At 44.5% G+C, this 57,671-nt stretch carries 53 protein-coding genes and 1 pseudogene; 46 read left to right on the top strand and 8 right to left on the bottom strand.

The annotated features are described in order from the left end of the window. Positions 1 to 387: 387 nt before the first annotated feature. Positions 388 to 3,264 (top strand): bacterial Ig-like domain-containing protein, encoded by a 2,877-nt coding sequence (locus tag FFM74_RS04055; protein WP_171000648.1) that lies wholly within the window; start codon positions 388 to 390, stop codon positions 3,262 to 3,264. Continuing rightward, complete coding sequence (locus tag FFM74_RS04050) at positions 3,203 to 3,640, top strand: LPXTG cell wall anchor domain-containing protein (protein ID WP_137625349.1); 438 nt, start codon at positions 3,203 to 3,205, stop codon at positions 3,638 to 3,640. The genes FFM74_RS04055 and FFM74_RS04050 overlap by 62 nt, the downstream gene beginning before the upstream one ends. Positions 3,641 to 3,712: 72 nt before the next feature. On the opposite strand, the gene FFM74_RS04045 is transcribed toward FFM74_RS04050, so the two are convergent. Together FFM74_RS04045 and FFM74_RS04040 are read right to left on the bottom strand one after the other, a co-directional pair. Continuing rightward, entirely contained in the window at positions 3,713 to 5,080 is a 1,368-nt protein-coding gene (locus tag FFM74_RS04045) for an APC family permease (protein ID WP_137625348.1), read from the bottom strand. Between the two features lie 3 nt (positions 5,081 to 5,083). Continuing rightward, entirely contained in the window at positions 5,084 to 6,004 is a 921-nt protein-coding gene (locus tag FFM74_RS04040) for a proline iminopeptidase-family hydrolase (RefSeq protein ID WP_137625347.1), read from the bottom strand. Positions 6,005 to 6,286: 282 nt separating this feature from the next. Between FFM74_RS04040 and FFM74_RS04035 the strand changes: the two genes are divergently transcribed. The 16 genes and pseudogenes from FFM74_RS04035 (at position 6,287) to FFM74_RS03960 (ending at position 24,666) form a co-directional block, all read left to right on the top strand. After that, on the top strand, positions 6,287 to 6,598 hold the full coding sequence (locus FFM74_RS04035) for a nucleoside triphosphate pyrophosphohydrolase family protein (RefSeq protein WP_137625346.1): 312 nt from the start codon (positions 6,287 to 6,289) through the stop codon (positions 6,596 to 6,598). Positions 6,599 to 6,699: 101 nt separating this feature from the next. Then, the gene (locus FFM74_RS04030; RefSeq protein ID WP_137625345.1) at positions 6,700 to 8,526 is read left to right on the top strand and encodes a DUF2207 domain-containing protein; all 1,827 of its coding nucleotides are present in this window, start codon (positions 6,700 to 6,702) and stop codon (positions 8,524 to 8,526) included. Positions 8,527 to 8,660: 134 nt separating this feature from the next. After that, the gene (locus tag FFM74_RS04025; protein ID WP_137625344.1) at positions 8,661 to 9,458 is read left to right on the top strand and encodes a Cof-type HAD-IIB family hydrolase; all 798 of its coding nucleotides are present in this window, start codon (positions 8,661 to 8,663) and stop codon (positions 9,456 to 9,458) included. A gap of 288 nt (positions 9,459 to 9,746) precedes the next feature. Next, positions 9,747 to 11,369, top strand: coding sequence for an ABC-F family ATP-binding cassette domain-containing protein (locus FFM74_RS04020; RefSeq protein WP_137625343.1), 1,623 nt, complete (start codon positions 9,747 to 9,749; stop codon positions 11,367 to 11,369). Positions 11,370 to 11,459: 90 nt separating this feature from the next. Beyond that, positions 11,460 to 12,674 (top strand): CPBP family intramembrane glutamic endopeptidase, encoded by a 1,215-nt coding sequence (locus tag FFM74_RS04015; RefSeq protein WP_137625342.1) that lies wholly within the window; start codon positions 11,460 to 11,462, stop codon positions 12,672 to 12,674. 450 nt (positions 12,675 to 13,124) lie between these two features. Next, entirely contained in the window at positions 13,125 to 13,952 is an 828-nt protein-coding gene (locus tag FFM74_RS04010) for an aminoglycoside phosphotransferase family protein (protein ID WP_137625341.1), read from the top strand. Positions 13,953 to 14,927: 975 nt separating this feature from the next. Then, the gene (gene sufC, locus FFM74_RS04005) at positions 14,928 to 15,722 is read left to right on the top strand and encodes a Fe-S cluster assembly ATPase SufC (protein ID WP_137625340.1); all 795 of its coding nucleotides are present in this window, start codon (positions 14,928 to 14,930) and stop codon (positions 15,720 to 15,722) included. 13 nt (positions 15,723 to 15,735) lie between these two features. Then, positions 15,736 to 17,004, top strand: a complete 1,269-nt coding sequence (gene sufD, locus FFM74_RS04000; RefSeq protein ID WP_223877153.1) for a Fe-S cluster assembly protein SufD — start codon at positions 15,736 to 15,738, stop codon at positions 17,002 to 17,004. Then, positions 16,994 to 18,217, top strand: a complete 1,224-nt coding sequence (locus FFM74_RS03995) for an aminotransferase class V-fold PLP-dependent enzyme (protein WP_137625338.1) — start codon at positions 16,994 to 16,996, stop codon at positions 18,215 to 18,217. The genes sufD and FFM74_RS03995 overlap by 11 nt, the downstream gene beginning before the upstream one ends. Next, positions 18,214 to 18,654, top strand: a complete 441-nt coding sequence (gene sufU / locus FFM74_RS03990; RefSeq protein WP_137625337.1) for a Fe-S cluster assembly sulfur transfer protein SufU — start codon at positions 18,214 to 18,216, stop codon at positions 18,652 to 18,654. Before FFM74_RS03995 ends, sufU begins: the two co-directional genes overlap by 4 nt. Beyond that, positions 18,651 to 20,060: a Fe-S cluster assembly protein SufB gene (sufB, locus tag FFM74_RS03985; protein ID WP_137625336.1), complete on the top strand. Its 1,410-nt coding sequence runs from the start codon at positions 18,651 to 18,653 to the stop codon at positions 20,058 to 20,060. Before sufU ends, sufB begins: the two co-directional genes overlap by 4 nt. Further along, entirely contained in the window at positions 20,060 to 20,362 is a 303-nt protein-coding gene (locus tag FFM74_RS03980; RefSeq protein ID WP_137625335.1) for a metal-sulfur cluster assembly factor, read from the top strand. Before sufB ends, FFM74_RS03980 begins: the two co-directional genes overlap by 1 nt. A 74-nt stretch (positions 20,363 to 20,436) precedes the next feature. Then, the gene (locus FFM74_RS03975; protein ID WP_137625334.1) at positions 20,437 to 20,967 is read left to right on the top strand and encodes a GNAT family N-acetyltransferase; all 531 of its coding nucleotides are present in this window, start codon (positions 20,437 to 20,439) and stop codon (positions 20,965 to 20,967) included. Between the two features lie 254 nt (positions 20,968 to 21,221). Next, positions 21,222 to 22,730, top strand: coding sequence for an MFS transporter (locus FFM74_RS03970; RefSeq protein ID WP_137625333.1), 1,509 nt, complete (start codon positions 21,222 to 21,224; stop codon positions 22,728 to 22,730). Positions 22,731 to 23,106: 376 nt separating this feature from the next. Next, positions 23,107 to 23,655 (top strand): annotated as a pseudogene (locus tag FFM74_RS03965) (GNAT family N-acetyltransferase). 81 nt (positions 23,656 to 23,736) lie between these two features. Next, on the top strand, positions 23,737 to 24,666 hold the full coding sequence (locus FFM74_RS03960) for a DNA/RNA non-specific endonuclease (RefSeq protein WP_414672072.1): 930 nt from the start codon (positions 23,737 to 23,739) through the stop codon (positions 24,664 to 24,666). Between the two features lie 51 nt (positions 24,667 to 24,717). Here the strand turns inward: FFM74_RS03960 and FFM74_RS03955 are convergent, their stop codons facing one another. After that, positions 24,718 to 25,185: a VOC family protein gene (locus tag FFM74_RS03955; protein WP_137625331.1), complete on the bottom strand. Its 468-nt coding sequence runs from the start codon at positions 25,183 to 25,185 to the stop codon at positions 24,718 to 24,720. A gap of 527 nt (positions 25,186 to 25,712) precedes the next feature. Between FFM74_RS03955 and FFM74_RS03950 the strand changes: the two genes are divergently transcribed. Continuing rightward, a complete protein-coding gene (locus FFM74_RS03950) occupies positions 25,713 to 26,474 on the top strand; it encodes a helix-turn-helix domain-containing protein (protein ID WP_137625330.1) in 762 nt (253 codons plus the stop codon). Between the two features lie 59 nt (positions 26,475 to 26,533). Here the strand turns inward: FFM74_RS03950 and FFM74_RS03945 are convergent, their stop codons facing one another. Next, on the bottom strand, positions 26,534 to 26,794 hold the full coding sequence (locus FFM74_RS03945) for a hypothetical protein (protein WP_137625329.1): 261 nt from the start codon (positions 26,792 to 26,794) through the stop codon (positions 26,534 to 26,536). Positions 26,795 to 26,976: 182 nt separating this feature from the next. Between FFM74_RS03945 and FFM74_RS03940 the strand changes: the two genes are divergently transcribed. The 8 genes from FFM74_RS03940 to FFM74_RS03910 all read left to right on the top strand — a co-directional run bounded on the left by FFM74_RS03940 (position 26,977) and on the right by FFM74_RS03910 (position 35,996). Continuing rightward, on the top strand, positions 26,977 to 27,306 hold the full coding sequence (locus FFM74_RS03940) for an ArsR/SmtB family transcription factor (protein ID WP_137625328.1): 330 nt from the start codon (positions 26,977 to 26,979) through the stop codon (positions 27,304 to 27,306). Between the two features lie 88 nt (positions 27,307 to 27,394). Next, a complete protein-coding gene (locus tag FFM74_RS03935) occupies positions 27,395 to 27,946 on the top strand; it encodes a TetR/AcrR family transcriptional regulator (protein ID WP_171000647.1) in 552 nt (183 codons plus the stop codon). A 24-nt stretch (positions 27,947 to 27,970) separates the two neighbouring features. Further along, entirely contained in the window at positions 27,971 to 31,048 is a 3,078-nt protein-coding gene (locus FFM74_RS03930; protein WP_414672070.1) for a YhgE/Pip family protein, read from the top strand. A 148-nt stretch (positions 31,049 to 31,196) separates the two neighbouring features. Then, positions 31,197 to 32,948, top strand: a complete 1,752-nt coding sequence (locus FFM74_RS03925; RefSeq protein WP_137625327.1) for an ABC transporter ATP-binding protein — start codon at positions 31,197 to 31,199, stop codon at positions 32,946 to 32,948. Next, complete coding sequence (locus tag FFM74_RS03920) at positions 32,948 to 34,735, top strand: ABC transporter ATP-binding protein (RefSeq protein ID WP_137625326.1); 1,788 nt, start codon at positions 32,948 to 32,950, stop codon at positions 34,733 to 34,735. Before FFM74_RS03925 ends, FFM74_RS03920 begins: the two co-directional genes overlap by 1 nt. Positions 34,736 to 34,776: 41 nt before the next feature. Beyond that, positions 34,777 to 34,911, top strand: a complete 135-nt coding sequence (locus FFM74_RS13830; RefSeq protein ID WP_263405148.1) for a hypothetical protein — start codon at positions 34,777 to 34,779, stop codon at positions 34,909 to 34,911. Positions 34,912 to 35,353: 442 nt separating this feature from the next. Continuing rightward, positions 35,354 to 35,623, top strand: coding sequence for a type II toxin-antitoxin system PemI/MazE family antitoxin (mazE, locus tag FFM74_RS03915; protein WP_137625325.1), 270 nt, complete (start codon positions 35,354 to 35,356; stop codon positions 35,621 to 35,623). Continuing rightward, a complete protein-coding gene (locus FFM74_RS03910; RefSeq protein WP_223877152.1) occupies positions 35,616 to 35,996 on the top strand; it encodes a type II toxin-antitoxin system PemK/MazF family toxin in 381 nt (126 codons plus the stop codon). The genes mazE and FFM74_RS03910 overlap by 8 nt, the downstream gene beginning before the upstream one ends. A 103-nt stretch (positions 35,997 to 36,099) precedes the next feature. On the opposite strand, the gene FFM74_RS03905 is transcribed toward FFM74_RS03910, so the two are convergent. Then, the gene (locus FFM74_RS03905; RefSeq protein ID WP_137625324.1) at positions 36,100 to 36,372 is read right to left on the bottom strand and encodes a hypothetical protein; all 273 of its coding nucleotides are present in this window, start codon (positions 36,370 to 36,372) and stop codon (positions 36,100 to 36,102) included. A gap of 387 nt (positions 36,373 to 36,759) precedes the next feature. On the opposite strand from FFM74_RS03905, the gene FFM74_RS03900 reads away from it, so the two are divergent. From FFM74_RS03900 to FFM74_RS03880, 5 genes are all read left to right on the top strand, one after another. Next, positions 36,760 to 37,941, top strand: coding sequence for an MFS transporter (locus tag FFM74_RS03900; RefSeq protein WP_137625323.1), 1,182 nt, complete (start codon positions 36,760 to 36,762; stop codon positions 37,939 to 37,941). Positions 37,942 to 38,051: 110 nt separating this feature from the next. Then, a complete protein-coding gene (locus tag FFM74_RS03895; protein ID WP_137625322.1) occupies positions 38,052 to 38,918 on the top strand; it encodes a DUF3737 family protein in 867 nt (288 codons plus the stop codon). Next, positions 38,908 to 40,086 carry a MalY/PatB family protein gene (locus FFM74_RS03890; RefSeq protein WP_137625321.1) on the top strand — a complete coding sequence of 393 codons (1,179 nt, stop codon included), beginning with the start codon at positions 38,908 to 38,910 and terminating at the stop codon, positions 40,084 to 40,086. Before FFM74_RS03895 ends, FFM74_RS03890 begins: the two co-directional genes overlap by 11 nt. Before the next feature lie 839 nt (positions 40,087 to 40,925). Beyond that, on the top strand, positions 40,926 to 41,519 hold the full coding sequence (locus FFM74_RS03885; RefSeq protein WP_137625420.1) for an NADPH-dependent F420 reductase: 594 nt from the start codon (positions 40,926 to 40,928) through the stop codon (positions 41,517 to 41,519). Between the two features lie 12 nt (positions 41,520 to 41,531). Then, entirely contained in the window at positions 41,532 to 42,518 is a 987-nt protein-coding gene (locus FFM74_RS03880; protein WP_137625320.1) for a zinc-binding dehydrogenase, read from the top strand. Positions 42,519 to 42,543: 25 nt separating this feature from the next. Here the strand turns inward: FFM74_RS03880 and FFM74_RS03875 are convergent, their stop codons facing one another. Then, entirely contained in the window at positions 42,544 to 43,227 is a 684-nt protein-coding gene (locus tag FFM74_RS03875; RefSeq protein ID WP_137625319.1) for a YjjG family noncanonical pyrimidine nucleotidase, read from the bottom strand. Positions 43,228 to 43,241: 14 nt separating this feature from the next. Continuing rightward, positions 43,242 to 44,102 carry an alpha/beta hydrolase gene (locus FFM74_RS03870; RefSeq protein WP_137625318.1) on the bottom strand — a complete coding sequence of 287 codons (861 nt, stop codon included), beginning with the start codon at positions 44,100 to 44,102 and terminating at the stop codon, positions 43,242 to 43,244. Between the two features lie 130 nt (positions 44,103 to 44,232). On the opposite strand from FFM74_RS03870, the gene FFM74_RS03865 reads away from it, so the two are divergent. From FFM74_RS03865 to FFM74_RS03835, 7 genes are all read left to right on the top strand, one after another. Beyond that, positions 44,233 to 44,802 carry a sugar O-acetyltransferase gene (locus FFM74_RS03865; protein WP_137625317.1) on the top strand — a complete coding sequence of 190 codons (570 nt, stop codon included), beginning with the start codon at positions 44,233 to 44,235 and terminating at the stop codon, positions 44,800 to 44,802. Positions 44,803 to 44,889: 87 nt separating this feature from the next. Beyond that, positions 44,890 to 45,333: a universal stress protein gene (locus FFM74_RS03860; protein ID WP_137625316.1), complete on the top strand. Its 444-nt coding sequence runs from the start codon at positions 44,890 to 44,892 to the stop codon at positions 45,331 to 45,333. 744 nt (positions 45,334 to 46,077) lie between these two features. Beyond that, complete coding sequence (locus tag FFM74_RS03855; protein ID WP_137625315.1) at positions 46,078 to 46,707, top strand: histidine phosphatase family protein; 630 nt, start codon at positions 46,078 to 46,080, stop codon at positions 46,705 to 46,707. Positions 46,708 to 46,819: 112 nt separating this feature from the next. Then, the gene (locus tag FFM74_RS03850) at positions 46,820 to 47,125 is read left to right on the top strand and encodes a hypothetical protein (protein ID WP_137625314.1); all 306 of its coding nucleotides are present in this window, start codon (positions 46,820 to 46,822) and stop codon (positions 47,123 to 47,125) included. Positions 47,126 to 47,149: 24 nt separating this feature from the next. Further along, on the top strand, positions 47,150 to 47,407 hold the full coding sequence (locus FFM74_RS03845; protein WP_137625313.1) for a hypothetical protein: 258 nt from the start codon (positions 47,150 to 47,152) through the stop codon (positions 47,405 to 47,407). Further along, positions 47,404 to 47,862 carry a GNAT family N-acetyltransferase gene (locus tag FFM74_RS03840; protein ID WP_137625312.1) on the top strand — a complete coding sequence of 153 codons (459 nt, stop codon included), beginning with the start codon at positions 47,404 to 47,406 and terminating at the stop codon, positions 47,860 to 47,862. The genes FFM74_RS03845 and FFM74_RS03840 overlap by 4 nt, the downstream gene beginning before the upstream one ends. A 5-nt stretch (positions 47,863 to 47,867) precedes the next feature. Then, a complete protein-coding gene (locus FFM74_RS03835) occupies positions 47,868 to 48,338 on the top strand; it encodes a hypothetical protein (protein WP_137625311.1) in 471 nt (156 codons plus the stop codon). Positions 48,339 to 48,413: 75 nt separating this feature from the next. On the opposite strand, the gene lepB is transcribed toward FFM74_RS03835, so the two are convergent. Further along, a complete protein-coding gene (gene lepB, locus FFM74_RS03830) occupies positions 48,414 to 49,034 on the bottom strand; it encodes a signal peptidase I (RefSeq protein ID WP_137625310.1) in 621 nt (206 codons plus the stop codon). A 231-nt stretch (positions 49,035 to 49,265) separates the two neighbouring features. On the opposite strand from lepB, the gene FFM74_RS03825 reads away from it, so the two are divergent. The 7 genes from FFM74_RS03825 (at position 49,266) to FFM74_RS03795 (ending at position 57,630) form a co-directional block, all read left to right on the top strand. Further along, the gene (locus FFM74_RS03825) at positions 49,266 to 49,886 is read left to right on the top strand and encodes a sugar O-acetyltransferase (RefSeq protein ID WP_137625309.1); all 621 of its coding nucleotides are present in this window, start codon (positions 49,266 to 49,268) and stop codon (positions 49,884 to 49,886) included. A gap of 761 nt (positions 49,887 to 50,647) precedes the next feature. Next, positions 50,648 to 51,349: an ABC transporter ATP-binding protein gene (locus FFM74_RS03820; RefSeq protein WP_137625308.1), complete on the top strand. Its 702-nt coding sequence runs from the start codon at positions 50,648 to 50,650 to the stop codon at positions 51,347 to 51,349. 9 nt (positions 51,350 to 51,358) lie between these two features. Next, positions 51,359 to 53,935: an ABC transporter permease gene (locus FFM74_RS03815; RefSeq protein WP_137625307.1), complete on the top strand. Its 2,577-nt coding sequence runs from the start codon at positions 51,359 to 51,361 to the stop codon at positions 53,933 to 53,935. A 94-nt stretch (positions 53,936 to 54,029) separates the two neighbouring features. Continuing rightward, entirely contained in the window at positions 54,030 to 55,265 is a 1,236-nt protein-coding gene (locus FFM74_RS03810) for an ArgE/DapE family deacylase (RefSeq protein WP_137625306.1), read from the top strand. An 18-nt stretch (positions 55,266 to 55,283) separates the two neighbouring features. Beyond that, the gene (locus FFM74_RS03805) at positions 55,284 to 55,739 is read left to right on the top strand and encodes a GtrA family protein (RefSeq protein WP_137625305.1); all 456 of its coding nucleotides are present in this window, start codon (positions 55,284 to 55,286) and stop codon (positions 55,737 to 55,739) included. A 178-nt stretch (positions 55,740 to 55,917) separates the two neighbouring features. Then, complete coding sequence (locus FFM74_RS03800; RefSeq protein WP_137625304.1) at positions 55,918 to 56,331, top strand: hypothetical protein; 414 nt, start codon at positions 55,918 to 55,920, stop codon at positions 56,329 to 56,331. Between the two features lie 228 nt (positions 56,332 to 56,559). Then, positions 56,560 to 57,630 (top strand): Abi family protein, encoded by a 1,071-nt coding sequence (locus FFM74_RS03795; protein WP_137625303.1) that lies wholly within the window; start codon positions 56,560 to 56,562, stop codon positions 57,628 to 57,630. Positions 57,631 to 57,671: the final 41 nt, after the last annotated feature.

Below are 57,671 nucleotides of genomic sequence, written 5' to 3'. Positions count from 1 at the left end.
TGCCATGTTTTAAAGGAAGTATGGCATCGTGACTCACGTGAACAACAAATTAGTCTAGTTGTTTGGATGCTGAATTTTGCGGGTTGAAAGCCCGAAAATAATGATCTTTGAATTAATTAATTGATAATTAGTCTATAACAAAAATGATTGATTTTGTTTGTTTAATTGTGTTATCCTATGAATAGGAAAGGTGTTTATCTGTTAACCGCAATTATTAATATTACTTATGGATGGACTTGCCAGATGCTTGTTATATAAGCATGAATAGCCAATTTTAGTTAGAACATATAAACGAATCACATAAGAATAAATTTATTTATATCAGAATTAGCTGTTTTTTATGTTTATTTAAATTTGCAAAACAGATTTGAAATGGGGAGTAGAATCATGAAGCAAAAACAAACGAACAAATTAACTTATAAAATGTACAAAAAAGGGCGTTTCTGGATTTTCGCCGGTATGGCCGTTGTCACGATTAATTTGAATGCGCTGACAAGCCGCGCCGATACAACTGAACAGGCGAGTTCAGCAACCACGACCAGTGAGTCAACTAAAGCGAGTGCCATCAGTCAGTCACAAGTGACGTTAACGAGCAGTACTAGCACCAGCTCAACTGATACGACCACGGCTAAGGCAGTTTCACAAGCGTCTGAAACGGAATCGACTAAAGCCGCAACGACTAGCTCATCGCAAGCTGCCGCAGCATCCACATCAACGACACCAACGACTAGTTCTTCAGAGAAGGCAGCTAGTGAGCTAACGACTGCGACGTCTAATGCTAAACCAATAGTTAACGGCACCAACAAAACGATTAAGACAACCAATCAAGCAACGAGTTCCGACACGTCGACCGCCGCCGCTATTAAACCGGTCACAACAACTGATCCTGCGACAGCAACAGCGGCTAGTGATGCGACGACAACTGATTCAATAACGGCCAGTGAGGCTGACACAGCTGCAACTAATCTGACTACTGAGCAAACTGATCAGCTTGCGCATTCAGCAACTGTAAGCGAGCTTAATCAACTAACGACGACCAATTTAGCCGCCGCAGCGGTGCAAGAAAATAAGCTTTCACGTGCAAGTTTAGCCAAAGCAGCCGTCGTTGAATCAGGGACGAAACTTGGCGTTGATTACACGATTACGGCTGACGGTGTTTTGACGATTCAGGGTGGCAACTTACAAAACACGTCAAGTGGTGCCGGCAGTCCTTGGGTAGCTGATGCGAACATCATCACTAAAGTGGTCATTGCTGGACCAATTATTGCCAGCCCAACGATGTCATCGCTATTTGATCAGCTGAGCAACGTGACTGAGTTTGTTGGCTTGGACCTGATCGATGTTTCTGCAGTGACAGATATGTCTTATTTGTTTCGAAATGATAACGCTGTCCAAAACTTGGATTTAAGTAGCTGGGGGTCTAAGACGGGTAACGTCAAGGACTTATCCTTAGCTTTTTATCACATGCCAAGCTTGAAAACCTTAAATTTGAATAATTTGAATGTTAGTAAAGTGACTAACATGATGCAAACATTTTCAATGGGTGACTGGCTGACACCGTCGACAATTGAAGAAATTGATGTTGCCAATTGGGACACACGCAGTGTCACCAATATGACGAATCTTTTTGCTAGCAATGCGCAGTTGAGCAAATTAGATCTGTCAACTTGGCAACATACCGAAAGTGTGACGAGCATGCAGTCAATGTTTAGTGGGGACACGTCATTGACTCAGCTGGATACGAGTGGTTTTAATACGAGCAAAGTGACCCAAATGGGTAGTATGTTTAGTGGCGTTGCTGTTTCAAAATTAGACGTGTCAAATTTTGATGTCAGCAGTGTGACTAGCGCTGATGACATGTTTGCTAATATGGCTAATTTAACTAGTCTGACCTTGGGACCAAATTTCCAACTCGCTAATGCCAGTATCTCAGGCCTGTTCCAATCTGATCCACTACTGGAAACGTTGGATTTAGGCAGTTTTAAAAATCCGCTCAATCAACAAAATTGGGGTATGTTTTCTGGTGATACTAATTTAAAGAAATTAATATTAGGCGCTGGCGTTAATTTAAATCAAATCGAATTAAATCCTGGTCATCCACAGCCAGTCGTAGGGCTGCCCGACATTAAGGCCACCGCTGTCTATACGGGTAAATGGGTTGATGAAACTAATCCAAGCGGTCCGGCCTACACGAGTACCGAATTAACTCAGCTTTATAACGGCACGACTGGTCCAGACGGCGTAACGTATATTTGGCAAGTGACGTCACAATCTAAGCTCGTTGCTAAAGATAACGTTTCAGTCGTGGCTGGGCCAAAGTCGACTTGGTCACCGCAAGATAGTGTGACAGAAATTTTGGATGCTAATGGCAATGCAGTTGATTTAGCAACAACGAATAGTGTGGTGAAGATTGACAGTGTCAACGGTGATCCGACCGGGACTGTCGATACGAGTCAGCCAGGAACTTATACCGTTCAGTTGAGCTATACAGATGCAACTGGCACCACGCAAACGGCGACAACGCTAGTGACCGTTGTGGCAACGCAAGCCACGATTGATGCTAAGGCGACGACTGTGATTGCTGGTAAGGGAAGCTGGACAGCGGCGGATAATTTTGTGAGTGCAACGGACGCCGACGGTAATGCGTTAACCGTTGATCAAGTTGAGTCTGATGGCTCAGTTGACCTACAAACGCCGGGACAATATTCAGTCACTTATCACTATGTGGATCGTGCTGGTAATGTGGCGACTAAGACGATTCAAGTCACGGTTACTAAGCCACAATCTGGCTTGAACGTTCACGACACTGAGCTGATTGCCGGGCCAAAAACAAGCTGGCAAGCGGCAGATAACTTTATCAGTGCGACAGACGTTGATGGCCAAGCAATAAGTCTGCAAAACATCACCGTCGAAGGTACTGTCCAGACTGAAACGCCAGGCGATTATCCGGTGACGTATCACTTTACGGATAGCCGTGGCAACGAGTATGTTAAAACGATCACCGTGCATGTTGCCGCATCGCAAGCAGCCCTGAAGACTAACGATAGTACCGTCCAAGTGGGTGATAACTGGCAAGCCAGCGATAATGTGGCGATTGCAAAAGATATTAATGGTCAGCCAATAACCGTTGATCAATTAACCGTTACCGGTAAGGTTGATATGACCGTAGCGGGTACTTACCCAGTGACGTACCACTATACGGATGCACTATACGGATGCCGCCGGAAACGTCTTCACCGCGACGGCCCAAGTGACGGTAGTTGACGCAGCAACGACACCGGATACTGACGACACTACTGGGTCTGGTGATCTGATTGATCCTAATCAACCGACAACGCCGACTGACCCAGCCAAGCCAACCACTAAGCCGGTGGTGACTGCACCAACAACCGATCAATCGGCTGCTGACCGGATTCAGACGAGCGAGACGTTCGTGAAGGCAACAACCCAGATAACACCACAAGCTAGTGTGTCAGCTAAAACGCAATTGACATCAGCTGCTAAATTAGCGCCGTCGACAAAGCTTCCACAAACAGACGAAACTGAATCGGAAACTATGCCAGTACTAGGCAGTGTCTTATTAGCTTTAACTAGCCTTGTTGGGCTCATTGGTTTAGGACGCAAACGTCGACACAATTAAACAGGCACAAAAAAGAGCGAAAAATCGCTCTTTTTTTGTGCCTGTTTTAGAGAATTCTAAGGCTGACTGAACTCATAAGTTCATTTCGGTATTTCGTTGCGTCAGTCTTAAGATCGCGTAATAAATGAGGCCAATCACTAACCAAATACCACCAATTTCTTTGGCGAGCAAGTTTAAGTTAATCATGACAAAGGCGATGACCGCGAAACCGATAATCGGCACGATCAAATGATGCCAGTAATCATGTGAGTGGCCCTTGATGAGAAAGTGATTGACGACGGCCACATGAATAATGAGAAAGGCGGTCAAAGCGCCACAGTTGACGATTTCTGAGAGGACGCCACTGTTGTTCATGAAAACTAAGCCGACGATTAAGGAAATAATCGAAACTAAAATTGTGCTGACATAAGGCGTTTTATATTTGGGATGGACTTTGGCTAGGACCTTTGGCAAATTATGATCACGGGACATCCCGAAAAGGATTCTGGAGATGGCGGCTTGGGCCGCCAAGGCGTTGGCGAAACCCCAAGATAAGATTGTCGCAATCGTGGTCATGTACATTAGGAATGGCCCACCAACTTTACCGGCAACCACGTAGAAGGCTGTGTCTAAGTCACTAAAGGAATGCCAGTTTGGCACAATTAATGCGGCCAAATAAGTTTGGGCAATAAAAAGCACGCCGACAATCATCAAGGACCACATAATACCTTGACCAACCGTTTTATTGCCACCCGTTGTTTCTTCGGCCAAGGTACTGATGCCGTCAAAGCCTAAGAAACTCAAGACGGCAACAGAGGTCGCGGTCATGACAAAGTTTAAGTTAAATTGCTTGGCATCGTAGAAAGGTTTTAAAGTAAAGCCATTCCCAACGCCGTGCATGACCCCATAGATGCCCATAATGACGAAGAACGCGAGGACAATCAGTTCACCAATTAAGAAAATGCGGTTGGCGATGGCGGTAAATTCGATCCCGCGAACGTTAATCAAAGTATTAATGCTAATAAAGATGACCAGCCAAATCCAAGTGGGAACGGCCGGTAACAATGATTTGAGTGAATTGGCAGAAATAATATACAACAGGGCGGGAACAAAAATATAGTCTAAAATAATCATCCAGCCAGAGAGAAAGCCAGTCGTTTTATTGATGCCGAGTTTGGCATAGGCATAGACTGAGCCGGCGATTGGAAAGGCTTGTGATAATTGACCGTAACTTAAGGCCGTGAAAAACATTGCGACCATCCCAATGGCGTAGGTCAAGGCAATCATCCCCCGTGAAGCGGAGATGACGGAGCCATAAATACCCATTGGCGCGATTGGCACCATAAAGATTAAGCCGTAGATCACTAAATCTTTCACTGATAACGTGCGGTCAAGTTCTTGCTTATAACCGAAGTCGCTGAGCTTGGCAGCGTGGGTACTCGGAACGTGATTAACAGCCATTGGCTAAGCCCCCTTAATTTGATTGAACGTGCCGTGTCGGAGATCTAAGAAATAATTTTTTAAATTAGTGAAGAAGACTTCGGGATTATCGACCATGTGGTTATGACCACTATTCGGCGTCACGACGAGTTGTGCATTGGGCATATCACGTTGCATGCGCTGTGCCGTTGCGAGTGGCATGGTTTCATGATCCGCAAAGGACAGTAACGTTGGGAGCTGAATGGTTTTTAATTGCTTGGAGAAGTCCCAACTGCCGAGGTCGCCTTCGACAACAAACTCATTGTCACCTTGAAAATGATTGTAAACAGGCTTGGCCTGAATATCGACGTTGTGTGACATCATTTCCGGTTGGCGGCGATTCACATAACCGTGATATAAGTGGGTGATGAGTTGGCGATAATGGAGATTCGACCACTGACCGCGCCGCTCGATATCGGCCATGAACGCATTTTCCGCGGGTGAGAATTCCGCGGCCCGGATTTCCTTGATATGCGCAACGTAATCAGGAATATTGTCGATCATACTAATAATGATTAGACCTGCCAGCTGTTCCTGATGTTGGGCGGCGTAAGTCATTGCGAGCATGCCACCCCAAGAATGTCCCGCCAAAAAGTAGTGATCATAGCCAAGGAGTTGTCGGACCTCATCGACCTCACTCAAATAATAAGCTTCAGTCAGATAGTCGGCCTTGACCGCAGGATCGTCCCAATCCGGCGTATCCGAATACCAAGAGCCCAGCTGATCGTACATCGTGACTTCGATGTCGAGGGCGGCGAGTTCTGGTCCAAACCGTTCAAAGACTTCATGGGTATCACCAGGACCGCCATGCAAGCAAAGCAGCTTGGTTTTACCGCCGAGGTTATTCGTATGTGTCCAAATATGGTAGCCGTTTTTAAGTGTTAAAATTCGTGTTACGTTACGCATGATTACTGTCACCCCATCTATTAGTGTCTACAAATAAAAATACACTTAGTTCTCATTAAATTCAAATTTGTTTCTAATTTTAGGCGATTTTAAGGGGGCTAAGCAGGTTGAACATCTGTCGGTGGTGAGTGATAACAGGGCAATGACACGGTGTCGAGCTTGTTTTTGAGGGGGAGAAACTTGGATTAGAAACTCACTATTCAAATCGGCAGTGTCACTATTCCAGTAATGGGCCATAAACGTGGTATGCTGAATGGAACAAGCAGAAAGTAGGTCTTTTAGATGGAAATTAAAGCATTACAACAACGGTCTGTTAAATTACGCGACAGCTATCATCAATTAGAACAGCAACAGGATGGTCATCCATGGACTTTGGAACAAGATGCGTTGGCATTTTTAACGGATGCAGGGCTGGTTGGCCGTCAGGTGATGGCGCACGAGCAGAGTTGGCCAGAAGCCGTTTCGAGTGCTGATCTAGCTAGTAAGTTGGCGGAAAATATTTGGTGGCTAGTTGAAATGGCTGATCGGGCAGATATTGATGTTGAGGCTGCATTAACCGCTTTTCTTGATGAACGCGAACAACATCTAGGCTAGCGATTTTGGTCAGCGAGACAGCTAGTTACTTATCGTTAGATTAGGTCGCCCGTGACCGATATGGTAAAATTAAGCTAAATCGGGGAAATGAGGGGTGGCTTATGAAACGACGACTTTGGTGGCCAATCATGGCGAGTGTTTTCTTAGCAATCATCACACTCAACTGGCGACCAGTAACTGCTTTCGCAGATTATAAGATTAGTAATTATGATGTCCACGTTGATGTCCAAAAAGATGGCAGCGCAGAAGTCAGTCAGGGGATGACCTATCTTTTTGATGACGACTATCATGGGGTCTTTAATAAGCAAGACTTACATGGGATTCAAGGGGCACAATTTCAAGGTGTCGCCACGCGACTGAATGGTGGCATGTCAAAAACCGCCAGCGCGGCAGAGACTGATGCAGACAATACTTATCAATTAACGCAAACTAAAAAACAATTTCAGGTTAAACTTTACCGTGGCGTGCATGCGGGTGATAAATTACGTGTGACCTATCGCTATCGGCTGTTAGGCGTCGTGACCAATTATCAAGACACGGCGGAATTGAATTGGAAAATTATTGGAACTGGCTGGGATGAGCCGTTGAAAAATGTGCGCTTGACCATTCAGTTACCAGCTAAGTCTGTAACGGGATTACAAGCCTGGACACATGGCCCACAAGACGGTCGAACAACTGTCGACAAGAAAAATGGTCGCGTGACGATGATTCTTGCGCAGAATCCGGCGAACTCATTTGTTGAGAGTCACTTGTTGTTCCCAACAGCTGTCGTGCCATTAAATCAACGAACAAGTTCCCAGAAGCGTAAAGCGACGGTCCAAAAGCAAGAAGCTAAGCTAGCTGTGGCTGCAAATCGCAAACGGCAGCGGCAAGCATTATTGCAGTGGCTGTTTTATGGCGTGGCCGTAGCGGTCTTCATTTTGACCATTGGCGGTTACGCTTGGTGGCTTCGGCGGCACCCCGCGCAGTCACATACGAAGCCAATCCCAATCAACCATTCGTTTGACGTGCCAACTGTTGGTCCGGCAGTGGCGCAGTCATTATGGCGAACGGCTTCGCCAGATACTAAAGCGTTAGCAGCGGAAATTCTAGCGGCAGCCGCTGCCAAAGAAATTACGTTGGAACCTATTCAAGGAAAACGGAAGCCAACCGTCAAAATGAAAAAGTTGGCCCCAATTTCGAATTCATTTTTGGCGCACTGCTTTGACAAAGTGGCGGTTCGAAACGAATTACGGTTGGACCAGTTACAGGCGTTTGGTAAAAAAGATGAAAAAGGGCGCTTAAATACTTGGTTTAAAGCGTGGCAACAAACAATTGACCAAGGGGTTGCAGTCTATCAAGACCAAGTGAACGACAAAATCCGCAACGTTTGGTTGAAAATGGGCGTTGCCGTGACACTTTTAGGCATCGTCGTGGTAGTTGCAGGAATGTTCATTAGTCCAAAAATCGGGGCCATCACTGTAACCGTCGTTCCGATTGTTACAATCGTGACCTGGATACTCGGGATTATCAACTATCGGCGGATCACGATTAATACCGATGAAGGTCTGGCATTGAAAAACCAAATTAATGGCTTTCGGCAAATGTTGAAAGATATTGGCCATTTTAATACCGCTGAAATTGGTGATTTAATTCTTTGGGAACAGATTTTGCCCTATGCGGCCGCCTTTGGTTTAGCTGAGCGAGTCGCAAATAAGCTGGCGGTTGATTTCGGAACCACGGCATTGGCAGCGGGAATCGGGATTTACTATCCAATCTTCTTCGCCAACAATGGCTTTGATTTTGATTTGTCAGGGGCATTGAGCAGTAGTTTTTCAAATGCATTAGACGCTTCAAGCAACGCAAGTTCGTCATCAGGTGGTTCCGGCGGCTTCTCGGGTGGTAGTTCGGGTGGCTTTGGCGGTGGCTCCGGTGGGGGCGCATTTTAACAGCATCAACTTAGAGACTGTAACTTTCGAGTTATTGTCTCTTTTTTTTACGCAAACACTTGCGGTCCAGTCCAATTAACGGTACGCTGTGAAAGTAAAGGCTTACATAAATGGAAACGAATGGATGAGGACTAATGACAGTCAAATTAATAGCAACAGATATGGATGGCACTTTTCTCAATAATCAGGGGGAATATAATCGGACTTGGTTTAAAAAAATATACGCTGAACTGCAACGGCGTGGAATTCAGTTCGTCATTGCGAGCGGTCACCAAGCAGTTGAGTTAGTGGATTTCTTTAACGATTTTCCGGAAATGTGGATGATTGGTGGTAACGGGGCGGAATTGATGAATACGCAAGCTGGGTTGACGGCCGAAACGTTTTCTGCCACAGCAACTCAACAAATTTTGGCGACCTTGGCAGACTACCCAGAGATTCAAATTGCGCTCTGTGGGACCAAGACCGTTCATGTGTTGGAACACGCTGATCCGGGATTTATTGCGGCGATGCGAAATTATTACTATCAATTAGAAACTGTGGCCGACTTAACGACCGTCACAGACCCAGTCGTCAAGTTCGATATTATTTGTGCGCCAGCGATGACGGACCAATTAGTTTATGAATTAACGCCCAAGCTAGCTGGAATTGCCGTGCCAGCTTCTGGCGGTCAAGGCAGTATGGATTTGATTCAACCAGGGATGCATAAAGGACGTGCGCTCAAGTTACTAGGCAACCGGTTGGGCATTCGGTCGACGGAAATGGTCGCGTTTGGTGATGGCACGAATGATTTGGAAATGTTGCGGTATGTCGATACAGGTGTCGTCATGGGTAACGCGCCGGCTAACATGCAAACGCAAGGCGATACTGTTACCGAATCGAACGAGCAAGATGGCGTCTTAAGTTACATTGAAAATGAGATTTTACGAAAATAACCGGTGAATTTCTGAAAATAGTCCGGGCTTTTGATTGCCAAACGGGCTTGCGCCATGCTACACTTCAACTAGATGGAAACGAACGGAGGCTGGGATTCGATATCCTGACCTCTTTTAGTTTGTGCTTGAGCGTTTTTTATTTTGATGGTCGAAACGTGTTAGCCACACCAGCGGGTTCCGCTTGGCAAAGCTACGGTCAGGATGCCTAACCCGCATCATAACCGTAGCTCAGCCAATGCTCACCAGCTGACCGGTGTGGCTAACACTCTTGAAAAGTGAGGGATATGAATGTTAACCGTAAGTAATGTCAGTATGCAGTTCTCAACTCGCAAACTTTATGATGAAGTTAATTTGAAATTTACGCCAGGGAACTGTTATGGCGTGATTGGGGCCAATGGTGCCGGTAAGTCAACGTTCTTGAAGATTTTGGAAGGCAAGCTCCAACCAACTTCTGGGAATGTGTCAATGGGTCCAAATGAACGGATGTCGAGTTTGAACCAAAACCATTTCGCCTTTGAAGATGAAGAAGTCTTATCAACCGTTATCCGTGGCTACCAAAAGCTCTATGACATCATGGTTGAAAAGGATGCCCTTTATGCGAAGCCTGATTTTAGTGACGCTGATGGGATTCGTGCGGCGGAATTAGAAGGCGAATTCGCTGAAATGGACGGCTGGAACGCAGAATCTGAAGCGGACCAATTGTTACAGAGTTTAGGTATTGATGAATCCATGCAACATCAAAAAATGAGTGAATTGACGGAGCCGCAAAAGGTTAAAGTCTTATTGGGACAAGCCTTATTCGGTAGTCCTGATGTGCTGCTTTTGGATGAACCGACCAACGGGTTAGACGTTCAGTCAATCAGTTGGCTGGAAAATTTCTTGGCAGACTACAACAAGACCGTTATCGTGGTTTCCCATGACCGTCACTTCTTGAACCAAGTTTGTACGCATATGTGTGATGTTGATTTTGGTAAGATTACGTTATTTGTTGGGAATTATGATTTTTGGATGGAATCAAGCCAATTAGCCGCTAAGTTAAAAACGGATGCGAACGCTAAAAAGGCTGACCAAATTAAAGAATTACAAGAATTCGTGGCGCGATTTAGTGCCAACGCCTCGAAGTCGAAACAAGCGACTTCACGGAAAAAACAATTGGAAAAAATTACGCTTGATGATATCAAACCATCATCCCGTAAATATCCATTTATTAAATTCACGCCTGATCGGGAAATCGGGAATGATTTAGTTCGGGTTGAGAATGTTTCGAAGACGATTGATGGCGTCAAGATTTTAGACAATATCAGTTTCACGTTACGGCCTAATGAAAAAACCGCGTTGATTAGTCGCAGTGATTTAGCAACGACTACTTTAATGCAAATTATTGCGGGCGCAGTTGAACCGGATTCTGGGACGGTAACTTGGGGACAAACTACCTCACGCACTTATTTGCCACGGGATATTAATGACCAATTTACCAACGATAGTTTAACGATTATCGACTGGTTGCGTCAGTATGCGCCTAAGGAAGAGAGTGACAACACTTTCTTACGTGGGTTCTTAGGGAAAATGTTGTTCTCTGGTGAAGACGTTACCCGGAAAGTTAACGTGTTATCTGGGGGCGAAAAAGTCCGTGGGATGTTGTCCAAGATGATGTTGAGTCGGGCTAATGTCTTATTATTGGATGACCCAACCAACCATTTAGATTTGGAATCCATTACCGCTTTGAACGACAGTTTGATTGATTTCAAGGGTGCGATTATTTTCACCTCCCATGACCACGAGTTTATTCAAACGATTGCGGACCATATTGTTGAAGTCAGTGCCAAAGGGGTCGTTTACCGCGGCGATACGACTTATGACGAGTATTTGGCCCACGAAGCCACCCAAGGCCGCGTTCAAGATTTATATTAGTAAGGGATCGGCTTAAATTAAACAAATCCTGACCAACTGAATCCGCCAATCTGTTATGATTACAACATAACTAGATTGGGGGATTTTTTTATGACCACAGAGGTGGATCGACTACTACGACGTTGGTATTTGGGTCAATTAGTCGTATTGCTGGGGGCGATGTTACTGGAATTGTTGATTGTTAAAAATGGGGCGTATTTTGCATTTGGTGGGCTGGTGACGATTCTGTTATTGCTTGGCGGCTTAGTACCGGCTTTTGAAACAACGACAACTGCTCAGGATTGGCCACGATTTCGGCGATTTAATCACTATTTTCAAGCCATCTTTCAATTTATTTTTATGCCATTTTTCTTAATGGGGTTAGTTGATCTACTACGCAGAGTGCCGTTTTTGAATGAGCAAGGCCTGGTCGCCGTGGCGTTTTTCTACATGATTTTTATGTTCGTGCCGATTGCAATCGTCACCATGACACCGGTTCGTTCTGTCATTGGTCGGATCTTTTTATTAGCGATGGCTGTATTCAGTGGCTTGATTGGTGCGCAATCAACCTTTTTAGCGTTGCCCGTTTTAACGGCGCCAGCAGTTTTCAAAATGGTCAGTGATACTGGTATTTTGGGGGCCTTTGGCTTTGTCTTAACAGTTGGTGTGCTGATGACGACTTGGGGCTTTCGTTGGCCAACTTGGCGCTTGAATCGTCAAGCCAATTGGGGGTTGATTGTTGCGATTGGGGTTGTCGGCGCGGCATTTGTTATTTGGAATGCGTTTGGCGTTGGGAGTTCTTGGCGAACGACTTTTACGCAGTTTGATTTTAAGATGCAGGCCGTTTCTTGGAAAATGTTTCTGAGCGGTTTAGAGCCAGGGATTGCGGAAGAATGGTTATATCGTTTTGCTATTTTGGCGCTACTTTTGAAGGCCTTCGACCAGCATTGCCACCAGTTGGACTGGGCCGTGGGTTTGAGCAGCGCGATTTTTGGGCTATGGCATTTGACTAATACGTTAGCGGGGCAATCTTGGTCGGCCACGGTCGAGCAGATGATCTTTGCTGCCTCATTAGGCGGATTCTTAGCGGTCAGCTACTTGTACTCGGGAAGTATACTCGTTCCAATGCTGATTCATGCGGGCGTAGATATTTTCAGTATGATGGCCTCTGGGTCGCAAAGTATGAGTAAACCAGATATCTTTGAATGGCAAACAATCGGCTTTACGGTGATTGTGTTTGGTCTCCTCACCATTTTCTTCCTAACGGGGAAACGCCGACAAGTCATGCAAGCACAGGTTGACCGTCAATTGCAACAATCAGTGTAGCAGTTAGTAGGTGACAGGGGTATTAGTTTAGGATGATAACTAACAAACGATCAGTGGTCTCGCCTTGGTGAGGCCTTTTTTCATGGATTAAGCTGTTTGGAAAATAGCCGAACAATCGATTACAAGCCTTTTACCCAATTCTTAAGGGTTTTATACTGAATGTAATCTGTTTGTAACATTTGTGTCACCACATCGCAACATCGGCCGGTTATACTGAGTGAAGTAAGAAAATGGCCTATACATATTTTGCACCAAACATTTTAGCTATCGATGGTTGAATCGGTTACCACGGATGGGACAAGTTAAGTTTGGCGGCAGCTAATACCTCTCGGAATGGGCAGGATTCATGACGGGGCACATATAGCAACTACTAATTAGTAGTCGAATAACCGATCATTAAAAAAGACTTGGGCAGACGCCTGAGTCTTTTTATTTTAGGGGGGGATTCGGATGATAGCTAGTCAAAACGACTTAATGGCAGTCTTACAAGCAACGCTACGGCCAATTGACCATGTGTCGTTTAATCAGATGTACACGGGGCAAAGTCGACGCTGGCCGGAGCCAATTTTTGTGAAAGTCTTTGCGCCCGAACGGCAGGGAAAATTTTTAACCGAACGCGCGATTAATCTCCAACTGACCGATCGCGTGTTGACGAGCTGCCAATTAGCTACTGGGGAATGGGTATTAGTGATGCGCGACCTGCAACTAACGCCACTGCCAAAAGAATTCACAACTGAGCTAGCACAGACGATGGGAACCGTGCTAGCGCGATTTCATCAAACTGTCAGATTACCCCAAGCGATGAGAATTAAAGCGCTTGATTTTGAGGGCGTTGCCGACAAGGTTGGCCAACTGGCAACTCGCCCGGACTATCGACAGTTGGTGAGTTTGATGACTAATTTCCAGCAAGCGGCGGCCACAATTCAAGCGATTTTTAACCGGCAATCAAGGGTAGTTTTGCATGGTGATGTTGGCCGGCGTAATTTTCAGTTCGTCAATGGACAATTAGCGCTGATTGATTTTGAACGTGCGCAAATTGGCTATGCCCAAACTGATTTTCAAAAACTATTTTATCAAGATTTTACCGGTCAGCCTGCCTTGATTGCGGCATTCTTAACCGGATATGGTCCGACTGGGCAACTGCCAGACATCGCGGCAAGTTGGCTAAGTTTTGTTGAGGCAGTCGGTATTTTTACTTACGTCCAGAAGTTACCAGATCCACAGTTTGAAAAGGTTGGTCAGCGGCTGTTGGCCGCGATTGGGCAACCATTTGCATAGAATAGCTGAACCGAGTGTCAATAATCAGAATATGTAGATAACCCCGTACCTGGTTGGAAATGATATTATGCGGTCGCTACTGCCCCGGCTGTACTTTCAACCTTTAATTACTAACTAAATCCCTAATCATTGCCACCATGTCAATGATTAGGGCATGAAGATTAGTTGACATGGGCCGCTTCCAGTCGCCACTGATAACATGCGGCCGTGGGACCGGATCAAGCCTGAGAACCGTCTTGGCCCTCGCCCAGAACCCTTGCACAAATCGCAAGTGTCCCGGACCGTCCGTGGCGTAACGCCGGCAAGAAACATGCCGACCCAACGCCACCTTCACGACCGATGGGATCAGCGGCGACTTCCGGCTAATTTAACTGTTTTTAGGTTAGGTTTAGCGGAAGCAGGCAGAAATCGTTGTGCTGTGTCGGTAAGATTGGCTGGCGGGTCTTAGCCGCCTAATCTTACAGGGCGATTCAAAGACGTGGGTTATCGGCTTTAAATCGAAGTTGCAGACCGCACTATGGCTGCGACTGTCCCACCATAGCACAGCGATTTCTGCCTGCTGAAGCGGAATTACCACTAATTTGGAAGTGTCTGTTGCCTATATGACAGTGTTTACAAGCTCTTTTGTCCTTGCAATCTTTAATTACTAATTTTAACTGGTCAAAAATAATGATGATGGTGCTAATTGCCAATCATCATTTTTTATTTGAAAAATTTTTCAGATAGTTAGCAGACTTGAGGATTGGACTAAGCAACTAGCAGAACTTGTCGTTAAACGCTGTCGCCTCATTGTCGTATTATAAATGTTAACACCTGTAAACTGCGGGTTTGTCTAGACTAACTTGTTTACAATCCTTTCGCCGGAAAGTCAGCAGATAACGTATACTAATATTATTAGCTGTAATACCACTGATAGTGGTTGGCCCTAGAATGATAACTACATAAAGTAGTCTAGTGAGAAATGAGGAAACTTAAATGTCGACATTAGTCATTAAAGATTTAAAGGTAGCTGTGACGGAAAATGAACAGGAACGGTTGATTCTGAAAGGCGTTAATTTAACGTTAAAAACGGGTGAAACCCACGCGATTATGGGACCTAACGGCACTGGTAAATCCACCTTGTCAGAAACAATTATGGGAAATCCAGCTTACCGGGTAGTTAGTGGTAGCGTGCAATTAGATGGCGTGAATTTACTAGATCAAACAATTGATCAACGCGCCCGAGCAGGCTTGTTTTTAGCCATGCAATATCCCGCTGAAATTAAAGGCGTGACGAATATTGAGTTTCTACGGGCGGCAATCAACGCCCGGCGTGCCGATGATGACCAGCAACCGGTGACCGAATTTTTAGCGCAATTGGATCGCAACTTAGCTTTATTAAATATGTCGGATTCAATGGCTGAACGTTATTTGAATGAAGGTTTTTCTGGCGGTGAAAAAAAGCGTAACGAAATTTTACAATTGCTAATGATTCAACCGAAATTTGCGATTTTAGATGAAATTGATTCTGGCTTAGATATTGATGCCTTACAAGTGGTCGCTAAAGGGGTTAACTCGTTAAAAGGTCCTGATTTTGGCACTTTAATGATTACGCATTATCAACGCTTATTGAACTATATTGTGCCCGACTATGTTCATGTCATGATGGACGGTCGGATCGTCAAAACTGGCGGCCCGGAATTGGCTTCGACGCTAGAAGCAGAAGGCTACGCTGGGTTACGTGATGAACTCGGGTTAACGGTTGCGTTGACCGACGATGACGTTAAGTGAGGTGTGTGAACTATTGGATCAAACAAACTTATTAACTGCCGTTCGGCAATATTCTCGCCAGCAGCATGAGCCGGCCTGGCTATTGGCATTACGTGAAAAAGCCGTGGCGGTTTATGCGCGCTTACCGTTACCAAAATTTGAAAAAATTAACTATGCCGACTGGCCATTAGAAGATTTTACGCGACCAACTGAACAAGTGAGTGCTGAACCGAGCGCGGATTTAGGTGCCGGCCAGCAGTTCTATTCGGTTGGCGACACGACCATACAATTGAGTCTGCCAACAGAAGCAATCGAACAAGGTGTCATTTTATCAGATTTGCGGTCGGCCATTCAGACCCATGGCGACTTAGTGCAACGTTATTTAATGCAAAAAGCGCTACAACTCGGTGATGATAAATTAACGGCGCTGAATACTGCTTTGATGACTAATGGCTTTTTTCTGTATGTGCCAGCCAACGTGGTCTTAAAAGCGCCCATTGAAATAACGCAGTATGTGGATAGTCGGCAGGCACAAAACTTTTTTAATCATAGTTTAGTGATTGCGGCTGAAAACAGTCGTGTACAAGTGATTCAACGGTTAAAAACGTTGGGGGCTGGTGCGGCTATCGCGCATTTACTCGTTGAAGTCATCGCTGAAGCCGATGCGACCGTTGATTTCGCCGGAATTGATGCATTGAGTGCCAACACGACGGCCTATTTAAATCGACGCGGGGTTTTAGGACCCGATGCCCGACTGAACTGGGAGCTGGCTGAAATGAATGCTGGCCGGGTTGTGGCGGATTTTGATACAGAATTAAAAGGTCGTGGCTCGGAAGCGCAGGTCAAAACAATTGCGATTGCGACTGGTCAACAGACCCAAGGCATTGATACCCGGGTAACTAATTATGGTCAAAAAACGACAGCAAATATTATCCAGCGTGGCATTATTTTAGATGCGGCTGCGCTGATTTTTAATGGTATTGGACATATTGTCAAAGGGGCGCATGGTGCTAAAGCCGATCAAGAGAATCGGTTATTAATGTTATCTTCCAAGGCACGTGGTGATGCGGACCCAATCCTTTTAATTGATGAAAATGATGTCGAAGCCGGCCACGCTGCTAGTGTGGGTCGGGTCGATGAGCAACAGATGACTTATTTACTGAGCCGTGGTATTCCCAAACCGGTTGCTGAACGGTTAGTGATTCGGGGCTTTTTAGCTGGCGTCATTACGGAATTGCGTTCACAACGCTTGCGAACGGAACTGAACAGCTTGATTGAAAGGCGGTTAACGGATGAACATTAGTGAACGACGAGCCGATTTTCCAATATTGAACACCCAAATGAACGGTGAGCCGTTAACATATCTGGATAATGCGGCCACTACCCAAAAACCACAGGCAGTGATTGACGCGATTAGTCAGTACTATCTACACGATAATGCAAATGTCCACCGAGGCGTCTACAGCTTGGCGGCACGTGCAACCGATCAGTATGAAGCGGTCCGTGATCAAGTGGCAGCGTTCATTCACGCACCACAACGCGAGAGTGTATTCTTTACCCGTTCGACGACGGATAGTCTGAACTGGGTCGCGCAAACTTATGGTGAACAAAACTTGCAAGCGGGGGACGAAATTGTCGTAACGGCTTTGGAGCACCACAGTAATTTAGTGCCGTGGCAACAATTAGCCCAACGAAAGCAAGCTCAGCTCAAAGTGATTCAGTTGACAAGTACTGGTGAACTTGATTGGGCGTCCGCCCAACAGCAAATTACTGATCGAACCAAAATTGTCGCGGTGGCCCATTGTTCCAATGTTTTAGGCGTCACCTGTCCCATTCAAAAACTCGCACGGTTAGCGCATCAGCATGGCGCGATCATTGTCGTGGATGGGGCCCAAGCGGTGGCGCATCAACCGGTCAATGTTCAAACCTTAGATGCTGATTTCTACGCTTTTTCTGGTCATAAGCTCTTGGGACCAACTGGCGTCGGCGTCCTATATGGTAAGTTAGCGTTGTTACAAACGCTGACACCCGCACAATTTGGCGGTGAAATGATCAGCAACGTCACTTGGGAACACACTGAATTTGCGCCGATTCCGCAACGCTTTGAAGCGGGGACGCCAAATATTAGCGGGGTGATTGGATTAGGGGCCGCGCTAACTTATATTCAGCAGCTTGGTTTTGCCGCCATTCAAACGCAAGAACGCCAATTAACGGCGCAACTGCTGAATGGGCTGTTAACTTTTCCTGACGTCACCGTTTATGGTCCGCAGCAAGTTGCCCAGCATGGCCCAGTAGTGGCCTTTAACGTTGACGGCATTCATCCACATGATGTCGCGACTGGGTTGGATTTAGCCGGCGTCGCAGTGCGGGCGGGTCATCATTGCGCGCAGCCATTAATGCAAGTCTTACAAGTCCCCACGACCGTGCGCGCCAGTGTCCAGTTTTATAATTCGGCGGCCGATATTGCACGGTTTTTGGCCGCGCTTCAAGCAGTAAAGGAGTTTTTTCAGCAATGAGTTTGTTAAAACTAAACGATTTATATAAAACGGTGATTTTAGAACACGCGCGTGCGCCGCACCACTATGGTCAATTGGCCGATGTGCCGGCGACAACACTGAACAACCCCACTTGTGGGGATGTGATTACCGTTCAAGTACAGGTCACAGCTGAAAAAATTAGCCGTATTCGGTTTAGCGGCCAGGGCTGTACGATTTCACAAGCTTCGGCCAGTGTGATGACAGATGTGCTTAGTGGCCAATCAGTTGAACAAGCCCAGCGATTAATTCAGGCGTTTTCAAAGTTAGTGATCGGTGAAAAAGTGGCTGAACAGTGGACGAAACAGTTGGGAGAAGCCGCGGTGTTAGGCAGTGTGGCGGAATTTCCAACCCGAATTCGCTGTGCTACTTTAGCTTGGCACGCGGCCGCGCAAGCATTGGGGGAAATTGACGAATGAGTGACAAAGTTAAACAAGTGGTCAGTGGGACTGAACATTATGACTATGGGTTTCACGATGATGTGGTGCCCGTTTATTCGACCGGTGAAGGCTTGAGTGAGGACGTGGTACGGCAAATTTCTGCTGAAAAACATGAACCAGCGTGGATGCTGGCATACCGGTTGAAGGCTTATGCGATTTATCGTAGTCTACCAGCGCCAAAGTTCGGTCCAGATTTATCCGGGTTGGATCTGGCCCATATGAAATATTACCAAAAAGCGACAGATAAAAAATATCGCGACTGGGCTGATGTCCCCGAGAAAATTAAACAAACTTTTGACCGTTTAGGCGTTCCAGAAGCGGAGCGTCAATATTTAGCGGGGTCCAGTGCTCAATATGAATCCGAAGTCGTTTACCATCGCATGCAACAAGCCTTTGAACAAGCTGGCATTATTTTTACCGATACGGATACGGCCCTACAAAAATATCCCAAACTGTTCAAAAAGTGGTTTGGGCAACTTGTTAAACCGGATGCGAACAGTTATGCTGCACTGAACGCGGCGGTCTGGTCTGGTGGGTCATTTATTTATGTGCCTAAAGGCGTCAAAGTAACGACGCCAATTCAAGCCTATTTTCGGATCAATGCTGAAAACACGGGGCAATTTGAACGGACGCTGATTATTGTTGATGAGGGCGCCAGTGTGAACTATGTGGAAGGCTGTACGGCGCCTAATTACGATTCTGACAGTTTACATGCGGCGGTGGTTGAAGTTAACGTACTAGCGAATGCTACTTGTCGTTATACAACCATTCAAAACTGGTCGAATAACGTGTACAGTTTGGAAACAAAACGGGCACAAGCTTTTGAACATGCCACGATGGAATGGGTCGACGGTAACTTAGGCTCAAAAATTACGATGAAGTATCCGTCGGTGTATTTGAATGGCGAAGGCGCCCACGGCACAATGCTGTCAATCGCAGTGGCTGGGCATAACGTCGACCAGGATACGGGTGCGCGAATGATTCATAATGCGAAAAATACCACCTCATCAATTGTGTCAAAATCAATTGCCAAAGATGGCGGGGCGGTCGACTATCGCGGGACGGTGCGGTTTGGTCGCCACTCGGATGGGTCGTTTGCGCATGTCGAATGTGACACGATTATTATGGATGAGCAGTCGTCCAGTGATACGATTCCGTATAATGAAATTTTGAATGGCAATGTTTCGATGGAGCACGAGGCGAAAGTATCCAAGGTATCTGAAGCCCAGTTATATTATTTGATGAGTCGCGGCATCTCGGAACAAAAAGCGACCGAAATGATTATTATGGGCTTTGTAGAACCCTTTACGAAACAGTTACCGATGGAATATGCGGTTGAATTGAATCGCCTGATTAGTTTTGAAATGGAAGGATCGATTGGTTAATGGCAACTTTTAAAGATGACGGCATGGCAGCGCTGACGCAAGTCATTGATCCTGAACTAGGGGTTGATGTCGTCGGTTTAGGCTTGATATACGATGTGACCAATGACGATAACGGTCATTGTGTTGTCACGATGACACTAACGATGATGGGCTGTCCCTTGACCGAGCTGCTAGCTGACCGGATCACGACGGCGCTAACAGCCTTACCAGAAGTAAACACGGTTGAGATTAACTTAGTTTGGTCGCCGGTTTGGTCGATTGCAAAGATGTCACGCGCGGCTCGGTTGACGTTAGGTGTGTAGCAAACAAAATCTTTGAAAAAGTGAGCCAATTGAAATAAGCTGTTTTCATGAAAACTTTTTTGGAGATGAGTTGAGTGACACAATTTGAAACTGAACGTTTAGTCATACGACCAATGCAACCAACGGATCACGATGCCTTGCAAGCAATGATTTTAGACCCGCAAGTGGTGGCCTATTTACGCTACCGTACAATTCAAACACCTGAACAATTTACCGAAATTTTCAAAACACATTTTTTAGCTGATCAGACGACTGTTTTTGGGATTGAACGAAAAAGTGACCGGCAGTTAGTTGGATTTTATGAATTTCATTCTGAAGACAACGGTGGCGTGTTGACTTATGCACTCAGTCCTAGTGCGTGGGGACATGGCTATGTTGCCGAAGCCGGGCGGGCGTTGATGGCTTACGGGTTTGAAACCTTGGCTTACGACCAAATTGAAGCCCATTATGCGAGTGCTAATCCCCGCTCCGGTCGGGTGATGGCCAAAATGGGTATGCATGATTTTGGTGAAATGCACACGTTCACGTTAGATAATGGTGAGCTGATTCATGTGATGCGTTACGCGCTATCGAAAAAAGATTGGTTAGTGGCAAAAAGTGCTTGACTTGAAACGCGTTCCAGAAGGTATGCTTTAATCGTTGAGACCCCCTCAACGTTAAATGTAAAGCTGCATTTAACGTGAATGGCCCTAAATAGTGGAGTTGTCAGTCCTTCAGCCGGATTGAGAACTCTTTTTTTGTGGCGCTTTCTGAAAATAACCCCCGCTAGTCTCAGAAAATAGTGTAATCTAGTAGATAGCGATTATTTTAAAATTAGTTTTTAATTGAAGCCAGTCAGTGGTCATTTGGAGGAATTAGTTTGTCGAAAAAAGTTGTCATGATCGTGACAGTGGCGTTGCTACTGTCAAATGCGATGAATGGCTTAGATAGCACGATTATTAGTACCGCGTTACCAGCAATTATTAGTGATTTACATGGGATTCAACTGATGGGGTGGATCGTGGCTGTGTTCTTACTTGGCGGCGCGGTGACGACCCCATTGTGGAGCAAACTCGGTGAACGTATTGGGAACAAACGAGCCTATCAAATTTCAACGACGATTTTTGTCTTAGGGGCGTTGTTTGAAGGCTTAGCGCCAAATATTTATTTCTTGATTATTGCGCGCACCATTATGGGGATTGGGAGTGGTGGAATGACCGCCATTCCATATATCATCTATGCCGAAATTTATAAAGATCCGGTTAAACGAGGCAAGGTTTTTGGCTACGTGACGGCTAGTTTTAGCACCGCCGCAATTATTGGGCCATTAGTCGGTGGCTTTATTGTGGATAATTTTGGTTGGCACTGGGTCTTTTATATCAATGTGCCGATTGGTTTAGCTTCAATTGCCATTATTCAGTGGCTGTATCAGGCGCCCAAGGTTAAAGCGGCTGCGTCAAAAGTCGATTATCTCGGGGCCGCCTTATTGACGACTGGCCTAGTGAGTTTGTTGGTTGGCATTGAAATGATTGGCAAACTGCCACTGCTTGGCGTTGGGGCAATTATGGCCCTAGCTTTAGCGTTGCTGGCTGGCTTATTAGTGGCGGAATCGCGGGCCGCCGATCCGATTATTCCGAGTCGCTTATTTAAAAATCGTTATTTGGTGGCCTCGTTCGTGATGTTCTTTCTAATTTATGGCTTCTTTGTGGGCTTCAATGTCTACGTGCCGATGTGGGCACAGGGGCTACTTGGGACTACCGCGGTGATTGGCGGGGTGACTCAGATTCCCGGATCAATTACGAACTTTATGGGTGCTCAGTGGAGTTCAAACTTGGAACGTAAATGGTCGACGCGAACCGTGGTGATGATTGGGTTTGTCGGCATGTTGATTGCGGCGGGCTTGTTGGCACTTGCTGGTCGGCAGACGAATTACTGGTTATTGTTGTTAGCCGGTGCTTTTCAAGGCTGTGGGATTGGGATTTGCTTTACGGTGTTGCAAGTCAGTGTCCAGCAACAAGCTGCGCACCGCGACGTGCCCATTGCGACGTCATTTAGTTTGTTAGTGCGGATGCTCGGTCAAACGTTCATGTCATCCATTTATAGTGTCGTTTTGAACCATTCCTTAACGCAAGGAGTGGCACAATCTGACGGTAAAATTTCGATGAACATGATGAATCAACTGAGTGATGCGAACAGTGCTAAGGGACTGCCAAGCAAGTTGTTACCTGTGATGCGGGCTATTTTGCATAACGGCTTGCACCACATCATGGCATTGGCGTTTGTGCTGCTGGTGATCGGGGTCGCAGTGAACATCTTTGTGTTCAGACCGAAACAAGCTAAACGAGTTCATTTTGAGCGTCACACGAAGTTGGCGCATCATCCGAGTTAACCTCAGTGTAAATAGCGGTTGCTTCCGATTGGGACTGAGCACATGCGGTCGTGGGACTGGTCCAAGCCAGGCGCGTCTTGGCCCTCGCCCGGAATCCTTGCAAAAAGCGCAAGTATCCCGGTCCGTCCGTGGCGTAACGTCGGCAAAAAACAGCCGATGTAACGCCACCATCACGACCGATGTGATCAGTCCCAACCTCCAGCTGATTAAACTGGCGGAGCGCTCACTACGAATTTAGTTTAGGAGCAACCGGGTTTTATATCGTTCCGTTTACGTTTCTTTTTGTACTTGTAACCTTTAATTCATGGTCACTTTAGTTGTTACTAGGGTGGCTCTTTTTTATACTTAGCTTAACTTGAGAAATGGGGATGAGTTCATGGTGACGGTTAAAATCAGATCAGCAAAACCAGCTGAGCTAACCGAAATTTGGCAATCCGGGTTTAGCGATCCGCAAGCGGCTTGGACCCGATGGAATGGACCATATTTTCATGATGTTTTGCCGACTCAGCGTGATTTTGAGACGGTGATCGGGCCAAGCGATTGGCTCATCCAGCCGAAAAATTGGGTGATTACCGCGGATGACAAAATTGTTGGGAGCATTAACCAACATTTTGTGGACGGCGACTTGAAACGTTGGCTTGAGGTCGGTATTTTAATTTACAGTGATCATAATTGGGGTCAGCATATTGGGCAACAGGCACTCACATTGTGGTTGACCCACTTATTAATGGCCAACACGACGTTGCCACACATAGGGCTAACGACTTGGTCCGGAAATACACGCATGATGCATTTGGCTACTGCAATTGGCTTGAATTTAGAAGCACAGATTCCGTAAGTGCGGTTTTGGCAAGGTCAGTATTATGATTCAGTGAAATACGGTATTTTGAGGTCAGATTGGTTAAGCCGACACGCTAAATTCTAATCAAAAAAACATTTGTTCCCCTCCAAAAAGTACGTTATCATAGACCATGTAATCTAAAGAAGATGGGGCGGAATTGAAATGATGAAACGAATGCGATTGGCGCGTTTGATGGGGATTGTTGGGTTAGTCGCGTTACTGAGTGGTTGTAGTACGGTCAAACAGCTCACTTCGGACACGGCTTCAAGCTCGAGTACGACGACTAGTTCGGTGGCTAACACCAGTGGTGATGACAAAACGACCTACGCTAATTTGGCCAAACAAACTTACCAGTCGGGCAGTGCGGCTGCGATTAAAGTTAATAGTGGTAAAAGTACGTTACAAGCTAGTCTATGGAAAAACTCGAAAATTGACTACGGCAACTTGGATTCTTTGAATCGAACGACCACCGACACGGCTTATTTGAGTAAGGCTAATTTAGGCCGGTCAGCGGGCCGGGCTGCCCAAACTTGGAGTCCCACTGGTTGGCATAATCAACCAGTGACAGTCAACGGCAAGCGCGTTTTTCCACAAAATCGGGGGCATTTGATTGCCTATACGATTTCGTTTAATTTAACGAATACTGGTCAGTTTCAAAATGGGCAAGACGGCAGTTTAGATAATCCTAAAAATCTGGCAACGCAAACGGCTTATTCTAATCAACGCACGATGCAAATTTATGAAGATCAAGTCCGAACGGCTTTAGAACAAAATAAAAAGGTGATCTATCGGGTCACAACCGTTTTCCGTGGTAACGAACTGATGCCCCGTGGCTATTGGTCACAGGCCGTTTCAACGGATGGTAGCGTTAATTTCAATGTTTACATCTGGAACGTCGAACCCGGGGTCAGCTTTGACTACGCAACTGGTCGTGGTAAGGCCGATAGCAGCATGCAAGTTGCTGGCGCGGACAAGGTGACCAGCACAGCGAATACCCAAGCGAGTCGGTATTCGAGCAGTACGACAACGTCTAAACAAGTGGAACGAGAACTCATCAAATACGGCTATAAAACCGTCAAAAAGGCGCTAAATTAACAAATAAATCCCGACTAACTTTTAAGATGGTTAGCCGGGAGTTGTTTATGATTAGTCGTTTTGATGATCGTAAGCGATGGACCAAGGTGAGGAGTGTAAGCTCCAGTTAACGCCGAACTTGTCGGTGAACTGGCCCATTTTACCACCCCAGAATTGTTCCGCAAAAGGCATGGTAATCTTAACTTCATCGGAATCAACGAGGTGTTGATAAAATTCATCAGCTGCTTTAGCGCTGGCCTCGTCTTCACTGTTGATGTCAATCATCAAAGTAATCTGATCAGTCGGTTTAGCAGTATGGCGAAAATCGTCAGCACATTCAACCTTAACGCCTAGAACTGTAAATCCGGCATGCATTGTCAGATCATCTAAGTTGGCATCATCGGCAAGGCCGAACATTTTAGCTTGTTCAGGTTTAGGGCTGAGACGATAAACTTCGGTGGCACCGAAGACCCGTTGATAATAGTCGATGGCGGTTTTGGCATTATCAAAAGCTAAGTACGGATAAAATTGTGTTTGCATAAAAAATTCATCTCCAGAATAGACTTTAGTTGCAGTCAAATTGTCCCATTAACCGTTTCCATTGGCAAACGATTAGGCCTTTGGTCGTGAAAATTGGGACAATCTTTGAAAATTGTCGTATTCTGCGACAACCATGGCAATTTCGTGCTAGCAAAGTAATTAAAACCAGCTATACTAATGCCATAGCGTTGCTTAACCGCCGTTAATTGCAATTTTTTCTCTCAATAATAATTAGCAAGTAACGTTATGTTATAAATTAGACTCTGATCACTGGTTATTCCTTCCCAGAATCCTGTGATTTTCCATATAAATAACTTGGCTCCCAACCTTGTTATTGCGATTCAATCAGTCTGATTGGAATTAAGACCCTTGTAGCGTCTGACAATTTGTCAGGCGTTTTTTAGCGAACTGGCAGAGAACCTTAAAAAAGGGGGTTAAAATAGCACGTTATGGGCAGTCAACCATGAGTTGATAGGCAAATTTGAGTCATAAGGATAGACTGTGGTTAAAGGAATGGGGTAGATCAAATGCTAATTCAAACGAGTCTTAAAATACAACGGCTAAACCATCATTATACGCAAGCCCAAGTTGCGCAACAGTTGTTTGTGTCGACACAAGCGGTTTCAAAATGTGAACTAGGGCAAACGATGACTTCAATTGATAACTTGTTGGCATTATCTGATCTATATAACTTGTCATTAGACGAATTGATACAAGGTAGTCCATTTTTTAAGAAGCCCTATTTAGTTGGTCATCAATATAACTATCTCAAAGGGATCATTGCGCTGCTAGTCTGGGGATTCATTACAGCGTTTTTTACAGGATTTGGCACGCAACCAATTTGGCTAACAATAGCGGTGTTTCTTTTAGGCGTAATCATTGTCTTACCGGTCGTCTTTCAGGATTACTGGTTGATTGGGCAACGACAACTGGAAGTTAAAAGTTATCAACATCGTGACTTGGAAAAGTTAAAACAGTTGTTAATGAATCGGCCAACGACGACCATCATTGACTATCAGGACATCATCACGGCGACGGTTATTTACAAGCGACGTCAACGTTTTTCACCATTTGACTTCAATCCAGATCTGTTTATTTTACAAGTGAAGACTGCCACACAAACTATTGAATTACCGTTAACGGCACAATTACGTCAGTTTTTCCCGCAATTCATTAATTTCTTGGCTCGTCAAAAGATTACTGTCATCAATGCAGATGAAATTGTGGACTTAATTGTCAATCAAAAATCAATTTATAATCATTTTAATCGACAATCATCAAATCGGTAAGTCACAAAAAAGTCTGCCGGGCTATTTTAAGTTAGCCTGACAGACTTTTTGAGTGGTTGTTACCACAATAAAATTGTGACAAGTAATAATAAGGCTAAATCAGTCGCCGCGTAGCACCAATTCAGTCGTTGTTTCCAAACACGATAACAATCAAACAAGCCAATCATACCGATGATTGCGAGTAAGGTGATGCCGGAAAGTTGTAAGACGGTCGCATTCGCGGTTAACGCGGAAGGCAGTAATAAAAGTTGAACAAGCAGCCAACAACCGGTGACTAGGCCTAAACGTAAAATAATTGCATCTTGATTTAAAGGTTTCATATCAATACGCCCCCTCGTTTGTGTTAGGCCAATTGTAAGCGCTATCCAAATGGCACAGAAGGCCAGTTAGATTAATCTGTTTTAAAATCAGACAGTTTAAACTAAGTGTTGCAAAAAAAGTCCAATCGCTGTAATATTGATATATTCTAATATTTGAATATAAGAATATAAGGAGGAGCGCAATGAATCCAAACGAAGCAGCTTTGCAAGAATTCCGTGATACGATTCCGATTTTCGAAGTCTTAGCGGATGAACGTCGGCAACAGATTATGATCGAACTGACTCAGCATGCTAAAGGATTAACGGTCGGGGAATTGACCGATATCATGCAGATTTCACAGCCAGCGGTATCCCATCAACTGAAAACGTTGAAGGATCACCATTTTGTCAGTGTGGAACATCAAGGCACACGTAATTATTATCGTGTGACGTTTGATGGCCCATTAACCAAGGTTGAACATTTAATTCACACGTTACGGGAAGACTTAAAGTTAAAGCCATATTTACATTAGGGGACTAAAGTCGTTGCCTCGGGAGCAACGTTGTTTTCGGTCTATTATATTCCTATATTCGAATGAACGAATACCATAAAAAGGGGTGGTGGCAATTTCAATTCGGACGGAGCTGGATCTACAGCGTGCGATGTACGAGTTATTGGAACAACAGTCAATCTCACAGATTACGGTTGAACAAATTTGCCAACGAGCATTGATTCATCGCAGTAGTTTTTATCGTTATTACACTGATAAGTTTGATTTGTTAGCGCAAATGGTGATGAAGGCCTTAGAAGAGTTATTGGCTGCCGAACAAGCGGATGCCGCGGGCTCAGTGGTGATGTCACGGTACATTGGCACGCACACACAGGTTTTAAGACATCTGTTGGTGACCAATACTGAAGGTGATAATGCGCGTTCGCAACAGGTAATCAATGACTGTTTCTTGACGATTGCGCACGCTGGTGCCATGGATCGGGTGTTTGTCATGATTCGAAATGCGCGCCAACCAGATTTGACGGCGTATCTCGTCAGTGGGGCCATCACCAGCATCGTACAGTGGTTAAGCAGTGATCGCCGTGACGGTGGTGATCCAAAGATCCAAGCAGCAATTGAGACAACGTTAGCATCGTTGTTCTCACTTGAACAACATATTTAATTTTTTGAAGGAAGGTTTCAGGTTGTGAAAATGATTCGTGGGGAATGGCGCTCGATTTTCCATAGCAAGATTCTATGGATTTCAGTGGCGGTCATGATTTTAATTCCATTTTTGTATAGTGTATTCTTCCTGACTTCGGTCTGGGATCCATACGGGGATACAAAAAATTTACCGGTGGCGGTAGTTAATGAAGATAAACCGGTAACTTATCAGGGTAAACGGTTAGCAGTCGGGGAAGAGATGGTCAAGAACATCAAGAAAAATGATCAGCTCGGTTGGCATTTTGTTTCGGCGGACGAAGCCCAGGCCGGTTTAGCTAATCATAAGTACTATACGGTTGTGACGATTCCAGCTAATTTCTCAAAACACGCAACGACGGTGACGAGCAAACATCCACAAAAGATGAAGCTACATTACTCAACGAACGCGTCGCTGAATTATATTGCTAAAGTGATTAGTGATGCTGGTGCGACCCAGCTGAACCAAAACGTGCGGGCCTCAGTGACCAAAGCTTATGCCTTAGCAATGTTTAAACAAGTGAAAACGGCTGGTAAAGGGTTTAGTAAAGCTGCCGATGGTGCTAAACAGTTGAAAAATGGTGGGGTTGTCTTACAAGATGGCTTGACCACTTATACGACTGGTGTCCATACATTGAAAGATGGTACAACTGAACTGAACACCAAGGTTCAACAATTGCCAGCGGGGATTGCCAAGTTAGCAAACGGTGGTAGTGCCTTGAAAACTGGTTTAGATAGCTTGAACGGCAGTACTGGTGAATTAGCCAGTGGTGTTTCAAAACTAGTAGATGGTTCTGGTCAAGTTACGAGTGGTTTAAATACGATGAATAACAGTACCGGCGCTTTAGCTAGTGGTGTGACTGAATTGAATAACGGTGCTAAGTCCATGAACGTCGGGATTGTTCAATACACTGACGGGGTTTATGAATTACGCAGTGGGTTATCTCAGATGGTTGATTCTAAAGGTGAACTTCGTCAAAAAGTGACCTTATTGGAATCTGGCACGAAACAAGTTTCCGATGGTGTTGGCGCCTATACTGGCGTTGTTAGTCAAGTTAATGAGGGAGCAAACGGTATTAATGGTGGATTAAGTCAATTGAAGACTAGCACCGAAGATTTACCAACTCAGGCAAAACAAATGGCTACTGGTGCGTCAACAATATCTGGAATCATTGATCAGTTGGCTCCGACTAGTATTTTAGTAAATACCGGTGTGACTGGCATGACACAAAAACTGCCAGAAGCGCAATCACAAATCAGTCAATTGCAAACTAGTATGGACCAATTGATTGAATTGCTAAATGCTGAAAAAGCTGCTGGTAATGGTGCAAATACAGAAGTAGCAAAAGTTATGACTGACTTACAAGCACAGATTAAATCGTTACCAACTACCAGCGCAACGACAACGAATGGTGATACTGTCAATCAAAAGATTGATGCAGTTGCTGCCAAGGATGGTTTAACCCAATCACAGGTTGATGATTTAAAGTCAAGTCTTAATGACAATTCAAATCAGAATAATTCTCAGGATAATACCGCCGCAATTACTGCAATTCAATCTGATATGACTAAATTAAGTCAGATTATGGATGCACAGGCAACAGCTAGTTCTAAAGCGCCTGACTCGGTTGCTATTGCAACGGAAATCAATGAAGGTGTCAAAGGTTTAGTAACACAGGTTGATAATCTGAAACCACAACTTACTGAATTAAACACTGCAACTAGTGGGATGGAACAAGGCTTAACTGGCATTCAACAAGGGGCAAAAGATTTAAGCAGTGGACTAGATGTTTTAAATACCAAAGTACCAGGAATGGTTACTGGGATTAATACAATGTCTGATGTATCTGACCAAGTTGTCACTGGTACTAACGGCCTAGTTGGCAAATCTAAAAAGCTTAACGAAGGCGCAAGTGGTGTAGATTCTGGCGTAAACGCATTGGATAAAGTCTTAAGTGGTGCTATCCAAACGCTTTACGGCGGGACGCAGCAACTTACTGATAAAACACCAGAATTAAAGAGTGGTGCTAGCCAATTAGCTGCCGGTACAGCTCAATTGAATCAACAAGTGCCGACACTAGTTTCTGGTGTTTCGCAATTGTTCAATGGGTCTAAGCAAGTTACTGGTGGTCTCCAAACCTTAAATGGCAAAGTACCTGCCTTAGTAACAGGTGTACAGCAACTTGATACTGGTGCTGGTCAATTAAACACTGGTCTTCAAACCTTACAAGGTAGTACTGGTCAATTGACAAGTGGTGTGCAACAACTTGCAGATGGTGCCAGTCAATTAGATGCCAACTCAGCCAAGTTGTTGAGTGGTAACAAGAAGATTAAAGATGGCAATGCAACTTTGGCTAAGTCTTTGAAGAGTGGTGCAGACACAGTTAATGCCACGCCATTAAAGAATTCGAATGCGCAAATGTTCGCAACGCCTTCTAAATTGACACATTCTAACTATAGTTATGTGCCAAACTATGGTCATGCGTTAGCACCATATGTCTTGTCATTAGCCTTATACGTTGGCGCAATTGTCTTCAACTTCGCTTATCCAATTCGGCGGATGTCTGATGATGATGGCACGCCAACCCAATGGTTCTTGAGCAAGGTTGCGGTGGGTGCACCGGTGGCCGTCTTGATGGCACTTATCGAATGTGTTGCCTTACTCATCGTTGGTTTGAAGCCGATCAGCATGGCTGGTTACTTCACCACGGCGATTATGATTGCACTGGCGTCGATGTTCATCGTCATGTTCTTGTCGATGTTATTTGATAATCCGGGTCGATTTGTGGCAATGGTCTTACTGATGCTCCAATTAGGTGGCTCCGGTGGGACCTTCCCAATGGAAATCACGAACCATTTCTTCAACGTGATTCATCCATTCTTACCTTTGACGTACTCGATTTTGGCATTCCGGCAATCCTTAACGGGTGGCTGGGGCAACGGAACGTTCGTCTCATCAATCGTTATCTTGGCAATCTTTGCCATCGTATCGTTGATTCTCTTATGGGCATCAATGGTTTTCTTAAAGCAACACAACATGCAAGAACTAGCCGAAGAACCAATTAAAATGAAGGCTGGCAAATAAGCTTTAACCAAGAACGTCTTAGCAAAATTTTGCTAGGGCGTTTTTAGTTTGGGGCTAGCGAACAGCAAAAAGTCGTTTGTTCGTTGAGTGTGTTATGATTATTTGATATCACAGTGAATTTTAATTTTCTTATTTTGGAGGTGCAATTTTGAGTATATTTTTAAAGCTAGGCTGGTATTTCCGCCGCGAATGGAAACTGTATTTAGCGGGGGTTATCGGTCTTATTTTGACGGCCGTTATCGGGATTGTGCCGCCAAGAATTATTGGGGATGTCGTGGATGGCATCAACCAACACAGTTTGACGGCCCGTTCCTTGACGATTTATTTAGCCATTATTGCGGCCGCGGCGGTTGGTCAATATTTGACCCGGTATTTATGGCGGAATGCCATTTGGGGCGGCGCGGCTGGTCTTGAACGAACGTTGCGGGAACGCTTATTTTGGCATTTCATGAAAATGGACGCGACCTTTTATCAAAAATACCGCACCGGGGACTTGATGGCCCATGCCACCAATGATTTGACCGCGGTTGAACGGGTTGCCGGTGGGGGGATTTTACAATTTGCCGACTCAATCATCACTGGTGGGACAACGTTAATTGCGATGATGATGTTAATTGATTGGCGCCTGACGTTGATTGCGGTCGTACCTTTCCCACTGTTAGCGGTTGTTTCATGGTATTTAGGCCAAAAAATTCACGTCGCCTTTCGTTCGTCACAAGCGGCCTTTTCACGATTAAATAATAAGGCACAAGAAAGTATTAGTGGCATCAAGGTTATCAAGGCGCTTGGTCAAGAAAAAGCCGATGTCGCTGATTTTAACAACCAGATTGATCAAACGATTAAAATTAATCGCCACGTGAACTTATTAGATTCTCTATTTGATCCAGCCATTACGTTGATTATTGCGCTGTCGTATGCCGCAACGATTATCTTAGGCGGGATGTATGTGGTGAATCATGTCATCACGATCGGTAATCTGGTTTCGTTCATCACATACCTAGGCATGATGGTGTGGCCGATGTTTGCGGTCGGAATGCTATTTAACACGATGGAACGTGGGAATGCCTCCTACGACCGGGTTATGGAATTATTAACACAAGAAAGTGCGATTATTGATCGGAAAAACGGGCTCGAACAACGGCCGACCGGTGGTATGCATTATGCCGTTGATAAATTTAATTATCCGAATGATGCGGGCACTAGTTTAAGCCAAGTAACCTTTGACTTGAAAGCCGGTCAGACGCTAGGTATTGTGGGCCGAGTTGGTTCCGGGAAGTCGACAATTATGCGCTTGATTTTGCGAGAGTTTGATAATTATGACGGTCAGATTGATTATGGCGGCCATGATATTAAACATTACGCGCTCGACAGCTATTTACCGGCGATTGGTTATGTGCCGCAGGATAGTTTTCTATTTTCTAATACGATTCGGGAGAATATCCGCTTTGCTGATCCTAAAGTTTCTCAAGCAACGGTAGAAGATGTGGCCGCTAAGAGTGATTTGAGTGGTCAGATTGCCGGTATGACGGCAGGTTATGATACTCAAGTCGGCGAACAAGGCATCTCGCTTTCTGGTGGCCAGCGCCAACGTTTGGCGATTGCCCGGGCATTGTTAATCAATCCTGAACTATTGATTTTAGATGATGCCTTATCCGCCGTGGATGCGGAAACTGAAGCTGAGATTCTTGCCAACTTGAAAGCCGAACGGGCGGACAAAACGACGATTATTGCGGCCCACCGGTTGAGTTCCGTTATGAATGCGGATGAAATTATCGTCATGGATGACGGTCGCATCGTTGAACGCGGGACACATTCCCAATTAATGCAGCAACATGGTTGGTATCAAGAAATTTTTGAGCGCCAACAATTAGAAACTAAAGTGGAAGGGGCGGTGCAATAATGGCACAACGTCAATCTGTTTGGGCACGCAGTATGCCGGTCAAAGAACAACTGACGGTCATTCGGCGATTATTGCCCTACGCCAAACCATTCAAATGGTTCTTCATCACAACAATTATTTTGTCCGGCTTGATTAGTTTAGTGAATATTTATTTGCCAAAAGTCTTACAACTATTTATTGATCGCTACTTGCGAACTGGTCATGCGACGATCGCGATTATGTGGTACTTTGCTGGACTTTACTTTTTTGGGATGATCGTGCGGGCGACGATGCAATTTTTCCAAAACTATACGAGTACCATGGGTGCCGAATACATGTTGGAAAATGTGCGGCGCCAACTATTTCAGAAGTTACATCGCATGGGCATGCGTTACTTTGACCAAGTGCCAGGTGGCTCGATTCTATCGCGGCTGACCAATGACACGATGTCATTTTCAAATTTTTGGGCCTTATTTAATACGCTGTTTACCGCCTTTTTTGCAGTGATCTCGTCGTTTTTAGCGATGTATTTTACCGACCATGAAATTGCCTTATGGTTACTAGTCTTTATGCCATTTCTAGCTGTTTCGGTTTGGTATTATCAACGTTATAGTTCGCGGGTGTATCGGCGGATGCGGGAACGGTTGAGTGAATTGAACACTAAGTTGAGTGAAGCCATTACCGGGATCAGTGTCATTCAACAATTTCGACAGGAACGGCGCATTAACGATGAATTTGATCAGACGAATGATGCCTATTTTAAAACACGACAGGCCATGATTCGGACTAATTCGTTATTATTGAGTCCAATTATTAACTTGTTTTACGCGTTAGGAACTGTCATGATTCTTGGATTCTTTGGTGTTCGGGGGTTAAATGGCTACGTGGCAGCTGGGGTCGTTTACGCCTTCATTACTTACCTAGATAACTTTTACAATCCGATGACGCAAATGATGGATAACTTGTCTGATTTTCAAGATGGGGTTGTGGCTGGTTCGCGGGTGTTACGCGTGATGGACGATCAAACGATTGCGCCAGCGCAGCATGCTGATCCGACTGCTAAGATTACGCGCGGCAAGATTGAATTCAAGCACGTGACCTTTGCTTACGACGGGGTGCATCCAGTTTTAAATGACGTCTCATTTGTCGCTGAACCGGGCCAAACGGTTGCCTTAGTTGGTCAAACTGGGAGTGGTAAAACGTCTACAATCAACGTTTTAATGCGCTTCTATGAGTTCCAATCCGGTGAAGTCTTAATTGATGATCGCGATATTCGGGACTATCCAGCTAAGGAACTGCGGCAAAAGCTCGGCTTAGTGTTACAGGAACCTTTCATGTTTTATGGCGATATCAAATCAAATATTCGTATGTTTGATGACACGATTTCTGATGAACAAGTTGAAGCGGCCGCTAAGTTTGTCACCGCCGACGAATTCATCGACGAGTTGCCACAAAACTATGAATCGCGGGTGATTGAACGGGGCGCCAGTTATTCTTCCGGTCAACGGCAATTGATTTCCTTTGCGCGGACGATTGTCACCGATCCTAAGATTCTGATTTTGGATGAAGCGACCGCGAATGTGGATACAGAAACCGAAGAAATGATCCAGACCGGTTTAAGTCGGATTCAACAAAATCGGACCACGATTGCGATTGCCCATCGGTTATCCACGATTCAAAACGCGGATCTCATCTTAGTGTTACATCAAGGACAAATTGTTGAGCGTGGAACGAACGATGAGTTATTGGCACAACAAGGCTACTATTACGACATGATTCAATTACAAAATTCGGCGCACGCCAAGTAAATTATGTTAAGCTGGATGTAAATGAACGCGAGGTGGCGCTAATGTTACGAAAGTCAGGCGTTTTAACGGCTGGTCTGATGTGTTTACTCAGTGGGTTAAATTTGGTGATTGTGCTCTTACGTGTGTGGGAGCCACCTTATCCGAAAAAGTTGAAAGTTAAAATTAAATTGAAGTAAGCATTGCAAAGACCAAATAGATGATACTTCTGGATACAGTAAGCATGTGGAATCAACTATTAGGTTTTTCAGATTTATGAGGCATTACTAGACAATCGAGTCAGATTGTTTGGTAATGCTTTTTGAATTTATCTCAAAAATAATTTTTAAGGATCATTGTTAATTGTTGACATTCTTTTTAGAATCAAATCAACTGTTTTCAAGCCATTTATCTTTATAACCCACTAGACTAGCAATGTCCGGAGGCGACAACGTTGACTTCTTTTTGTCACTAATGTGCCGGTACTACTGCATTTGTTAATGATTATCGTCTTTCAACCTTTGATTATTAGCAGGACGCGTTATTTAAGTAATTTATAAAAAAGGCTGTGCCTTTCTTTCGATTGTATACACCGTGAATACGGTGTATACTGCAATTACAAATAATAAGGAGGCCGATAGTATGGAAGTAAAAGCAAGACGTCAAGGAAATTCTACTATTTTCACCATTCCTAAAAGCATTAGTGTTCCAACTGATACAAAGTATAATGTGTATCAAGATGCTGACGGTAACATTGTTTATGAACCAATAAAAAAAGATAGTTATGATATATGGGCGGATTCAAATCTAGAAAATATTAACTTTGATGAGTTACGAAAACAAGAACTTTCTGATTTAGGTTACAATCCACGTGAGGTTGCCCCGGTTGGAAAGGAGAAAACTGATGCTTAATGTCCATCAAGGCGATCTAATTATGATTGATGCTGAACCTCATGCTGGCCATGAAATGGGTGGTCATAACCCAGAGAATAATAATATTCGGCGCCCTTTTCTTGTTATGAGTCGTGCTGGTTACAGTGACAAGTCGGGCTTAGTAGTTGGTCTGGCAATTACTCACATTCATCGGGATTCACCGTTTAGATTTTCAATAATCGATTTTGAAAGTAAAATTGATGGTGATGCATTACTGTTGCAGTTGCTTTCGTATGATCTTTTAGCTAGGCATGGTAAGATTATTGGTCACATACATTCTGAAAGACAATTTAAATCGATTTTAAAACAAGTTCAGAATATATTTGTAGATGAAACAATCGAATCAGACTAAAAATGATAGTTCAACGCTATTTTTACGTATTAAAAGCTTCTGTTACAGCCTAGAGCCAGTGTGTTCAGGTTAATGAGCTGATACGCGTTTAGATCTGCCAAGTTTATTGATCACTCTCTTCGAGCATTTTCAACGTTTCGGCATATTTATTCTTTGCGCGTTGCGCTGCTGCCAAAAACTTTGGATCAGTGGTTGTCAATGGATTAGGTTCTACCTTCGTGATCGGTAGTTTATCATCAGTTAGCATTTCAATTTTTACCTTACTTTCCTTGGTAAGCTTAAGTTGTGCTGCCATTTTACTTGGAATCGCTACAACTAACGAACCACCCGTAGCAACAACGTTACGTTCTTCAATATTCTGGATGTCTTTTTTCATGTTAGATTACCTCAACTTTTAAAGTATCTTAGCATGATAGCCCTAAAAATATCGAATAGTTGTATTTGTTAGATCTTATATGTTTAAAAAATCTTACTTTCAATCAATATCAGAATACTCGACACCAAAACATTAAAGGGGTTGAAGTAAGCTCGTACAGCGACTGTGTCAAACTGGTCGCTGTTTTTTATTGCCAAACTGGTGAAAAAATATAAAAATAAACGCGCTAGTTTTCATGCTATGAGACGCGTACAATGAAGCCATGACAAATTAGTTGGTTGCGTCACTCATGTACAAACTAGCTAAAGATTGGTAATTAAGGATGATGATAATGACTAGTGAAAATTTTCAAAGGTATTACCCGTTTGTAAACATGGTGGTCACCTGGTGAAAGTACAGGGCGGACACAACTTCAATTACTACTTAGTGAGTATGGCTATCACTTTCTTCGGGTTTTATGGGTTCATGTACTTAGTTTCCGTTCAGTTGATTGAAGCGACGGGTAGTCCTAACTTGTTAGGCAAAGTTTTGGCACTGACGATGTTACCCGCGATTGTGTTAAATTTAGTTGCCGGGGTTTTGATCGAACGAACCTCACCAAAACTGGTTATGTTCGTGACTGATTTATTGACTGGCGGCCTATTTGTGGGTGCTGCCGCCATGATGACCAGCCCCACGTGGCAGGTCGCAACGTTAGCAGTGGTCTCCGTCGTGAATAAGGCAATCGGTGTCTTTTATAAACTTGGTAATAAAAGCATTGTGCCGCAATTATTTGCCCCGAATCAGATTATGACTGTCAATGGCGTTCAGACACAAGTGCGGCAGGTCGCGATTATTAGTGCGTCGATGATCATTGCCGGCTTGTTGATTTTTGTCTCGGCCCAGGTCTTAATTTTTGTGATGGGCGTGGCATTTTTACTGTCTGCTTGGCTAGATTATCAGTTCCAATTACGATCCCAAGTAGACCAGCAAGTAGCTGTACGGCCCAAGCTAGCGCCAGCTTGGCGGCTATTTTGGCAACGACCGGACTTAGTTAAGCTGACCTGTTTAGCCATTATCGGTTGCCTCGTTGATGCCGTCGTGGCTGTCTTTATTCCTTGGCTAGTCTTAACGACTTGGCATGCCAAAGCTGCGCTGAGTATTTATTTAGGGTTTGAAGCAGCTGGGATTATCATGGCGCCGCTGATTAAACGGTGGTTCCCAAAATTAACCATGCCCCAATTGAGTTATGCGTTACCATTGTGTCTCGGGCTGTTAGTGCCATTGCCACTCTTACTTGGTCTCGGCATGTGGTTGCTTGGGGTGCTACGTGGCTTGTTTAATTTGAAGTTTTATACCACCTTACAGATGTCCGTCCCGGGTCCTTTTGTGAGTCGGCTGTTAGCGATCACCTTAGTTTTTACGGATGGGACAGCGGCACTCGGCGCTTATTTAGCCCCGCAATTGAGTCATTGGTGGGGATCTTGGGGGTTGGTCGTTTTAGGCGGCGGGCTGATTTTTGTGACCGGAATCGTGTCAGTGGTGTTTCGACAACATGCGATTAGTGAACTTGAACAAGAACCAGAATAAATTTTTGCGACTTTTTTTGATTATTACTTGCCTTAGACTTACTCGAAGCTATTAGAATGATCCTCGTAGCTTAATTAGTCTTGTTATTTGGAAAAGGAAGTTTTAATTAAATGAAAACTATTAATCAACAATTACTCACTGGTGAACGCGCTTTATTTAAAGCACGTGATCTTCATATTGAAAATAGCACCTTTGCAGACGGTGAATCGCCATTAAAGGAAAGTCGCAATATTGAGTTGGAACAATCAATTTTTAAATGGAAATATCCACTTTGGTATAGCCGTCATATTCGGGTTAACAACTCAATTTTCGAAGAAATGTCACGGTCTGGGATTTGGTATACCGATGATATTACGATTACGAATAGTACCTTACAAGCGCCTAAATTATTCCGGCGCGCAAGTCGGGTTAAGCTAGACCACGTGCATATGCCACATGCCGAGGAAACCTTGTGGAACAGCCGCGATATCGAGATTCATGACGTACAGGCTGCGGGAGACTATTTTGGCATGAATAGTGAAAATATCAAAATTCATGATTTTGATTTAGTCGGCAACTATGCGTTTGATGGCGCTAAAAATATTGAAATTCACAATGCCACGTTAATGACGAAAGATGCTTTGTGGAATTGCGAGAATGTTACGGTCTATGACTCCAAAATTATCGGTGAATATTTAGGCTGGAATTCGAAGAATGTGCGTTTTGTGAACTGTACAATCGAAAGTGATCAAGGACTTTGTTACATGGATGGGCTGACGCTCGAAAATTGTACCTTATTGAATACGGATTTAGCTTTTGAATATTGCAAAAATATTGACGCCGACATCGTTTCAAGTATTGATAGTGTGAAGAATCCCATTAGTGGCAAGATTCATGCCCAAGCCATTCAACAAATTATTATGGATGATCCTGAAATTGATGCCAATCAGACCGTGATTTCAGTGGACAGCGAAAGCAGTGTGCGCCATGCCGTATGATTTTGAAACGGTCGTTGATCGCCGACACACCAATTCGGCCAAGTGGAACGTTAAACCTGGGGAACTGCCTATGTGGATTGCCGATATGGATTTTCAGACTGCCCCTGAAATTACCGCTGCACTAAAAAAACGCGCTGCCTTTGGGATTTTTGGGTATGAAGAGATTCCAACTGACTACTATCAAGCAGTCGCTGATTGGTGGGCAACGGCACACCATTTTCGGCCCCAACTTGATTGGTTGCTATTTTGTACCGGTGTCGTGCCAGCAATCTCGTCAATTGTGCGTAAAATGACGTCAGCTGGGGACAATGTGTTGGTTCAAGCACCGGTTTATAATATTTTCTATCATTCAATTGAGAATAACGGGAGACACACGTTGTCCAGTGATTTAGTTGAACGTGATGGTCAGTATGCGATTGATTTTGACGACTTAGCACAGAAAATGGCTGAACCACTGACAACCATGATGATTTTATGTAATCCTCAAAATCCAATCGGGATTGTCTGGTCACGTGACGACTTACAGCGAATTGGTGAACTTGCCTTGAAGCATCACGTGCTAGTGTTAGCCGATGAGATTCATTGTGACTTAACCTTAAATGGGCATGACTATACGCCATTTTCATCGTTGAGCAAGCCAGTGGCGGCCAACAGTATCAGTTGTATTTCACCAAGCAAAACATTTAATGTGGCAGCGTTACATGCGGCGACACTGATTATGCCTGATGAAGCAATTCGTGAACGTGTCAGTCGCGCCATCAATAACGACGAATTAGCTGAACCCAATTCATTTGCGATTCCAGGCAGCCTCGCTGCTTATCAGGAGGGACAGGCTTGGGTCGCTGAGTTACGGGAAAAGATTGCGGCTAATCAGCGCCAATTACAAGCTTTTATTCGAGCTAACTTACCACAGGTCAAAGTCATTGAGGCTCAGGCCACTTACCTGATTTGGTTGGACATTAGCGCTGTAGCCGCGGATGCTGACGAACTCGCGACGTTTATTCGGGCTGAGACCGGCTTGTTCTTATCGGCCGGCGATGTCTATCGTGGCAATGGCAAACATTTTCTAAGAATCAATGTTGCTTGTCCAACGGCCGAATTGACGGATGGCTTGCAGCGGCTGAAAGCGGGCATTGACGCTTATGCAACCAGTTCAGAAAAGTTCTAATCATTGTTTATTAGTAATTAATGTTTCCGGCCGCTACTGATAACATGCGGTCGTGGGACCGGTCCAAGCCAAGGACATCTTGGACCTCGCCCGAAACCCTTGCCAAAATCGCAAGTGTCCCGGACCGTCCGTGGCGTAAAATCGGCCAAAATCGCCGATTCAACGCCACCATCACGACCGATGCTATCAGTAGCAGCCTCCAGCTAATTAACTAGGCATAGTCCCATATCTTAGCACGATTCTAATTTTTGATTATCTGGTGGTGCTTACAAGCCTTTTTAAATGCGAAAGATTAGTCTTAAAAGCTCGCAGATGCGGGCTTTTTTTCGTCTCATTGAAGGATTAAAACGGTGATAATGTGCAAGCTCTTGCTTATAATTTCCATTCATCGGTGTTTTCTATTAAACTTAACTTAAATTGTTGAAGCCTCACAGTGCTTGCGATAGTTGTGGCGTTTCAGTTAAAGCACTAAAGGTTGAAGAATAAAATTTGTGAGTAAGTCCCACTGTTTCAATAAACGGCCTATACAGATTTCAGTCCTAACGGTTAGTTATTAAGCTTAGCGGAGTCAGGCTGAATCGTTGTGCTGTGTCGGTAAGATTGGACGGCGTTTTGGGCCGCCTAATCTTACAGGGCGATTCAAAGACGTGGGTTATCGGCTTTGAATCGAAGTTCCAGACCGTCCTTTGGCTGGGACTGTCCCACCATAGCACAACGATTCTGACTGACGGAGCGCTCACTACAAGTTTAATTTAGGAGTGACCATTGCTGACATGGATTTGTTCACGTCCCTTTTTTACTTGTAACCTTTAGTAAAATCATTGAAAGTAGGGATGACGATGGAAATTGGTATTATTGGTGCCGGCACGGTCGGTACAGTTTTAGCCCAAACATTTGCACGCGGTGAAAATCAGATTAAACTTAGTCGGCACAGTGGTGCGGCGAGTTTAGCGCCTCGGCGTGCTGAATTTGCGACCAACGTCACGTTTGTGGAAGTTGCAGAAGCGTTGCAACAGCCGATGGTTATTATTGCGGTACCATTTGAACAAGCCCCCGCGGTTTTGCGACAAGTCGCAGATTATCAGCAGCGGCTGGTGGTTGATGTGACGAACCAGTTTACGGCAGATTTTAAGAAGATTAAAACGGCGCCATTAACGGGTAGTGAAGTAATCGCTGCCGCGGCTACGAACGCCCGCGTCATTAAAGCATTCAATACGTTACCGCCAGAATTTATGACTGGTCAGGTTAACGGTGACGGTCGCCGAGTGTTGTTTTATGCCGGTGATGATGTGGCGGCGAAAAAAGAATTTGCGGTATTAGTCCGGCCATTGAATTTTCGCCCGGTCAACTTAGGTAAGTTACGACATGGTGGCAGTGTCATGCAAGTCGGTGGTGGTTTAGGCAACACACACTTTGTTCAAATCGAAGAATAGGAAGGCCATAATTTGAAAGCATGGGTCGTTAAAGATCAAACACAATTAGGGTTGGCACAGTTACAATTATTGGATGTTGCAATTCCCGAACCACAAGCGGATGAGTTGCAAGTAAAAGTTCAGGCAGTCGGCTTGAATCCAGTTGATTACAAAATTATTGATAGTGGGGTGTCGGCTTGGCAATATCCGCATATAATTGGGATCGACGTTGCCGGCGAAGTTAGTGCGGTGGGGCCGAATGTCACTGGCTTCAAGCGCGGCGACCGCGTCTTTTACCATAGCGATCTTCGTCGCAATGGGGCGCTGGCGGCTTACAACGTGACCTTGGCAGCTAGCGTCGCGAAATTACCCGACGCGTTAAGCGATGTTCAGGGTGCCGCAATTTTGTGCGCCAATTTGACCGCCTATCAAGCGTTAATGCGTAAAGTGAACTTGACTAATGCACAAACCATTTTGATTCATGCCGGGGGTGGGGCCGTTGGTCTGGCGGCGTTACAACTGGCGAAGCAGCTTGGACTTCGGACGATTACGACGGTATCTGCGCGGAAACGATTATTAGTTGAAAAAGTTGGCGCCGACACGATCATTGATTATCACCAAGAAGATGTGACGGCAGCGGTACTGAAAGCCACTGAGGGTCGTGGTGTGGATGTGAGTTTGAACACGATTGGTGGTGCTGAATTGGCCGCGGATACGGATAGAATGGCCTACAATGGTCAAATCGTCGCAATTGGTGATGGGATGCCACCGCAGTTTGACTTTGATGACCGCGCGTTAGCACTGATTCGATCAGGCCTCGGCGGCGTTTATCGCTCAAATGATCCGGTGCAGATTCATGACTTAGCGGTGATGGCAGAGGCCGTGGAAAAACTAGTGATCGCGGATAAATTGGACCCGTTTATTGGGGAAGTTCAGCCATTTGACCAAGTTCCGACAGCGCTACAAACAATCAAGAACGGTCGTAATGTGGGGAAACTGGTGATTCAAGTAACCGCTTAAAAAAAGACGCTGATGAGCGTCTTTTTTAGTGCAATAGGTCGTGTTCGAGTTGCTGATAGTTAGTCACCGTTGCAGTCGGTTGATAAGGCTTTGGATTTGGCAACTGCTGTGGATTGTACCAAATGTTTTTAAGATGGGCTTGTGTTGCGCCGTAAATGTCCGAGGCTAAGTTATCCCCAACCATGACCGTATTTTCAGCTGTCATGGCTGGATTCTGTTTGAAAATTGCGTCAAAGAAGCGTGGATCTGGTTTGGCAACACCGAGGTCGGCCGAAATAAAGACTTGTTGAAAATAGGGGGCGAGTCCTGAGCCTTGAATTCGGCTTAACTGGGTGGTTTTAACGCCGTTCGTCCCAACGAGCAACGTCAGGCCCGCCGCTTGTAAATCGGTTAGCAACTGAGTTGCACCGGGGATCGTATAAAAATTATGCGCCAAAATGGTATTGTATTCGCGTTGTAGTGCTGGTCCGTTGACGGTGAGCCCCAGTTGTTTAAAGGCGATCGCAAAACGCTGATTGAGCAATGGCTGGGGGTCAGCACCTTGCTCAATTTGCGTCCAAACCCAATGATTATGCGTTTGGTAAACTTGTAGACCATGTTGGATATCGGTGAGTCCGTACTTTTTCAACATGTAAGTGAGGCCTTCATGTTCCCCACGACTGAAATCGAGTAAGGTATCATCTAAATCAAAAATGACGTATTTTAACATCTAAACCCTCTTTTCTATATGAGTTGTTGAATTTGACGCACGATAGCGTTGAATGAGGCTTGATAGGCGCCGGTCAGCGAAACGGTAAAGCCATGCAGTGAGTTCGCGTAACGTTTCATCGTGACTGACGTGTGGGCTAAAAGCAAGTGTTGACCGAATCGTTCGGCCTCGGGCGCTAGGGTATCGTGGTCGGCCGTCTGAATCATTGTTTTTGGAAAACCGATTAAAGCCTCACGGGTTGCCAATACTGGTGAAATTTCTGGATTGCCAAGTGGGGCATTGCCGCGATAAAACCGATTAAAGCGTTTGGCCTGTTCAGGTGAAATCACGGCGCCAGTTGGGAAGACTTCATCATCAGGATTGGTATCCAAATCGAGCGCCGGATACGTTAAAATGACGAGATCGGCAACCGGACGTTGTTGCTTTAAAGCGCGCAGTTGCGTGCCAACAACGAGGTTACCGCCCGCACTATGCCCGATTAGAATCACTGGTTGCGGCGTGGCTGCACAGTAATCGGAATAATGCGCTTGTACATACTGGACGAGTTCATCACAGGCATTTAAAGCGGCGGGATACGGTTGTTCTGGGGCTAACGGATAATCGAAATCTAAGACCGTATATTGGGTGGCAATGGCGAGTCGTTTACAGAAATAAGTGTCATGATCATTATGCAAATGGACAAAGCCACTGCCATGAAAATCAATCACCAGACCTTTCGCTGGCACATAGTTAGGCTCGTGAAGATAGAGCTTGGCCGTCTTGCCCGAGCTCAGCTGAAAAGTTTCGGTACGCGTTCGTTCAGCGGCCCACTGCTCACTAGAAATGTTATTTTGATGGTTGTCATGATTTTGACGTTCTAAAGTTGCTTCATCCATGATGAATCCTCTCCTTAATTGAATAGGGTCATCATACAGCAACTTGGGGCAATGTGGTATGCTTAAATAGCAAGCGTGACCAGTTTTAGATTTTTCAGGGACTAAATAATTCTGATAAAGGAAGTTCAGTATGGAAATTGATAATGACCCAGCGTATCAACAAATGATTAACGGTGACTTATATATGGAATCACCAAAGTTACTTAAATTGCGTAACGATGTTCGCAGCAAAATTATGAAATATAACCAAATCGCCGATAATGACGAACGGAATGCCGGCATGGCATCACTGTTACATTCAGTTGGCGACCGCTTTTTCGTGGAACCAACGTTTGAGTTTAGTTATGGTGTGAATATTACCATTGGCAATCATTTTTACGCGAACCACGGGGTTGAAATTTGTGATGAAGGCCAAGTCACCATCGGTAATGATTGCAAATTTGGTCCAAAAGTTGGACTGTATACGCCGGTTCACCCACTTGATCCAACGGTACGGCGGACAGAAGCGGAACGGACTGCGCCGATTACCATCGGCAATGATTGCTGGATTGGTGGTAGCGCCATGATTTTACCAGGGGTCACGTTAGGTAACAATGTGGTGGTTGGCGCTGGTTCAGTCGTGACGCATTCATTTCCAGATAATGTCGTGGTGGTTGGTAATCCAGCACGGGTGTTGAAAGAAAACAAACCAAGCGCCTAAGTTGACAAGGGCGTCGCAGTCGTTGAGAATGAAATTGACCATGAAGTAATCAGTCTAAATTTTAACCAATTGGGGAGGACATTGATTATGTCAGAAATGAGTCCAAAGGAATTTAAACATATTTTAGTTGGTGTTGATGATTCGGATGATGCACAGTTGGCTTTTCGCTATGCGATCAATCGGGCGAAAACCGACCATGCCAAGTTGACGATTGTCTCGATTTTGGAACAAGATAATATGAATGTGTATGAAGCAATGAGTAAAGATTTCATTCACGGCCAGCGTTCCGACTTAGAGGCCCACGTCTTACAATATGAAAAATTAGCGAAACAATTCGGCGTTCAAGACGTTAATTCGATCGTTGATGAGGGTGATCCCGGCGAAACGATCGTTAAAGATATTATTCCAGCCATTAAACCAGACTTATTGGTGGTTGGGTCAATTTCAAAGCAAGGGGTTCGGAAGTATTTCGGCTCCCAAGCGGCCTATATGGCTAAACATTCACCAATTTCAGTATTAGTTGTTCGTTAAAAAAAATCGACAAGGTTACCGCGAGATACTGGTGGGTAACCTTGTCGATTTTTAATTAAGGATCTAAAGATTGAAAGACACAAATCACTAATAAATACTGTTGTATCAATACATTGGTAACGAAGATAAGTCAAAGTTGTCGCTTCCGGGGGTCGCTGATTACATGCGGACGAGGGACCAGGCCAAGCCTGAGGAGCGGTCTTGGCCTTCGCCCGGAATGGTTGCAAAAATCGCAACTATCCCGGACCGTCCGTCCCGTAAGACCGGCAAAAAAACGCCGCTCTAACGGGAATTCCACGTCCGATGCAATCAGCGACGCCCTCCAGCTAGGTTAATGGTTATAAAGTGACTAGTACTAAAACAATTGATTTGATTCTTGAAAATCATTGAGCCAATCGGCAATGTTATGAACTTTCTAAATGCTTTCGTTGGCTATCCGTGAGTAAGATTTTTTATGTGAATACTGCTACACTAAGATTAATAGCCACTAGCTATCTTGCAACCTTTTAGTTAAAAGGTCACAAGATGAGAGTTACTAATTGAGGGCGACCACTTCCAGTTAATTAGGACTGGCGGAGCGCTTAACATGACTCTAATTTTAAAGTGTGCATTGCTGACATGACAGTGCTTCCGATTTTTTTGTGTTTTCATCTTTAGTTTTCAATTTAAAAGCGAGGAAACCGGTGGGCGCCTCGCTTTTATGCTATGATTGGGGGATAAAATAAACGGAAGTAGGACCACAACATGAAAACTATCACTTTGTATTTAGCTGTGACTGGAACAACTTACTTTGACCAACTTGATCGCTTTCAGGGATGGAGCGGGACACCTTTGACCGCGGCTGGTCTGGAAGCCAGTCAAGGACTGGGACAACAATTAGCCACGGTTAAATTTGATACGGCATTCGCCAGCGATACGAGTCGGAGCGCACAAACTGGGCGGGCGATTCTTGACGCCCAGGCAACCCAACTTGAGCTGCAACAAAGTGCCGCATTACGGGCACCGTTTTATGGCGGGTTTGAAGGCTTTGAACGGGCGGCGGTTTGGTCAGGGTTTGCGACAAAATTAGGTTATCCAACCGTTGCGGCCTTTGAAGCAGATCAGACCCCAACTGAAATTCAAAATTTAATTCATGATCATGATGTTGATAGTTTGGCTGAGAGCGGTGATGAGTTCTGGCAACGATATCAAGCTGGGTTGACTCAAGTCACTGACGCCACACCAGATCATGGACGGGCCTTAGTCATTGTTGACCCCGTCATTTTACGCAAGTTGCGGTTCGAATTGACTGGACAACCAGCGACCGCTGAACAACTGGCACCAAGCACAGTGACGATTGTGGACAAGACTGTGGACAAGCTCACAATTCGTTGAGAAGGCCTTTTGCCTTGTGCATAAGTCTACGCTTGCGATTGCTGTAAATCTGCGATAGTGTGGATAAGGAATTGAGTCATAAAATAAAATTAATCATAACGGGGTTGTCGTCATGCAAGTTTATGTTGTCACCAGTGTTGTTGCTGGACAAGAAACAGTTACAACTAAGGAAATCCAAGGGTTTATCAGCGCGTTGAGCGAACAATTAGGTACGGATTATACGGTTACTTTAGATACAGATTATGGTAAAACCTTAGCTAAAACGGATGAAGCCGTTTATTTAGTTTATTTTGGGTCACAAGCCAACTTATCAACAGCACAACGTCAAAAGATGATTATTTATTATTCAGCTGAAGATGTGGAAAACTGTCAAGTTGGGCGTTTTGTGGATATGTTAAAACAGCTTAAACAGAAGTAAGTTTGGGTTTAGGAGACGATTTTTTTGAGCTTAATCATACTGGGCATTATTGCAATTGTTATTTTTATCCTAGAGGAATTTGTTTTTTCAGCAAGTCGCTACTTTTGGGTCGGTGGGATCGTACCCATTCTTTGGACGCTCGTGCTTGCTTATTTAGTCGTGATGAATGCGGCTAATTTGACTGTTGCGGACTATGCCTTAGCAATTGTGGCAGTGGTTGTGCCGTATGTTTGCTGGGGTAATGGCTTTCAACGTCGCGCCGTGAAACGGCAATCACGATGATGATAACGATTAGCGCTGACCAAGCGCCGAGAGACTTATTATTGTCAGCAGATCCAGATTGGTCACGCGTTCAACAGTCCTTGGAAAACGCCACAATTTATGGTTACCAATTAGATGACCAAATTGTCGGCGTTTTGGTTTTGAAACAGCGTAAAGTCGGTGTGAAAGAAATTATGGCGATTGCCGTGGCAGAAAGTTATCAACATCGTGGGATTGCAAAGACGATGTTACAACTGGTGATCAAAAGTTGTCAACAGGACCCAAGCTGTGAACAACTTCAAATTGGTACCGGTAACTCCTCACTGCGGCAATTAGCGCTCTATCAACGGGCCGGTTTTGACCTATCAGCCGTCTGGGTGAATTATTTTGTGGATAACTATTCACAACCAATTTATGAGAATGGGATTCAGTGTAAAAGTATGGTGCGCTTAGCACAAAATGTGAAGGGTGGTTAGGGTAAATGTGGCGAGCGGGTAATTTAATCAGTAGTTGGTTTTATGGCGCCATTACGGTATTTATCATCATGTTCTTTTCTGCACGTCAAACCGTCAATCGCATCATTTTAGAGTTTAATCCACTAGTCATCTATAGCATTATTTGTGCACTGGTGTTGTTCCCAATAATTAAGTATCGTTGGCCAAAAGTCTTTCAAGTTTGGCGGCGAAAGCCTAAGGAAACACCATCGACGCGACCAGATGATGAACAAATCATTCAAGACTCTGGGCACACATGGTCGGCGCCAGTGAAGCGAACGAAGCCCAAACCAGTGCCAACAGCTTTGACACCACAAGTAGAAGCTAAGAGTGATTTTATGGATGAGTTTATTAACTTTTTCAAGAATATTTTGATGGCCGTGATTTTTGTCTTGGTCAGTCCGATCGTTTGTGGTTATTTTTGGGTTAAGGATCACCGAAGCAACAAGTTGGTTTAATTAAAAAAGTTATCCACTGTGGATAAACTAAAGCGCCGTCACATTAAATTGTGGCGGCGCTTTTATCAGTCATTATTACGGTTGAAAACTATTAATATACTGTTTGCGGTTTTGCCAAGGCCAAGCTTTGACGACCCCAATCATTTTGCTCTTAGGAACGAAGCCCCAATAACGGCCATCGTTGGAAACACTCCGATGATCACCAAGCACGAAGTATGAGCCCTTAGGAACTTTATTGGTGGTGACTTTCGTCTGCCAGCCATCTTGGTTACTGCTCAAACTATTTAAATCCCAGCCAGTGAATTTGCTATGGCTGTTAGCCATAAACGAACCAGTAGTCTGTTGATAATTATCTTTTAAGTAGCTTTGTTTAACTAGTTTGTTGTTGACGTATAATTTACCGTTACTCGTGTAGCGAACGGTATCCCCAGGCATGCCGATGACCCGCTTAACGTAAACGGCGTCTTTAGACGTTTGATCTGGATCTAAGCCATACGCATTAAAGACAACGACCGATCCGGCCTTAATTTTACTCGTCTTGAAGGCGACGACCCGTTCATTATTTTGCAGATTAGGTTGCATGGAGGTGCCATCGACACGGACCATGGTGAACCAGAACTGCTTGATTAATAGGGCCAACCCGAGCCCAATCAGGATTGGCAGAACCCAACTCATAATACTTTTAAATGTTTTCACAGCTTTCGCTCCCTTAAGTGTGTATAACTCTTATTATATACGACTACCTGGGATTGGGGGGATAAAAAAACTTAAAAGATTCACCGACCTGTCAGCATAAATTATTTTGGGGTGTCAAAACGGCCCAAACTGCTTTTAGAAATGGGCCTACCCAACGTTGAAATCGCTATCTCGCTGTGGTTAACTTTTAACAGGTATTGAATTTGTAATAAGTGGAGGGCTGATTATTTTATGAAAACGCAAAAAGAACGGATGTTAGCTGGTGAGCTATACATCGCCGATGATCCCGAGCTAGGGCGTGAAATGCGGCGGGGCAAGCGATTAGCACGGGCCTATAGTCAAACGACGGAGGGCGAGGGTGCGTACCGCAGCGACCTATTAAAACAATTATTTAATAAAATTGGTCAAAATGGTTATTTAGAACCCCCATTTCATACTGATTATGGTAGTAATACCACGATTGGGGATAACTTTTACGCTAATTATGATGCGATTTTTATTGATGTGGCGCCAATCACGATTGGCAACAATGTCTTCATGGGACCACGAGTGGGTCTATACACGGCTGGTCACCCGATTGATGCCGAAATTCGCGCAGAACAGTTAGAATATGGCCTGCCCATCACGATTGGGGATAATGTTTGGTTTGGCGGCAACGTGGTAGTTAATCCCGGTGTCACGATTGGTAGCAATGTCGTTATCGGTTCAGGGTCAATTGTGACGAAGGATATTCCAGACGGTGTCGTGGCGGTTGGCAATCCATGTCATGTCTTGCGGGAAATTACCACACAAGATCGAGATTACTGGGAGAAGCAAAAGGCTGCTTACTATGCTGATTGTGAGGATAAGTAAATTAACAAATTTGATCTCTTTTCGTTACCAATGTGCTGGTAAAACAGCGTTTATTAGTGATTTTCGTTCTTCAACCTTTGCTCAATAACTAAAGGTTGAAAGACCAAAATTGCTAATAACTACTGCCATATCAATGATTAGGGCATGGAAATTAGTTGACGTGACCGCTTCCAGTCGCCACTGATAACATGCGGCCGTGGGACCGGGTCAAGCCTGAGAAGCGTCTTGGACCTCGCCTGGAACCCTTGCACAAATCGCAAGTGTCCCAGACCGTCCGTGGCGTAACGCCGGCAAGAAACATGCCGTCCCAACGCCACCAACACGACCGATGCTATCAGCGGCGACTTCCAGCTAGTTTAAGCGTTCTTAGGCTAGGTTTAGCGGAAGCAGGCAGAATCGTTGTGCTGTGTTGGTAAGATTGGCCGGCGTTCTAGGCCGCCTAATCTTACAGGGCGATTCAAAGACGCGGTTTGTCGGCTTTGAATCGAAGTTCCAGACCGTACTGTGGCTGGGACAGTCCCACCATAGCACAGCGATTTTGCATGCTGGAGCGGGATCACCACTGATTTGGAAGTTCCTGTTGCCTATATGACAGTGTTTACGAGCCCTTTTGTCCTTTCAACCTTCAGTCAATAACGTATGAAACTAGTTAGTCCGGCGTTTAAGCGGCACTAGCTAGTTTTTATTTCTAATCAAAAGCGTTGAGCAGCTGGAATTTAAGGTATGATATAAATGTAACCGAATACATAGGGGGCTGAAACATGGCATATATTGAAGTAATCAAAGAAACCCGTGAGTTTCAGAACGGTAATCAGCGGACGGTGGCTAATCAAGAACTGTCATTTGAAGTGGCCCAAGGCTCAGTGGTGACCATTTTAGGTCCGAGTGGCGCTGGCAAATCAACATTACTAAATATTCTAGGCGGCATGGACACACCAACCAGTGGCCAAGTTTTGATTGATGGTGAAGATATTGCGCAGTTTTCGGCCAAGCAATTGACGACTTATCGTCGGCAAGCGGTGGGCTTCGTCTTTCAATTTTACAATCTGGTGCCGAATTTAACGGCCAGAGAAAATGTTGAACTGGCGTCACAAATTACCAAAGATGCTCGTGACGTTGATGAAACGTTAAAACTGGTTGGTTTAACTGAACGGGCAGGCAACTTTCCAGCGCAATTATCTGGTGGTGAACAGCAACGGGTCGCGATTGCGCGAGCGGTAGCGAAAAATCCTAAGTTGCTATTATGTGATGAACCTACCGGGGCCTTGGATTATCGAACGGGTAAACAAGTCTTACAAGTGATTCAAGACGCGGCACGCGAGACGCAAACGACCGTCATTATCGTGACGCATAATAGTGCAATTGCCCAACTAGGAGACCAAGTCATTCGGATTAATGACGCTAAGGTTCAATCGGTTGTTTACAATGACCATCCGACGCCCTTAGCCGACATTGAATGGTAGGTGGTGACGATGACAAAAGCGTATTTTAGAGCAATTAGACGTGAAATTTGGCGGTCAAAAGCCCGCTTCTTTTCGATTATGCTAATTATCTTTCTGGGCGTGGCGTTTTACACGGGGATTCGGGCGACTGGACCAGATATGCTGCAAGCAGCAGATGATTATTTTGCCAAGCAAAACTTAGCGACCAATAGTGTTCAATCAACCTTGGGATTAACGACTGCCGATACAAAAGTTTTACAAAAGCATCAGGCAGTGTTGACGGATCAGCCGATGAAATATCTGGATGTGACGCAACTTAACAATAATCGAGTAGTTCGCGTGGCTGAGTTACCGGCGACACAAAAGCTGGATCAACTGCGAGTGGTGAGTGGTCGTCTGCCTAAAAAGGCGACTGAAATCGTCTTAGATTCTCAGGCCAAAGTGCTGCAACCTAGTTTGAAACTAGGTGCGAACTATCGGATTGTGAGCAGTAACGCCGTAAACCAAAAGTTTAATCGGCGTCAATTTAAAGTGGTTGGTTTCGTCAACTCACCACGCTACGTGGAAAATACGAGCCGCGGCGTAACAACCGTTGGTAAAGGCACTTTAGATTATATGGCTTACGTGCGACCACGAACGTTAAAATTATCGGTTTTCACACGAATTGACGTTCAATTTAAAAATCTGGTCGGTGTTAAGCCTTATACGGCAACCTATAATCGGCTGAACCGCGAGAATACGGCTAAACTAAAACGCTGGTTGGCGCCACAAGCGAAAAAGCGACAGCAAACCTTGCAACGAGAAGCACAGCAACAATTGGCGCCATTATCGCAGGCTGTGACAAGTTTACAAGCACAAGTTCCAGCCAATACCCCGCAGTTGGTTAAATTACAAGGGCAACTGACCCGGGCACAAGCCGCAGTCACGGCGATAAAACGGCCGACATATATTTTCAGTGATCGGTCTGATAACCCGGGTTATACTGAGTACCATGAAAATACCCAACGGATCGTGGCGTTATCCACAGTCTTTCCACTGTTCTTCATTGCGATTGCGGCATTGATCTGTTTGACCACGATGACGCGGATGGTGGAAGAGTTGCGGCTACAGATGGGGACGTTAAAGGCATTGGGATATAGCAATGTCGCGGTTGGCAGTGAGTTCATGATCTATGGTGGTCTGGCTGCTCTGATTGGCACTGGTCTTGGCGTCTTGTTTGGGGTGAACTTCTTTCCACAATTTATTGCCCAGGCCTATGGGAGCATGTACAATTTACCAGCCATTAGCGTGCAATATATTTGGTTGGATATCCTCATTGCGTTAGTGATTGCCCTACTATGCACGTTAGGAACGGCTTTAGTCGTCTTGCGGGTCGATTTGCGCAGCTTACCAGCACAGTTGTTACAACCAAAATCACCTAAGGCCGGCAAAACGCTTTGGCTAGAACGGTGGACCTGGTTCTGGCAACGATTGAGCTTTAATCACAAGATCACTTTTCGGAATCTTTTCAGATATAAACAGCGCCTGTTGATGACGGTACTTGGTATCGCTGGCTGTATGGCGATGATGATTACGGGTTTTGGCCTGAAGGACTCGATTGGTGATATTAGCACGAAACAGTTCAACGAGTTATGGCATTATGATGCGATTGTCACGCGCACTGGCACAGAAACTGCCGCGCAACGGCGAACCATTCGTCAGGCCAAAGGATATCACGCGAGCTTGGCGTTAAAGTTGGCACAAGCTACAGTTAAAACGCCTGGACTTGCTGAACAGACCGTGACACTAGGGGTTCCCGCGGCAACACAACGGTTAGATCAATTTGTCACGTTGCGGCAACGACAGTCGCATCAACCGTATCAAGTCAATAACAGTGGTGCCATTATTGATGAAAAACTCGCGAAGCTGACTCACGTTAAGGTTGGTGGGACGTTGCCACTCAAATTAGCCGGTCAACCAGCGAAAAACGTCAAAGTTGCCGCCATTGCCGAAAACTATGTGGCTCATTTTGTTTATTTGAGCCCGAGTTATTATCAAACTGTGTTTGGCAAACGACCGGTTTATAATAGTAATTATGTGCAATTTAAGACGACGAGTGAGCAACAAGGTAATGCGTACGCGAACACGTTGTTGAAACAAACGGGCATCATGAATGTCACCCTGATGGCAACTGAAAAGAAGACGACCTTTAAAATGTTCGATAGTATGAATCTGGTAGTGCTGATCTTTGTCATTTCAGCGGGAGCACTGGCGCTAGTTGTCCTGTACAATTTGACGAATATCAACGTGTCAGAACGGATTCGTGAACTTTCAACCATCAAGGTATTAGGCTTTTACGATGGCGAAGTGACCATGTATATCTTCCGTGAAAATCTCATTTTGACCGGCTTAGGGATTATTTTAGGCTGCTTTTTAGGAAATTGGTTGCACAGCTATATTCTACAAACGGCTGAAACGAATGCGCTGATGTTTTCCCCAGGTATTCATCCGCTGAGCTACGTTTATTCGGCCTTGCTGACGATTGCGTTCAGTTTGATCGTGATGGGAATGATGCATCGAAAGTTGAAACGTGTCAACATGCTCGATGCGTTAAAATCAGTCGATTAAGCGTGGGCACTTGCACCGAGGTTTAAAAAGTGATGTAATCAACTTGCAGTATAAATTGTGTTTATCAGGTTAGACACACTCTGGGGTGACAGAAATGGCTGAAACAATCCAAGCATTAAGTGATATTGTCAAAATGAATACGGTCAACGATAACGAAAAGCCAATCGCGGACTATTTGGCAAACCTATTAAAACAACATGGGATTGACGCAAAATTAATTGATTACGGTCCAAATCGCACGAGTTTGGTGGCAGAAATCGGTGATGGTAACGGTCCAGTTGTTGGTTTTGACGGGCATGAAGATACTGTAGCGCTCGGCGATGCTAGCAAATGGGCGGTGCCAGCTTTATCTGCGACGATCAAAGATAATCGACTGTTTGGACGCGGCGCAACTGATATGAAGGCTGGTTTAATGGCCGGCGTCTTTGCTTTTATCAATTTGAAAGAAGCTAACGTACAGTTACACGGGACGTTACGGTTGATGGCAACGGTTGGTGAAGAAGACGGTCATTTGGGCGCGGAACAGTTGGTTGATTTGGGTTACGCGGATGACATCGACGCTTTAATTGTTGGTGAACCGAGTGGCGCAGATAAGCAATTGTTGACGCAAAAACCGATTCAAGCGATGTTGGGCGTTGATGCGGCCACGGCTGAAAAAATGATGGCGGCCAATCCAACGACCGAACAGCATTTTATCGAATTGGCGCATAAAGGCTCATTAACTTACACCGTTCGTGCCAAGGGGGTTGCGGCGCATAGTTCCATGCCAACCATCGGTAAAAACGCGATTGATATGTTAATGACATTTTATCAACAACAAAATGCCTACTTTGATAGTTTCAAAGCGGTGACGAATTCAGTGTTAGGCGCAACGGTCCCAGTCGTTACCTTGATTAAGGGTGGCGAACAGATTAATACTGTGCCAGCCAGTGCCGAGATGTCGGTTAAAATTCGGACGATTCCAGAATTACGTAACGATAAAATCATCGCTGCTTTGGAAAAAATGATTGCAGATTGCAATGCGGCCGGAGCCGACCTAACATTGGATGTTCAGGACAGCTTTTATCCTGTGCATACCCCAGCCGAAGCAAAACTCGTTCAGTTAGCTAAGCAAGTTGGCGAACAAGTCTTGACGCAGGCTTTGCCATACTTTGGGGCGCCAGGTGGCACGGATGCCTCATCTTATATCGTTAAGAACCCTAATATGGAAATCATCGTTTTTGGTCCAGGAAACATTACAGCCCATCAAGTGAATGAATATGTTGATTTAGATATGTATCAGCGATTTATTAAGTTATATGAACAATTATTTACAAAATTATTAGCATAAGTGGGGGCTATGTGAGAGATGGACAAGGATAAGCAACGTCCGGTACCACATACTGAGGCGGAATTTGAAGAAGAATTAGAAGCCGTTGAAGAAAAGGCAAATAATGAATTACAACTCTATGCGCTGTGGGGCGTGATAACGGTTGTGTTTAATGTGGCCTTATTCTATTTGCTGTACCACACCTTTGGCATTGAATATCAAATTGCGAACTTAATTGACTGGTTCTTCAGTGTGTTGTTCTCATTTGTCGTGAACAAGATGTTCGTGTTCCAGCATGAAACTAAGAGCTTAGTCAAAGAAATCGGCACATTTTATGGTACACGGGTTGCGACGTACTTAATTGAAGCCGTGATCTTATGGCTTGGTATCTCAGTGATGTCAGTCAATGGCACGATGACTAAGGTGATTGGTCACGGGATTGCGTTAGTCGCCAACTACTTTTTATCAAAATGGTTAGTGTTCAAAAAAGCATAGGCTTAACGCAGGCGTAAGTACCTAATAACTGACCGTCTTGAATAGTAAAAAATAATCCGAGCTCTCGACTTCTGAGAGTTCGGATTATTTTGGTTAGATTTTAGGTTTGCTGATATTACTAAAAATAGTACTAAAAATAGTACAGATGATATTGTATTGTTGGCTGATTGTTTTTCCCTTGTATGAGCCACGTAAAGATCAAGCTATGGAGAATCATATTTTAGGTTTATCTGAATTTCCTTGGAATGGTGTGAATTATGCTGTGATTAAACGTGAAACAAAGGAAACTAATAAAAAAACACTTAATCATTTTCAACCGCGACTTACAATTTATGGAAGGGCCATAACACAGAATCAGGGCGTGAATGTCAACAACCATATTGATAATCGAAATTATGGTATTCAGGCTGATGGCTATTCTTCTATCAGGGATGTGTATATTGAAAATAATGAGGAGCAGCAATTAAGTAAGAAACTCGAAGATTTTCTAACGAGCAATGTTCAGTCGAATGAGGCTGAAAAAGCTATTTTAGCATTTTTAAATGCTATTAAGAATAGGCACGCAAGAGTCAGGCGCAGGATATTGTTGTAGACTTGCCCAATATGGAGGCATTGTTACTGGTCTAATTACGATTATTAAGACTGTTTTTATGTTAAAAGGATGGTAAGATACTTGGTATAGGTGTGCTGGTTATGGATAAAAAGTTTTTGAGATTGACTTGGTTATTATTTGTGTTATTATAACAGTTAATAGATGTCAACTAGGCTCCACGTTTCACGTGGGCAGACTAGGTTGGCCATTTTTTTTGGAGAAAAGTAAATGACAGAAGATAATTTAAAGCTTACAATACCGATTGGTGCACTTGATAAGCCATATAAAGAATTGACTATAAATATTGAAAGGGATGGATATAGCTTCCCGATTAAGGATATACACCACGTCCTGACGGAGGCTACCACTTTTTCTGATGATTCGTTAAAGATACCATTAACGACAGAACAGTTAATTAATCAACTGGAAGAAATGCATGAAGTTACGTTTACAGCTGACGAAAGAGTACATGCTGCTGAAGATCTTGATGCGATTAATTACTATCGAATTTCTGCTTTTCGAAGAAAAGATATGTTAAAAGGACATATGTCTTATACTGAATTGATAACATTGTATCAGTTTGATAGGTATCTGAGAGAATCCTTGAGTCGGTTAACGCCAGCTATTGAAGTGTATTTAAAAACATCCTTAGCTAGATTCATCTCAACTAATTATGATAAGTATAAGTCTGAAGATTCGGTGTACACAGGTGGACAAGCCTATTTAGATGAAAATATTTATAAAACAAAGAGAAGTAGTCAAATCGATGTAAAGCGTATGCTGTCAATGTTTGCCGAAAGTTTAACCGGTAAAATAGCAAAAGATAATATGATTAGACATCATGTTATAAAATATGGTGGCAAAATTCCAATTTGGGTATTATTTGAAGAAATAACGTTTGGACAATTTTCCAAATTTGTTTCTCTGTTACGACATGATCTATTAAAAGATTGGTGTTCTGAAGTGCTACCTAGTGTCCCGACTGTACCTACTTCAAGTGGTATTAATAGCTGGATCACTGCAGTTCAAATACTCAGGAATACAACGGCACACAGTTCAAAAATATATGGACAAAGCCTTCCATATAACCCTAAATTTTTGGATGAAGATATTCAGTTGCTTGAAGGCATTGAGAATAAAAGCGAAGCAACTGAAAAATTTCAAAATACTTTTTTTTCGGGATTGTTAGCGATGAAAAAATTTTATCAAGACTTGCGTACTAGTGACTTGGAGTCTTGGAATAGCTTTCTATGCAAAATAGATCCCAATATATTCACGAAAATCAGCTCAATATCTTAGAGTCGTTAGACGATAAGGTATTGGGCTGATTTTCGTTTGCA

The organism is Lactiplantibacillus pingfangensis (assembly GCF_005404945.1).
Taxonomy (GTDB): domain Bacteria; phylum Bacillota; class Bacilli; order Lactobacillales; family Lactobacillaceae; genus Lactiplantibacillus; species Lactiplantibacillus pingfangensis.
Note: the sequence above shows the minus strand (reverse complement) of the source record. Positions and strands in the feature narration are given on the sequence as shown.

What these genes read in the sequence shown, in the direction of transcription:
- FFM74_RS04055 (WP_171000648.1), top strand. Translation starts at nt 388, where the DNA reads ATGAAGCAAAAACAAACGAACAAATTAACTTATAAAATGTACAAAAAA.
- FFM74_RS04050 (WP_137625349.1), top strand. Translation starts at nt 3,203, where the DNA reads ATGCACTATACGGATGCCGCCGGAAACGTCTTCACCGCGACGGCCCAA.
- FFM74_RS04045 (WP_137625348.1), bottom strand. Translation starts at nt 5,080, where the DNA reads ATGGCTGTTAATCACGTTCCGAGTACCCACGCTGCCAAGCTCAGCGAC.
- FFM74_RS04040 (WP_137625347.1), bottom strand. Translation starts at nt 6,004, where the DNA reads ATGCGTAACGTAACACGAATTTTAACACTTAAAAACGGCTACCATATT.
- FFM74_RS04035 (WP_137625346.1), top strand. Translation starts at nt 6,287, where the DNA reads ATGGAAATTAAAGCATTACAACAACGGTCTGTTAAATTACGCGACAGC.
- FFM74_RS04030 (WP_137625345.1), top strand. Translation starts at nt 6,700, where the DNA reads ATGAAACGACGACTTTGGTGGCCAATCATGGCGAGTGTTTTCTTAGCA.
- FFM74_RS04025 (WP_137625344.1), top strand. Translation starts at nt 8,661, where the DNA reads ATGACAGTCAAATTAATAGCAACAGATATGGATGGCACTTTTCTCAAT.
- FFM74_RS04020 (WP_137625343.1), top strand. Translation starts at nt 9,747, where the DNA reads ATGTTAACCGTAAGTAATGTCAGTATGCAGTTCTCAACTCGCAAACTT.
- FFM74_RS04015 (WP_137625342.1), top strand. Translation starts at nt 11,460, where the DNA reads ATGACCACAGAGGTGGATCGACTACTACGACGTTGGTATTTGGGTCAA.
- FFM74_RS04010 (WP_137625341.1), top strand. Translation starts at nt 13,125, where the DNA reads ATGATAGCTAGTCAAAACGACTTAATGGCAGTCTTACAAGCAACGCTA.
- sufC (WP_137625340.1), top strand. Translation starts at nt 14,928, where the DNA reads ATGTCGACATTAGTCATTAAAGATTTAAAGGTAGCTGTGACGGAAAAT.
- FFM74_RS03995 (WP_137625338.1), top strand. Translation starts at nt 16,994, where the DNA reads ATGAACATTAGTGAACGACGAGCCGATTTTCCAATATTGAACACCCAA.
- sufU (WP_137625337.1), top strand. Translation starts at nt 18,214, where the DNA reads ATGAGTTTGTTAAAACTAAACGATTTATATAAAACGGTGATTTTAGAA.
- sufB (WP_137625336.1), top strand. Translation starts at nt 18,651, where the DNA reads ATGAGTGACAAAGTTAAACAAGTGGTCAGTGGGACTGAACATTATGAC.
- FFM74_RS03980 (WP_137625335.1), top strand. Translation starts at nt 20,060, where the DNA reads ATGGCAACTTTTAAAGATGACGGCATGGCAGCGCTGACGCAAGTCATT.
- FFM74_RS03960 (WP_414672072.1), top strand. Translation starts at nt 23,737, where the DNA reads ATGAAACGAATGCGATTGGCGCGTTTGATGGGGATTGTTGGGTTAGTC.
- FFM74_RS03955 (WP_137625331.1), bottom strand. Translation starts at nt 25,185, where the DNA reads ATGCAAACACAATTTTATCCGTACTTAGCTTTTGATAATGCCAAAACC.
- FFM74_RS03950 (WP_137625330.1), top strand. Translation starts at nt 25,713, where the DNA reads ATGCTAATTCAAACGAGTCTTAAAATACAACGGCTAAACCATCATTAT.
- FFM74_RS03945 (WP_137625329.1), bottom strand. Translation starts at nt 26,794, where the DNA reads ATGAAACCTTTAAATCAAGATGCAATTATTTTACGTTTAGGCCTAGTC.
- FFM74_RS03940 (WP_137625328.1), top strand. Translation starts at nt 26,977, where the DNA reads ATGAATCCAAACGAAGCAGCTTTGCAAGAATTCCGTGATACGATTCCG.
- FFM74_RS03920 (WP_137625326.1), top strand. Translation starts at nt 32,948, where the DNA reads ATGGCACAACGTCAATCTGTTTGGGCACGCAGTATGCCGGTCAAAGAA.
- FFM74_RS13830 (WP_263405148.1), top strand. Translation starts at nt 34,777, where the DNA reads ATGTTACGAAAGTCAGGCGTTTTAACGGCTGGTCTGATGTGTTTACTC.
- mazE (WP_137625325.1), top strand. Translation starts at nt 35,354, where the DNA reads ATGGAAGTAAAAGCAAGACGTCAAGGAAATTCTACTATTTTCACCATT.
- FFM74_RS03910 (WP_223877152.1), top strand. Translation starts at nt 35,616, where the DNA reads ATGCTTAATGTCCATCAAGGCGATCTAATTATGATTGATGCTGAACCT.
- FFM74_RS03905 (WP_137625324.1), bottom strand. Translation starts at nt 36,372, where the DNA reads ATGAAAAAAGACATCCAGAATATTGAAGAACGTAACGTTGTTGCTACG.
- FFM74_RS03895 (WP_137625322.1), top strand. Translation starts at nt 38,052, where the DNA reads ATGAAAACTATTAATCAACAATTACTCACTGGTGAACGCGCTTTATTT.
- FFM74_RS03890 (WP_137625321.1), top strand. Translation starts at nt 38,908, where the DNA reads ATGCCGTATGATTTTGAAACGGTCGTTGATCGCCGACACACCAATTCG.
- FFM74_RS03885 (WP_137625420.1), top strand. Translation starts at nt 40,926, where the DNA reads ATGGAAATTGGTATTATTGGTGCCGGCACGGTCGGTACAGTTTTAGCC.
- FFM74_RS03875 (WP_137625319.1), bottom strand. Translation starts at nt 43,227, where the DNA reads ATGTTAAAATACGTCATTTTTGATTTAGATGATACCTTACTCGATTTC.
- FFM74_RS03870 (WP_137625318.1), bottom strand. Translation starts at nt 44,102, where the DNA reads ATGGATGAAGCAACTTTAGAACGTCAAAATCATGACAACCATCAAAAT.
- FFM74_RS03865 (WP_137625317.1), top strand. Translation starts at nt 44,233, where the DNA reads ATGGAAATTGATAATGACCCAGCGTATCAACAAATGATTAACGGTGAC.
- FFM74_RS03860 (WP_137625316.1), top strand. Translation starts at nt 44,890, where the DNA reads ATGTCAGAAATGAGTCCAAAGGAATTTAAACATATTTTAGTTGGTGTT.
- FFM74_RS03855 (WP_137625315.1), top strand. Translation starts at nt 46,078, where the DNA reads ATGAAAACTATCACTTTGTATTTAGCTGTGACTGGAACAACTTACTTT.
- FFM74_RS03850 (WP_137625314.1), top strand. Translation starts at nt 46,820, where the DNA reads ATGCAAGTTTATGTTGTCACCAGTGTTGTTGCTGGACAAGAAACAGTT.
- FFM74_RS03840 (WP_137625312.1), top strand. Translation starts at nt 47,404, where the DNA reads ATGATGATAACGATTAGCGCTGACCAAGCGCCGAGAGACTTATTATTG.
- FFM74_RS03835 (WP_137625311.1), top strand. Translation starts at nt 47,868, where the DNA reads ATGTGGCGAGCGGGTAATTTAATCAGTAGTTGGTTTTATGGCGCCATT.
- FFM74_RS03825 (WP_137625309.1), top strand. Translation starts at nt 49,266, where the DNA reads ATGAAAACGCAAAAAGAACGGATGTTAGCTGGTGAGCTATACATCGCC.
- FFM74_RS03820 (WP_137625308.1), top strand. Translation starts at nt 50,648, where the DNA reads ATGGCATATATTGAAGTAATCAAAGAAACCCGTGAGTTTCAGAACGGT.
- FFM74_RS03815 (WP_137625307.1), top strand. Translation starts at nt 51,359, where the DNA reads ATGACAAAAGCGTATTTTAGAGCAATTAGACGTGAAATTTGGCGGTCA.
- FFM74_RS03810 (WP_137625306.1), top strand. Translation starts at nt 54,030, where the DNA reads ATGGCTGAAACAATCCAAGCATTAAGTGATATTGTCAAAATGAATACG.
- FFM74_RS03805 (WP_137625305.1), top strand. Translation starts at nt 55,284, where the DNA reads ATGGACAAGGATAAGCAACGTCCGGTACCACATACTGAGGCGGAATTT.
- FFM74_RS03795 (WP_137625303.1), top strand. Translation starts at nt 56,560, where the DNA reads ATGACAGAAGATAATTTAAAGCTTACAATACCGATTGGTGCACTTGAT.